At 39.6% G+C, this 57,671-nt stretch carries 60 protein-coding genes, 7 pseudogenes and 1 riboswitch (2 of these 68 running past the window's edge); of the genes and pseudogenes, 25 read left to right on the forward strand and 42 right to left on the reverse strand.

Annotation, left to right across the window (positions count from 1 at the left end; genetic code table 11):
* From ACU5DF_RS13400 to ACU5DF_RS13410, 3 genes are all read right to left on the reverse strand, one after another.
* Window positions 1-856, reverse strand: the 5' end (the start) of a protein-coding gene (locus tag ACU5DF_RS13400) for a bifunctional diguanylate cyclase/phosphodiesterase (RefSeq protein WP_446713241.1). The gene continues 1,631 nt to the left of window position 1, outside the view; 856 of the gene's 2,487 nt are visible here — the first part of the coding sequence; its start codon is at window positions 854-856; its stop codon lies off the left edge, out of view.
* A 305-nt stretch (window positions 857-1,161) separates the two neighbouring features.
* Window positions 1,162-1,581, reverse strand: a complete 420-nt coding sequence (locus ACU5DF_RS13405) for a hypothetical protein (RefSeq protein ID WP_446713242.1) — start codon at window positions 1,579-1,581, stop codon at window positions 1,162-1,164.
* 315 nt (window positions 1,582-1,896) lie between these two features.
* Entirely contained in the window at window positions 1,897-2,076 is a 180-nt protein-coding gene (locus tag ACU5DF_RS13410; RefSeq protein ID WP_446713243.1) for a hypothetical protein, read from the reverse strand.
* 216 nt (window positions 2,077-2,292) lie between these two features.
* On the opposite strand from ACU5DF_RS13410, the gene ACU5DF_RS13415 reads away from it, so the two are divergent.
* From ACU5DF_RS13415 to ACU5DF_RS13425, 3 genes and pseudogenes are all read left to right on the forward strand, one after another.
* Window positions 2,293-2,541, forward strand: a complete 249-nt coding sequence (locus ACU5DF_RS13415) for a type II toxin-antitoxin system Phd/YefM family antitoxin (RefSeq protein ID WP_446713244.1) — start codon at window positions 2,293-2,295, stop codon at window positions 2,539-2,541.
* Window positions 2,531-2,815: a type II toxin-antitoxin system RelE family toxin gene (locus ACU5DF_RS13420; protein WP_446713245.1), complete on the forward strand. Its 285-nt coding sequence runs from the start codon at window positions 2,531-2,533 to the stop codon at window positions 2,813-2,815. The genes ACU5DF_RS13415 and ACU5DF_RS13420 overlap by 11 nt, the downstream gene beginning before the upstream one ends.
* 222 nt (window positions 2,816-3,037) lie before the next feature.
* A pseudogene (locus tag ACU5DF_RS13425) lies at window positions 3,038-3,337 on the forward strand (site-specific integrase); the annotation flags it as partial.
* A 20-nt stretch (window positions 3,338-3,357) separates the two neighbouring features.
* Here the strand turns inward: ACU5DF_RS13425 and ACU5DF_RS13430 are convergent.
* The 3 genes and pseudogenes from ACU5DF_RS13430 to ACU5DF_RS13440 form a co-directional block, all read right to left on the reverse strand.
* Window positions 3,358-3,798 (reverse strand): DUF1240 domain-containing protein, encoded by a 441-nt coding sequence (locus ACU5DF_RS13430; RefSeq protein WP_446713246.1) that lies wholly within the window; start codon window positions 3,796-3,798, stop codon window positions 3,358-3,360.
* A complete protein-coding gene (locus tag ACU5DF_RS13435) occupies window positions 3,795-4,574 on the reverse strand; it encodes a hypothetical protein (RefSeq protein WP_446714297.1) in 780 nt (259 codons plus the stop codon). The genes ACU5DF_RS13430 and ACU5DF_RS13435 overlap by 4 nt, the downstream gene beginning before the upstream one ends.
* Window positions 4,563-4,845: pseudogene (locus tag ACU5DF_RS13440) on the reverse strand (type VI secretion system PAAR protein); the annotation flags it as partial. The gene ACU5DF_RS13435 and the pseudogene ACU5DF_RS13440, both read right to left, overlap by 12 nt.
* A 324-nt stretch (window positions 4,846-5,169) precedes the next feature.
* Between ACU5DF_RS13440 and ACU5DF_RS13445 the strand changes: the two are divergent.
* Window positions 5,170-5,400: pseudogene (locus ACU5DF_RS13445) on the forward strand (integrase); the annotation flags it as partial.
* Window positions 5,401-5,697: 297 nt separating this feature from the next.
* Here the strand turns inward: ACU5DF_RS13445 and ACU5DF_RS13450 are convergent.
* Window positions 5,698-6,576 (reverse strand): transglutaminase-like domain-containing protein, encoded by an 879-nt coding sequence (locus ACU5DF_RS13450; RefSeq protein ID WP_446713247.1) that lies wholly within the window; start codon window positions 6,574-6,576, stop codon window positions 5,698-5,700.
* Between the two features lie 219 nt (window positions 6,577-6,795).
* Between ACU5DF_RS13450 and ACU5DF_RS13455 the strand changes: the two genes are divergently transcribed.
* From ACU5DF_RS13455 to ACU5DF_RS13470, 4 genes are all read left to right on the forward strand, one after another.
* Window positions 6,796-7,074, forward strand: coding sequence for a type II toxin-antitoxin system RelB/DinJ family antitoxin (locus ACU5DF_RS13455; protein ID WP_017020218.1), 279 nt, complete (start codon window positions 6,796-6,798; stop codon window positions 7,072-7,074).
* Window positions 7,067-7,336, forward strand: coding sequence for a type II toxin-antitoxin system YafQ family toxin (locus tag ACU5DF_RS13460; protein WP_446713248.1), 270 nt, complete (start codon window positions 7,067-7,069; stop codon window positions 7,334-7,336). The genes ACU5DF_RS13455 and ACU5DF_RS13460 overlap by 8 nt, the downstream gene beginning before the upstream one ends.
* Window positions 7,337-7,992: 656 nt before the next feature.
* Entirely contained in the window at window positions 7,993-8,880 is an 888-nt protein-coding gene (locus ACU5DF_RS13465; protein ID WP_446713249.1) for a site-specific integrase, read from the forward strand.
* Window positions 8,877-9,944 carry an IS91 family transposase gene (locus tag ACU5DF_RS13470; RefSeq protein WP_446713250.1) on the forward strand — a complete coding sequence of 356 codons (1,068 nt, stop codon included), beginning with the start codon at window positions 8,877-8,879 and terminating at the stop codon, window positions 9,942-9,944. The genes ACU5DF_RS13465 and ACU5DF_RS13470 overlap by 4 nt, the downstream gene beginning before the upstream one ends.
* Window positions 9,945-10,207: 263 nt before the next feature.
* On the opposite strand, the gene ACU5DF_RS13475 is transcribed toward ACU5DF_RS13470, so the two are convergent.
* From ACU5DF_RS13475 to ACU5DF_RS13490, 4 genes are all read right to left on the reverse strand, one after another.
* Window positions 10,208-10,459 (reverse strand): hypothetical protein, encoded by a 252-nt coding sequence (locus ACU5DF_RS13475; protein WP_446713251.1) that lies wholly within the window; start codon window positions 10,457-10,459, stop codon window positions 10,208-10,210.
* 168 nt (window positions 10,460-10,627) lie between these two features.
* On the reverse strand, window positions 10,628-10,927 hold the full coding sequence (locus tag ACU5DF_RS13480; RefSeq protein WP_446713252.1) for a DUF3088 family protein: 300 nt from the start codon (window positions 10,925-10,927) through the stop codon (window positions 10,628-10,630).
* Window positions 10,928-11,120: 193 nt separating this feature from the next.
* Window positions 11,121-12,077, reverse strand: a complete 957-nt coding sequence (locus ACU5DF_RS13485; RefSeq protein ID WP_446711606.1) for an IS30 family transposase — start codon at window positions 12,075-12,077, stop codon at window positions 11,121-11,123.
* A 78-nt stretch (window positions 12,078-12,155) separates the two neighbouring features.
* A complete protein-coding gene (locus ACU5DF_RS13490) occupies window positions 12,156-12,263 on the reverse strand; it encodes an AAA family ATPase (RefSeq protein ID WP_446713253.1) in 108 nt (35 codons plus the stop codon).
* Between the two features lie 226 nt (window positions 12,264-12,489).
* Here ACU5DF_RS13490 and ACU5DF_RS13495 point away from each other — a divergent pair.
* Both ACU5DF_RS13495 and ACU5DF_RS13500 read left to right on the forward strand, forming a co-directional pair.
* Window positions 12,490-13,376, forward strand: a pseudogene (locus ACU5DF_RS13495) (site-specific integrase).
* Window positions 13,373-14,440 carry an IS91 family transposase gene (locus ACU5DF_RS13500; protein ID WP_446713254.1) on the forward strand — a complete coding sequence of 356 codons (1,068 nt, stop codon included), beginning with the start codon at window positions 13,373-13,375 and terminating at the stop codon, window positions 14,438-14,440. The pseudogene ACU5DF_RS13495 and the gene ACU5DF_RS13500 overlap by 4 nt, the downstream one beginning before the upstream one ends.
* Before the next feature lie 259 nt (window positions 14,441-14,699).
* Here the strand turns inward: ACU5DF_RS13500 and ACU5DF_RS13505 are convergent, their stop codons facing one another.
* The gene (locus tag ACU5DF_RS13505) at window positions 14,700-15,329 is read right to left on the reverse strand and encodes an LIM domain-containing protein (RefSeq protein ID WP_136996105.1); all 630 of its coding nucleotides are present in this window, start codon (window positions 15,327-15,329) and stop codon (window positions 14,700-14,702) included.
* 235 nt (window positions 15,330-15,564) lie between these two features.
* Between ACU5DF_RS13505 and ACU5DF_RS13510 the strand changes: the two are divergent.
* Both ACU5DF_RS13510 and ACU5DF_RS13515 read left to right on the forward strand, forming a co-directional pair.
* A pseudogene (locus ACU5DF_RS13510) lies at window positions 15,565-16,453 on the forward strand (site-specific integrase).
* Window positions 16,450-17,517, forward strand: coding sequence for an IS91 family transposase (locus ACU5DF_RS13515; protein ID WP_446713255.1), 1,068 nt, complete (start codon window positions 16,450-16,452; stop codon window positions 17,515-17,517). Before ACU5DF_RS13510 ends, ACU5DF_RS13515 begins: the two are co-directional and overlap by 4 nt.
* A gap of 262 nt (window positions 17,518-17,779) precedes the next feature.
* Here the strand turns inward: ACU5DF_RS13515 and ACU5DF_RS13520 are convergent, their stop codons facing one another.
* Window positions 17,780-18,568, reverse strand: coding sequence for a DUF2971 domain-containing protein (locus ACU5DF_RS13520; protein WP_446713256.1), 789 nt, complete (start codon window positions 18,566-18,568; stop codon window positions 17,780-17,782).
* 133 nt (window positions 18,569-18,701) lie between these two features.
* Entirely contained in the window at window positions 18,702-19,313 is a 612-nt protein-coding gene (locus tag ACU5DF_RS13525; protein ID WP_446713257.1) for a hypothetical protein, read from the reverse strand.
* A gap of 345 nt (window positions 19,314-19,658) precedes the next feature.
* On the opposite strand from ACU5DF_RS13525, the gene ACU5DF_RS13530 reads away from it, so the two are divergent.
* Window positions 19,659-20,615, forward strand: coding sequence for an IS110 family RNA-guided transposase (locus ACU5DF_RS13530; RefSeq protein WP_446711595.1), 957 nt, complete (start codon window positions 19,659-19,661; stop codon window positions 20,613-20,615).
* A gap of 22 nt (window positions 20,616-20,637) precedes the next feature.
* On the opposite strand, the gene ACU5DF_RS13535 is transcribed toward ACU5DF_RS13530, so the two are convergent.
* Window positions 20,638-21,513: a hypothetical protein gene (locus ACU5DF_RS13535; protein WP_446713258.1), complete on the reverse strand. Its 876-nt coding sequence runs from the start codon at window positions 21,511-21,513 to the stop codon at window positions 20,638-20,640.
* Window positions 21,514-21,749: 236 nt separating this feature from the next.
* On the opposite strand from ACU5DF_RS13535, the gene ACU5DF_RS13540 reads away from it, so the two are divergent.
* The 5 genes from ACU5DF_RS13540 to ACU5DF_RS13560 all read left to right on the forward strand — a co-directional run bounded on the left by ACU5DF_RS13540 (window position 21,750) and on the right by ACU5DF_RS13560 (window position 26,108).
* Entirely contained in the window at window positions 21,750-22,265 is a 516-nt protein-coding gene (locus tag ACU5DF_RS13540) for a phage integrase N-terminal SAM-like domain-containing protein (protein WP_446714240.1), read from the forward strand.
* 134 nt (window positions 22,266-22,399) lie between these two features.
* Window positions 22,400-23,254 carry a carboxylate/amino acid/amine transporter gene (locus ACU5DF_RS13545; RefSeq protein ID WP_446713259.1) on the forward strand — a complete coding sequence of 285 codons (855 nt, stop codon included), beginning with the start codon at window positions 22,400-22,402 and terminating at the stop codon, window positions 23,252-23,254.
* A 208-nt stretch (window positions 23,255-23,462) separates the two neighbouring features.
* Window positions 23,463-24,623, forward strand: coding sequence for an MFS transporter (locus tag ACU5DF_RS13550; protein WP_446703624.1), 1,161 nt, complete (start codon window positions 23,463-23,465; stop codon window positions 24,621-24,623).
* A 63-nt stretch (window positions 24,624-24,686) separates the two neighbouring features.
* On the forward strand, window positions 24,687-25,004 hold the full coding sequence (locus ACU5DF_RS13555; protein ID WP_446703623.1) for a hypothetical protein: 318 nt from the start codon (window positions 24,687-24,689) through the stop codon (window positions 25,002-25,004).
* Window positions 25,005-25,127: 123 nt separating this feature from the next.
* Window positions 25,128-26,108, forward strand: a complete 981-nt coding sequence (locus ACU5DF_RS13560) for a zinc-dependent alcohol dehydrogenase family protein (RefSeq protein ID WP_446713260.1) — start codon at window positions 25,128-25,130, stop codon at window positions 26,106-26,108.
* Between the two features lie 97 nt (window positions 26,109-26,205).
* On the opposite strand, the gene ACU5DF_RS13565 is transcribed toward ACU5DF_RS13560, so the two are convergent.
* The 3 genes from ACU5DF_RS13565 to hflX form a co-directional block, all read right to left on the reverse strand.
* Entirely contained in the window at window positions 26,206-26,631 is a 426-nt protein-coding gene (locus tag ACU5DF_RS13565) for a GNAT family N-acetyltransferase (RefSeq protein WP_446713261.1), read from the reverse strand.
* A 164-nt stretch (window positions 26,632-26,795) separates the two neighbouring features.
* Window positions 26,796-27,806: a porin gene (locus ACU5DF_RS13570; RefSeq protein WP_446713262.1), complete on the reverse strand. Its 1,011-nt coding sequence runs from the start codon at window positions 27,804-27,806 to the stop codon at window positions 26,796-26,798.
* Window positions 27,807-28,123: 317 nt separating this feature from the next.
* Window positions 28,124-29,458 carry a GTPase HflX gene (gene hflX, locus ACU5DF_RS13575; RefSeq protein WP_446713263.1) on the reverse strand — a complete coding sequence of 445 codons (1,335 nt, stop codon included), beginning with the start codon at window positions 29,456-29,458 and terminating at the stop codon, window positions 28,124-28,126.
* A 493-nt stretch (window positions 29,459-29,951) separates the two neighbouring features.
* On the opposite strand from hflX, the gene ACU5DF_RS13580 reads away from it, so the two are divergent.
* Entirely contained in the window at window positions 29,952-31,460 is a 1,509-nt protein-coding gene (locus tag ACU5DF_RS13580) for a sensor domain-containing diguanylate cyclase (protein ID WP_446713264.1), read from the forward strand.
* 22 nt (window positions 31,461-31,482) lie between these two features.
* Here ACU5DF_RS13580 and nadA read toward each other — a convergent pair whose 3' ends face one another.
* The 16 genes from nadA to aspS all read right to left on the reverse strand — a co-directional run bounded on the left by nadA (window position 31,483) and on the right by aspS (window position 46,113).
* Window positions 31,483-32,532 (reverse strand): quinolinate synthase NadA, encoded by a 1,050-nt coding sequence (nadA, locus tag ACU5DF_RS13585; RefSeq protein WP_446713265.1) that lies wholly within the window; start codon window positions 32,530-32,532, stop codon window positions 31,483-31,485.
* 136 nt (window positions 32,533-32,668) lie between these two features.
* Complete coding sequence (gene ybgF / locus ACU5DF_RS13590) at window positions 32,669-33,436, reverse strand: tol-pal system protein YbgF (protein ID WP_446713266.1); 768 nt, start codon at window positions 33,434-33,436, stop codon at window positions 32,669-32,671.
* Window positions 33,437-33,461: 25 nt separating this feature from the next.
* On the reverse strand, window positions 33,462-34,007 hold the full coding sequence (gene pal, locus ACU5DF_RS13595) for a peptidoglycan-associated lipoprotein Pal (RefSeq protein WP_446713267.1): 546 nt from the start codon (window positions 34,005-34,007) through the stop codon (window positions 33,462-33,464).
* A 33-nt stretch (window positions 34,008-34,040) separates the two neighbouring features.
* Window positions 34,041-35,393 (reverse strand): Tol-Pal system beta propeller repeat protein TolB, encoded by a 1,353-nt coding sequence (tolB, locus tag ACU5DF_RS13600; RefSeq protein WP_446713268.1) that lies wholly within the window; start codon window positions 35,391-35,393, stop codon window positions 34,041-34,043.
* Window positions 35,394-35,404: 11 nt separating this feature from the next.
* Window positions 35,405-36,442 carry a cell envelope integrity protein TolA gene (tolA, locus tag ACU5DF_RS13605; protein WP_446713269.1) on the reverse strand — a complete coding sequence of 346 codons (1,038 nt, stop codon included), beginning with the start codon at window positions 36,440-36,442 and terminating at the stop codon, window positions 35,405-35,407.
* Between the two features lie 16 nt (window positions 36,443-36,458).
* Window positions 36,459-36,905 (reverse strand): protein TolR, encoded by a 447-nt coding sequence (tolR, locus tag ACU5DF_RS13610; protein WP_045101704.1) that lies wholly within the window; start codon window positions 36,903-36,905, stop codon window positions 36,459-36,461.
* Window positions 36,905-37,591, reverse strand: a complete 687-nt coding sequence (tolQ, locus tag ACU5DF_RS13615) for a protein TolQ (RefSeq protein ID WP_446713270.1) — start codon at window positions 37,589-37,591, stop codon at window positions 36,905-36,907. The genes tolR and tolQ overlap by 1 nt, the downstream gene beginning before the upstream one ends.
* A complete protein-coding gene (ybgC, locus tag ACU5DF_RS13620; protein ID WP_446713271.1) occupies window positions 37,581-37,991 on the reverse strand; it encodes a tol-pal system-associated acyl-CoA thioesterase in 411 nt (136 codons plus the stop codon). The genes tolQ and ybgC overlap by 11 nt, the downstream gene beginning before the upstream one ends.
* 183 nt (window positions 37,992-38,174) lie before the next feature.
* Entirely contained in the window at window positions 38,175-38,477 is a 303-nt protein-coding gene (locus ACU5DF_RS13625) for a cyd operon YbgE family protein (RefSeq protein ID WP_045101701.1), read from the reverse strand.
* A complete protein-coding gene (cydX, locus tag ACU5DF_RS13630; RefSeq protein WP_012550467.1) occupies window positions 38,470-38,577 on the reverse strand; it encodes a cytochrome bd-I oxidase subunit CydX in 108 nt (35 codons plus the stop codon). Before cydX ends, ACU5DF_RS13625 begins: the two co-directional genes overlap by 8 nt.
* An 11-nt stretch (window positions 38,578-38,588) precedes the next feature.
* Window positions 38,589-39,725 (reverse strand): cytochrome d ubiquinol oxidase subunit II, encoded by a 1,137-nt coding sequence (gene cydB, locus ACU5DF_RS13635; RefSeq protein ID WP_045101700.1) that lies wholly within the window; start codon window positions 39,723-39,725, stop codon window positions 38,589-38,591.
* Window positions 39,726-39,742: 17 nt separating this feature from the next.
* Complete coding sequence (gene cydA / locus ACU5DF_RS13640) at window positions 39,743-41,329, reverse strand: cytochrome ubiquinol oxidase subunit I (RefSeq protein WP_045103278.1); 1,587 nt, start codon at window positions 41,327-41,329, stop codon at window positions 39,743-39,745.
* Window positions 41,330-41,704: 375 nt separating this feature from the next.
* Complete coding sequence (gene ruvB / locus ACU5DF_RS13645) at window positions 41,705-42,718, reverse strand: Holliday junction branch migration DNA helicase RuvB (RefSeq protein WP_446713272.1); 1,014 nt, start codon at window positions 42,716-42,718, stop codon at window positions 41,705-41,707.
* A gap of 69 nt (window positions 42,719-42,787) precedes the next feature.
* Complete coding sequence (gene ruvA, locus ACU5DF_RS13650; RefSeq protein ID WP_061028400.1) at window positions 42,788-43,411, reverse strand: Holliday junction branch migration protein RuvA; 624 nt, start codon at window positions 43,409-43,411, stop codon at window positions 42,788-42,790.
* A 91-nt stretch (window positions 43,412-43,502) separates the two neighbouring features.
* A complete protein-coding gene (ruvC, locus tag ACU5DF_RS13655; RefSeq protein ID WP_045101697.1) occupies window positions 43,503-44,024 on the reverse strand; it encodes a crossover junction endodeoxyribonuclease RuvC in 522 nt (173 codons plus the stop codon).
* 313 nt (window positions 44,025-44,337) lie between these two features.
* Window positions 44,338-46,113 carry an aspartate--tRNA ligase gene (gene aspS / locus ACU5DF_RS13660; protein ID WP_446713273.1) on the reverse strand — a complete coding sequence of 592 codons (1,776 nt, stop codon included), beginning with the start codon at window positions 46,111-46,113 and terminating at the stop codon, window positions 44,338-44,340.
* Between the two features lie 370 nt (window positions 46,114-46,483).
* On the opposite strand from aspS, the pseudogene cmoA reads away from it, so the two are divergent.
* From cmoA to ACU5DF_RS13685, 5 genes and pseudogenes are all read left to right on the forward strand, one after another.
* Window positions 46,484-47,213, forward strand: a pseudogene (cmoA, locus tag ACU5DF_RS13665) (carboxy-S-adenosyl-L-methionine synthase CmoA).
* A 49-nt stretch (window positions 47,214-47,262) separates the two neighbouring features.
* Window positions 47,263-48,238, forward strand: a pseudogene (gene cmoB, locus ACU5DF_RS13670) (tRNA 5-methoxyuridine(34)/uridine 5-oxyacetic acid(34) synthase CmoB).
* A 79-nt stretch (window positions 48,239-48,317) separates the two neighbouring features.
* Window positions 48,318-49,088: an ATP-dependent zinc protease family protein gene (locus ACU5DF_RS13675; RefSeq protein ID WP_446713274.1), complete on the forward strand. Its 771-nt coding sequence runs from the start codon at window positions 48,318-48,320 to the stop codon at window positions 49,086-49,088.
* 108 nt (window positions 49,089-49,196) lie between these two features.
* On the forward strand, window positions 49,197-50,705 hold the full coding sequence (locus ACU5DF_RS13680) for an inactive transglutaminase family protein (RefSeq protein ID WP_446713275.1): 1,509 nt from the start codon (window positions 49,197-49,199) through the stop codon (window positions 50,703-50,705).
* A 3-nt stretch (window positions 50,706-50,708) separates the two neighbouring features.
* Window positions 50,709-51,674, forward strand: coding sequence for an alpha-L-glutamate ligase-like protein (locus tag ACU5DF_RS13685; RefSeq protein WP_060990567.1), 966 nt, complete (start codon window positions 50,709-50,711; stop codon window positions 51,672-51,674).
* Window positions 51,675-51,800: 126 nt separating this feature from the next.
* On the opposite strand, the gene moaE is transcribed toward ACU5DF_RS13685, so the two are convergent.
* The 4 genes from moaE to moaA form a co-directional block, all read right to left on the reverse strand.
* Entirely contained in the window at window positions 51,801-52,247 is a 447-nt protein-coding gene (moaE, locus tag ACU5DF_RS13690; protein ID WP_151653016.1) for a molybdopterin synthase catalytic subunit MoaE, read from the reverse strand.
* Between the two features lies 1 nt (window position 52,248).
* Window positions 52,249-52,494, reverse strand: coding sequence for a molybdopterin synthase sulfur carrier subunit (gene moaD / locus ACU5DF_RS13695; protein WP_045101689.1), 246 nt, complete (start codon window positions 52,492-52,494; stop codon window positions 52,249-52,251).
* Window positions 52,491-52,970 (reverse strand): cyclic pyranopterin monophosphate synthase MoaC, encoded by a 480-nt coding sequence (moaC, locus tag ACU5DF_RS13700; protein WP_045101688.1) that lies wholly within the window; start codon window positions 52,968-52,970, stop codon window positions 52,491-52,493. Before moaC ends, moaD begins: the two co-directional genes overlap by 4 nt.
* Window positions 52,971-52,982: 12 nt before the next feature.
* Window positions 52,983-53,972 (reverse strand): GTP 3',8-cyclase MoaA, encoded by a 990-nt coding sequence (gene moaA / locus ACU5DF_RS13705; protein WP_446713276.1) that lies wholly within the window; start codon window positions 53,970-53,972, stop codon window positions 52,983-52,985.
* Window positions 53,961-54,108: riboswitch (molybdenum cofactor riboswitch) on the reverse strand. (Overlaps the previous gene by 12 nt.)
* 260 nt (window positions 54,109-54,368) lie before the next feature.
* On the opposite strand from moaA, the gene yvcK reads away from it, so the two are divergent.
* Window positions 54,369-55,247: a uridine diphosphate-N-acetylglucosamine-binding protein YvcK gene (gene yvcK / locus ACU5DF_RS13710; protein WP_446713277.1), complete on the forward strand. Its 879-nt coding sequence runs from the start codon at window positions 54,369-54,371 to the stop codon at window positions 55,245-55,247.
* On the opposite strand, the gene ACU5DF_RS13715 is transcribed toward yvcK, so the two are convergent.
* The 4 genes from ACU5DF_RS13715 to uvrB all read right to left on the reverse strand — a co-directional run.
* Window positions 55,240-55,362 carry a hypothetical protein gene (locus tag ACU5DF_RS13715; protein ID WP_446713278.1) on the reverse strand — a complete coding sequence of 41 codons (123 nt, stop codon included), beginning with the start codon at window positions 55,360-55,362 and terminating at the stop codon, window positions 55,240-55,242. The genes yvcK and ACU5DF_RS13715 overlap by 8 nt on opposite strands.
* A gap of 25 nt (window positions 55,363-55,387) precedes the next feature.
* Entirely contained in the window at window positions 55,388-55,573 is a 186-nt protein-coding gene (locus ACU5DF_RS13720; RefSeq protein ID WP_446713279.1) for a hypothetical protein, read from the reverse strand.
* An 11-nt stretch (window positions 55,574-55,584) separates the two neighbouring features.
* Entirely contained in the window at window positions 55,585-57,015 is a 1,431-nt protein-coding gene (luxO, locus tag ACU5DF_RS13725; RefSeq protein ID WP_446713280.1) for a quorum-sensing sigma-54 dependent transcriptional regulator LuxO, read from the reverse strand.
* Window positions 57,016-57,320: 305 nt separating this feature from the next.
* Window positions 57,321-57,671 carry the end of an excinuclease ABC subunit UvrB gene (gene uvrB, locus ACU5DF_RS13730; protein ID WP_446713281.1) on the reverse strand. The gene runs 1,680 nt beyond the window's last position, so the window shows 351 of its 2,031 coding nt (coding positions 1,681-2,031); its start codon lies beyond the right edge, outside the window; the stop codon is at window positions 57,321-57,323.

The following is a 57,671-nucleotide window of genomic DNA, read 5'->3' on the forward strand; positions in this document are numbered from 1 at the left end:
TACTCGCTAGGGTTAGTATATCTTGGGTAATTGAACCTTGATGAGGATTACTTTCATTATATTTATTGGGGATTACTCTTTCTTTATCATAATGAGCTAACGTATTTCCATACTGATCTAATAAGAAAATATAACCGTCTTCACCAAAGCGAACCTCTGAGATCCACATCACTAGGTCTTCTTTAATATCATTTTCTACATTAATAATGTATTCACCAGTACCAATATAGAGATCTAACGGGGCAAACAACTTGGTATAGCCTATTTTTTCAAACTCTTCATCTTGAGCATCTGGTTTGGGATACCACCAACGACTAAATCCCTCACCGTTTTCTTTCATAAGAGCAATATGATCTTGAAGAATGAACTTACCATGCACATCTTGTAATTGAATTAGATTCTTCCCTTCTAAGTTAGGGAAGATAGGATGCATGAGATTGGTGCCATCCAAACTATATATAAAGAAATAGCCGCGCCCATCATTAAAGCGCGACTGCCTTAATGCATCTGAAATTAACTTAATAACTTCATCTTTAGGTTTATCTATATTTTCTTGATAAATAAAACTCAACGTATTAAAGGCATCGTCCACACGCAGCTTTATCACATGTTTTAATGTTTCTTCTGCTAAGTTCCGCTGATAACTAATTTGTTGATAAATAGTATCAACTTGGTTTTTAATCTGGGTTTTTTCTTTCTCTACAGATTCTCTATATAACGAATCAATTAACGTCTCTACTTTCATTTTATTATCATGAATAACAACAAAACTCAAAATGAACGTAAAGATACCAATCAGTACGACGGGCATAACCGAGATGAGAGTTAATAATTTTTTATCGGTTCTACGAGGCATACAAACCCATTACAATTCCTAAACAAACCATAATAATGATTTTAAATATGAATAACAGTACTATTTACCATACGCTGACAATAATACTTATTAGATGTGATCTCTCTTTAAAAAACGATAAAAAACAGCTAACCCATTGATAAGATTACTATCGAGATATTATCTTAGCCTCGTTCGTCTTGAATAAAGACTCAAGGCGATGCGCCTACCAACCTAGGTCGTACAACTTACTATAAAGAAGTGGCTACGGGCTTGTTCAACACCCGGGATTTAACGCTGGCTGCGCAGCGCTTAATCCTTATTTGTTATATGCCAATTCCAATTGAAGAAGATAGTACAGTTCCAAGAACCGATATTATTAATCCAGGGACCCAGGTATCCTTAAGCGAATTATAGATCCCTTCAATTAAGCCAACATCGGTATTATCAGAAGATAGTTGTAGTTTAATTTCTTCAAGAGATTTGATTAAAGCACCAAATTGCTCATCAAGTGCTCTAGCTGCTTTTTGATTTGCTAAAGTTACATCACCACTTGAAACAGATATTTTCTGTCCAATCGTTGTTGATCCTGCACCACCGCCAGTAGCGGTGACAACTTGACCGATACCGCCATGCGATACAATCGATTGTCCAACAACTTTTACGTTTATTTTGAATTGATCTGGGCTCTCACAAATAGAAGAAATTAGAGCTTGAACCACCTCAATTGAGTCACTTTTTTGCATGATTACTCCTTGGCATATAACGCCGCATTAAGCGGACTAAAATTGTGGGTTATACTGTGTAGCGAAGCGGAACGTAACCCACTGTTTTAGTTCCGTTTAAATGACTTATTATGTGTTTGACGCAACTTTAATTTTTTTACTAATTTTGTCAATACTTTCCATATTTGATTGAATGATAAACAACTGCTTCAAACCGCGCTTAACTCTACGAATTGATACATCTTCAGATTTAGAGTATGCAACAAAAGATGAAGTAGTTTTCTTTATTTCTGCTTTGTACGTTTGCAAATCATGTTTCGCGAATTTTTTGTATTCTTAACAGCTATCACTAGCCCAGCCCTTCATTTTTTTTACTTTCATTTCAACTAAACAATCAATACTTAAACCTCTGTATTCTTCGGATAATTTTGCCATATCACGAACATCACTAACTTCATCTGCGATAGCTGAACCACAGACCAAACTTGCAACTAATAAAAAACTAACCTTTAACATATTAAAATCCTTTTTGGATATGAAACTATTGAAAGTGACACATAACGCCGCAATAACACGTTTATTACTACGACGACTTAGCTGAATTTTACTGCCTTAAACACCGAAACCAAAGACAAACCTACAACGCCGAATGTAATAAATCGTGTTGATTGCTTTGTTAAACCGCAATGACACGCTATAATGACCGAATAATCAACCTAATTAGAGACCGTTATGACTACTAGAATTTTAGCTGATGTTGCAGCAAGTATTACCGAGTTTAAAGCTAACCCAATGAAAGTTGCTTCAAGTGCTTATGGCGAAGCTGTTGCTGTACTAAACAGAAATGAGCCTGCATTTTATTGTGTACCAGCAGAAACTTATGAACTTTTGATGGATCGAGTTGAAGATCTAGAACTACTATCTCTTGCTGCAGAACGAGAGAATGAAGAAACTATTTCGGTAAATATCCATGACTTATAAGTTAGATTTCAAAAAGAGCGCATATAAAGAATGGAATAAACTAGGTGCAACGCTTCGTGTGCAATTTAAGAAAAAACTATTAGAACGCTTAGATAATCCTCACGTTCCTGCGTCAAAGCTATCAGGCGCTGATAATTTATACAAAATTAAGCTACGACAGTCTGGTTACCGATTAGTATACAAAGTTGAGGATGACGTAATAATTGTCACCGTTTTAGCTGTTGGCAAAAGAGAACGCAGCGACGTATACAAAAAAGCGATGCACAGAATTTGACCATGGCGGTTTAACGCCGCATTAAGTAGTGAGCAACGCTACCACCTGACTAAACCATTACACCGTAATCACAAAACTCAACTTGAATAGAAAACGCCGAGTGTTGCGAATCTGTCTTAAATGCCTTGTTGAACGAAGCCGCTTCGCGGCAGAGTAAAGCCTGTATCGTACATACTCTCTGTACCCCCATCGCTTTGATGGCGGATTACAGGAGTAAACACCATGACCCCAACCGAACTAGAACGATATCATCGCCTTTATGAATTACACCTTACCAACTTAACTCTTCAAGGTAAACGACCCGCTACTATCGATGCCTATTCTCGTGCTGTACGTCGGATTACCGAGTTCTTTGACCGTTGTCCCGATACATTAAGTACGGCTGATTTAAAAAGCTTCTTCGCCAGTTTGATTAGCTCTCACTCGTGGAGCACCGTTAAACTCGACCGCAATGGCTTACAGTTTTTCTATCGCTACACTTTAAATAAACAATGGGTATGGCTTGATATCGTTAAGCCACCTCTTTGTTAGCCCACTTGGGTTCAACCGCCAGCTATACCAGATGAAGACTTGCACAAACTTAAATCTTTTGCATAAACCCTCCAGCTATTTTTAGAAGAAGTTCGTGACTCATTGATACACTTTACATAACCAGATTTGGTTGCTTGGTAGCCAAGATAACCTCTTGAAACTAAGCCAAGTAAACCTATGGCTAGTGATACATAAGCAACTTTAAGCCATACCTTACTATAAGAGGTCACCTCTCTTTGTGGATTACATAACTGATGCGTCATTATACCAATGCCTCCTAAGAGTAGGGGAGGAATAATTGCTAATGCAATGTAGGATGGGTATCCAAGCAACCTGACTCTTAGCTCTAATGACTGAAAGGGAAGCGCCAATTCTGCTGGCGATCCAATTGCCAAATAACCGACGAGTAAGAGAGCTGAGAAAACGATACCCATCATTTGTACTTTTTTCATTGCTCACCCTTTTTCAATAAGTCTACCAACGAATCAGATACCCCTAGTTCATTATCAGCCCAGTCAAGTGCGAAACCCATACCAACTGAAACACCAGCAAATAATAACCCGCTAACCAGTACAGGAGCCCCGGCAGTGACAAAAATGACTGCGATTAAGGTTACTGCCCCAGTTGCAGCAACACCTTTAACAATATCGACAACCACCCCTACTTTCAACATGTTGCGTGCCATATTTTTTGTGCCCAAACCAAGCTGAACAACCTGAGGATTATTTACACGCCAACGGTTACCTTTAACGAGAGTTTTTAGGTGCTTTTTGTAACCTTTGATTATTACGTAGTCTTGACCATTGGCAGGTTTGACATAAGCCACAACCCCCATACCACCTAACCCTTTAGCGAGCTGATAAGCATCTTTGGCATTCGCTGCGCCGTCCCAGACTTTTTTAGAGTTATCTAACGTATCTTTGCCGTTGTATTCCAACCATAAGTTATTAGCAAACTCTTCAGCTTCCTCTAGCGACATAACCGCTAGATCAACAACCTTTTGGGTATACTCAACATCAAGTTGTTCACTTTTAGTAAAATCATACGGGGGCCAATAACCTGAACCTTGTGGTATTTGAGCGGTTTTCGAAGTGCCGACTTCGGTTACACTCGCTGAGGAATGTGCATTTTGATCTTTAGTTTGAATAGCAGCTTGAGATTCTGTTGAAGACAATGAAGATGATAACGCAGACATTTCCGCAGGCTGATATACATCACCGATGTTCACTGTACCACTACCAATCGTTACCCCTCCGCAACTAATCGCACCACCAGTAATGGCTGCTGGTTTGCCATTTATTTTGACGGTTGATGGAACCGGACGCTATGGTACGTCCATGAGGGAGGTGTTTGGGTTTATCGTGTGGAGCTAACGGATCTCCAACCCTTGCAGCGGGTTGACCATCAAATTTCACATCAGGAGAGCCTGCCGTAACAGGAGTAGGTGGAAAACCATCATGGTCAGTACCTATATCGCCAACTTTAACGCCTTTAGACATAACGTTTATCCTATCTTTATTCTTGTTCGAATATTATACCGATATACTTCGTTAAAAACGGCGATAAAGTAACTACGTTTGTGATTTGGATTCAAAGATTGCGATAGTGGGCTAACGCCGCATTAAGTAGTGAGCAACGCAACCACCCTACCTAAACCATTGTGACATAAACACTTAAACTGAAGAAAGTCGAAAACGCCATACGTTGGGAATCCGTCTTAAACGCTTTGTTGAACGAAGCCGCTTCGCGGCAGAATAAAATCTGTATCGTCCATACTCTCTGTACCTCCATCATTTCGATGGCTGATAATAGGAGTGAACACCATGAGCCCAACTGAACTAGAGCGATATCATCACCTTTATGAATTACACCTTACCAATTTAGCTCTGCAAGGTAAACGGCCTGCCACCATTGAGGCCTATTCTCGTGGAGCATCGTTAAACTTAACCGCAATAGCTTACAATTTTCTATCGCTACACTTTAAATAAACAATGGGTATGGCTTGATATCGTTAAGCCACCTCAATCCCAAAAATGCCCGATATCATGACTCCACACCATGCATAACGCGACCGAGATAGCCGAAAGGCAAACATAATAAGGATAATAGCTGAAGTTAACCTAGAGGAGATATAACAAAAAAGACGATAAAAAACAGCTAACCCATTGATACGATTACTATCGTAATCTTATCTTGGCTTCGTTCGCCTTGAAAAAACACTCAAGGCGATACGCCCACCAAACTAGATCGCACAATTTACTATAAAGAAGTGGCTACGGGCTTGTTCTACACCCGGGATTTAACGCTGGCTACGCAGCGCTTAATCCTTATTTGTTATATGTATTCTGCGCCTACAGTGAAGCATATAGCTCACTTAATGTCGGAAACTTCGAGCAATCCCAACCGCTTGGAAGCTTTACTTCCTTACACGACTCAACTAACTTAAGAGCTTTGGAGCTATCCGAAGAACAACTAACATCTGCAAGTTCATCGAGCAAAGTTAATTCATACTCTCCAGAAATAGGGCTTATGAATTTAGGCAATATGCCCCACCCTGTATCCCACGTATGCATTTCAAATTTTGATAATGCATACAAGTCTCGAATAAGGCTACCCTTGATAAACGGTAATCCTTTGAAATCCCGAAAACCAAAATTGTCAGCAGACTCCAAGTTTTCACGGCATAACTTCCAAGCCTGCCCAGCCACTATAAAGTTTGATGATGGTACATCACACGGGTCAAATTCAAACCTCAAGATTTGATGATGAATGTCGTCAAGCTGAGCATCAACCGCTACCCATCCCTTCCCTTTATCCCAATACTCACAAACCCAGTGATCTTCGAAATGGTTTTGAGCTAAATAAGTCGCAAATCCACTCCTTAGTCGGGCTGGAACTCCTTTTGACCTCAAAATAGAGCAAACCAATAGTGAAAAGTCTCTACAAATACTTACAACTCTATGGCTTGGTTTCTTGAACACATGAGAAGGTTCGCCTGATTTCAACATTGCTAAAGAGACTAAATCTTTAGCATACCGAGTTTGCATTTCTGTAAGTTTTTTTGAGGGGTCTACCTCGACACCATAGTGTTCAAGCCAATACGAGTGAATAAGGTTGCCTTGAACAAATTTACATATACCCGCAATATCATCAGGCACTTCACTGATATCTAGTAGATTATTAGGGAGTTCTGTAAACTCCGTATTTTCTATATAGTCGTTGACAACCATTTATTTTTACAACCTTTTCGGAAATATCCACTAATACATATAACGCCGCAATAACACGTTTACTACTATGCAATTATACTTAAAATTTACGCCTTAAAACGAGAAACACCCGGCAAACTGAGATTGCCGAGTGTAGTAAATCGTGTTGATGCATTTGTTATATGCATATATACTTTGTACAACTATGTATTACAATGTGTAACTTATTAAGGTGTAATTATGAGAAATGAAATGCTAAGTACCCGCATAGACCATGATACTAAACTTGCTTTCACTAGCATCTGCGGTGAAGTTGGTCTAAGCACATCACAAGCAATTAAACTGTTTGCTAAAGCTGTCATTAACCATGGTGGTATTCCATTTGATCTACGAGTTCCGCAACCAAATGAAGTTTCTGCTGCTGCGATGAAAGAACTTGTTGAAAATAAAGGACATAAAGTTAACTCTATAGATGAGATGTTTTCTGAGCTCACTGAAGGCAAAGTGACAAATGTATAACCTAGAATACTCAACCCAATTTAAAAAGGATTTTAAGAAGATAACTAAGATGCCAATCTCCGATATCATCGAAGTTGGCAATATCATCTCTAAATTACAAAGAAATGAAACATTAGACCCTAAAAATGTAGACCATTCTTTAACAGGAAATTGGAGTGGTTTTCGCGACTGCCATATAAAACCAAACTTAGTTCTCATTTATCGTATATTTGATGAGCAACTACAACTAGCAAGAATTGGGTCACATAGCGATCTATTTTGAACCTGATACTGCATATAACGCCGCATTAAGTAGTGAGCAACGCTGCCGCCTAATCTAAACCATTGCGCCGTAAACACAAGACTCAACGATGGTATGAAAAATGCCATGCGTTGGGAATCTGTCTTAAACGCTTTATTAAATGTTATATCTATGAGTTAGATACTTGGTAATCAACACTATTAAGCCGACTAGTGCTGGAGCGAATATAAAAGCGGAAGTCTTGATTGACAAGATTAGAATGAGTTTTTCAAAGTTGTCTGCTTCCGAATAATCGCTAACAGGAAAGTAATAGATAGCAAGCCATACTGGTATGGAATAAAGAAGAGTGTGTGATTTGAACTTTTCTACGAAGCCCAACTTATTCGCTTTTCTTACATTTAGATAGCAACAAAATATACACATTAAAAACGAGATAATAGCTACTACAAATAGGCTGAATCCTATGACCATTCCCATATTTCACTCCTTACATTTAACGCCGCATTAAGGTGTGAGCAGCGTTTGGCTATACTTGAGCGAAGCGAAAAATGCCAAACGTTGCGAATCACTCTTAAATGCTTTGTTGAACGAAGCCGCTTCGCGGCAGAGTGAAGCCTGCATCGTCCATACTTTCTGTACCTCCATCATTTTGATGGCGGATAACAGGAGTGAACACCATGAGCCCAACTGAACTAGAGCGATATCATCACTTTTATGAATTACACCTTACCAACTTAACTCTTCAAGGTAAACGACCTGCTACCATCGATGCCTATTCTCGTGCTGTACGTCGGATTACCGAGTTCTTTGACCGTTGTCCCGATACATTAAGTACGGCTGATTTAAAAAGCTTCTTCGCCAATTTGATTAGCACTCACTCGTGGAGCACCGTTAAACTCGACCGCAATGGCTTACAGTTTTTCTATCGCTACACTTTAAATAAACAGTGGGTATGGCTTGATATCGTTAAGCCCCCTCAATCCCAAAAACTGCCCGATATCATGACGCCACAACAAGTGGCTCTACTCATTAGCAGGACTCGACAACGCCGCTATCAAACCTTCTTTCTGACCTTATATACGATGGGACTTCGCTTGAGCGAAGGCCTTAACTTAACGATCCATGATATAGATGCCCACACCATGCAAGTACACGTTCGAGATGGTAAAGGCGGCAAAGACCGATTAGTACCCTTACCCAAGCGAACCCTTCATGGGCTTCGAGCTCATTGGGGCTCTCATAAGCACCCTAAATTAATCTTCCCAGGATTAGGAACAAACCTTGATAAGCCGATGGACCGAGGCGGTATTCAAAAGGCCATGAAGTTGGTGCTCAAAGACTGTGGCATCCAAAAAATACTCTCTCCCCACTCACTTAGACACTGCTTTGCAACGCACCTTTTGGAGCAAGGGCTCGACCTTCGGTCGCTGCAAACCTTGCTCGGCCATGCCAGTCTGAACACCACTGCCCGTTACACTCAAATGACACCACTCAAACAGCGTGACGCCGCACTAGCCATAAACCAACTTGCAGACACGTTAACCTTAATCTGGGAGGAAGCATGAGTATTTTCATTGAATTGTTACGCGCTCATAAAGATGAGCTTGAGCGCCACCTCCTATCACCAAAAGTGAACACTCAAGTCAGCCACGACATTCGCAAGGCGATGTCCGCCATGCTTAGGTGTAAAACCGAGCAACAAGGCCGCTCGCAATGGTTTTGCTCGAACTGCCATCACGATGACCGACTGCCCTTATCCTGTGGGCATCGACATTGCCCACAATGCCAACACCGCACCACTTGTGATTGGGTTCTACGCCAAAAACAAAAGCTTCTGCCTACACACTACTTTATGACCACATTCACCTTGCCATATCAACTGAGAATACTCGCTAAAAAACAGCCCAAAGCGCTGTATCAAGTGATGTTCTCGGTTGTTGCCAGCGTGCTAAAAAGCTTCGCTCAAAAAGAGCAAAAAGGAGAACTGGGTTTTACCGCCGTACTACATACTCATAGCAGAAAAAGAGACCTGCATCCGCACATACACGTTATCTCGGCAAGCGGAAGGTATGACTCATCTAAACAAGTATGGCACAAAGGCAACAAAAGGTACTTATTTAACGAGTTCGCTCTTGCCAAGGTCTGGCGAGCGCGATTACTTGAGGCCATCAATCAACACCCTCAACTGTGGTTGCCTAAATCTATACCGAAACAATGGGTCGTCGACTGTCAAGGCGTGGGTTATGGTGAGGCTGCGTTGGAGTACCTGTCACGCTACCTGTACCGAGGCGTACTACCAGACAACGACATCATCCACAGTGATGACCATAGTGTCACTTTCCGTTACAAGGAAAGTAAAACCAATACAATAAAGACACGTACCTTACCCACCCTTGAGTTCTTGTTGCTCATCTTGCAGCATGTACTGCCTAAAGGCTTACAACGAGTACGTGACTACGGTTTTTTACGTGGCCAAGCGAGAGCCCTGCGAGTTCGTATCCAACTACTCATGCTTGGCATTTTTTATCAAACTCCGCCAACTACTATGACTATCCGCACCAAAGCAATACGAACCTGCCCACACTGTCAGCATGACATGGAGTGCGTGGGAATAACGCGACCGAGATAGCCGAAAGGCAAACATAATAAGGATAATGGCTGAAGTTAATCTAGAGGAGATATAACAAAAAAGACAATAAAAAACAGCTAACCTATTGATACGATTACTATCGTAATCTTATCTTGGCTTCGTTCGCCTTGAAAAAACACTCAAGGCGATACGCCCACCAAACTAGATCGCACAATTTACTATAAAGAAGTGGCTACGGGCTTGTTCAACACCCGGGATTTAACGCTGGCTTCGCAGCGCTTAATCCTTATTTGTTAAATGCATTACTTGACTACTTTGCCGTGCGTTTTAATGAGTTCAATGAGCTCTTTAACAGAAATAGAGTATTGTTTGGTAGTCGTGGATGCAGACTTGAAAGCGTTCTGGTGACTTTCATGCTCGACCATTTTTACTTCTAATCCTTCACCTCTCAATGTTGTAAAGTAAGTGTCTTCAGCATGACCACTGCTAGACTCTTCCCATTCGTAGTTAAGCTCTAAGGTGCCTGATGCTTGCCTTTTATCTCTCGTAGCCATTTTTATTTTCTCCTCGATAGATTTGATTTAAAACATCGTAATTTTACTTAATGCATTTAACGCCCTGTTAACAGGCAAAAAATAGTTGGTTAAAATTAGCGACGCAGGAGCAAAAACTAACTGTTTTTTGTCCTTGTTTAACAGCTTGTTAGGCTTACTTTGCTCGAACTATGGGTGTGCCGCGGCCCCACCAAATTCATTTGCTAAATAATTAATAATTTCCACTGGTTCAGTGATCGTCTTATTATTTTCAAGTATAAGTACAGGAAGCCATTGGTTATCTTCACCCAATATATCCACTACTTCTTTTCTTGGTTTTGGAAACTCTATACGGCGAACTTCCACCATATTCTCCCAGTGCGTGTTTACTGACAATGCACCTTCAATAAGTGCACAATGTGAACATATCCACATTTTTCCGGGACCATCTTCAAATGGCATTTTTAAAATAAATAATTTAGGTTTCACCAATTACTACTCTATGTTGATATGCACAAATTGTCTGTAAGCCTAACGCCGCGTTAAGTAGTGAGCAACGCTACCACTGAACTTAACCATGCCACCTTAAACACAAAACCCAACTATGGAATGAAAAATGCCAAGCGTTGGGAATCTGTCTTAAACGCTTTGTTAGCATGTTGTTTCCGCTACAAACTCATTGCTAGATCGTAACAATAACCGACACACGCTTACCGCTTAAAAACTCACTCGGACTCAGAAAATTTAATGCCTTTCTAGGTCTCGAATTAATCAAAAACTCTGCCTGTTTAACCTCTTTTGCAGCAAGTTCTCCAATGGCCATTCCCTTTGGGAAAAAACGCCTTAGTAAACCATTGGTATTTTCATTCAAACCTCGTTGCCAGGAATGGTAAGGTTTAGCAAAATAAATTTCACAGTTCAGATGCTTAGCTATCTTAGCATGACCTGCAAACTCTCCGCCATTATCAAATGTGATTGTTTTGCAAAGTTCTTTAAAGGGCTTCATCATGCGATTTATCCCACGAGTGACTGCTTTTTTAGACTTGCTACGTACTTTGCAAGTAACTAATAGCTTAGATACTCGCTCTACCATAGTGACTAAATACCCATCTTGACCATAAACAGTATCACCTTCCCAGTGGCCAATTTCTGAGTTATCGTCAACAATAGCAGGCCGGAGAGAGATATCAGCACGGTTGGGAATTAGTCTTGCTCCAGCTTCTACACCTTTACGCTGTTTGTATTTTTTACCTTTTCGAGCAAGCATTCTTTGCCAATGCTCTCTTTTAACTACATTGTAAATAGTACTGCAACATATTGTATTTTCTATTTTTTCTTTATGCATTCGTCCAGATATTTGCTCTGGGCTCCAACCAAGTTGTAGGTATATTTGAATTATTTTCTTATTCTTTTGGCCACACTTTGTGTGCTTAATTGAAAGTGTTCTTTTTTGAAAAGCATGTTTATGCGCTTGCTCGGCAGAATAACTTCCAACAGGACAGCGTCGTAATTCCCTTGAAATGGAGCCATTGCTCCGTTTTAATTTTTGTCCTATTTCCCGAGCAGAAATACTATGTGTATTCCAAGCTTCAATCTGGTATCTTTCACTTAGTGTCAGTTGCTTATATTGGTGTCCCATGTGGTTACCTTAGTTGATTGTGTGAGAGCTTGAAGCTTATAGGCAACTGACTCTCTAATCTATACCAAAGTGTGTCGGTTATTCTTGGGATCTAGGAACTTCTTGCAACTGAAGTTTTCGGGATAACTGTTTCGACAACCAACTCTTACCTGAACCAGAATTACCAATGATGAGAATTTTCTTCATATTACTCCTGCATGCTAACGCCGCATTAAGTAGTGAGCAACACTACCACTTTACTAAACCATTACACCGTAATCACAAAACTCAACTTGAATTGAAAACGCCGAGTGTTGCGAATCTGTCTTAAATGCCTTGTTGAACGAAGCCGCTTCGCGGCAGAGTGAAGCCTGCATCGTCCATACTTTCTGTACCTCCATCATTTTGATGGCGGATAACAGGAGTGAACACCATGAGCCCAACTGAACTAGAGCGATATCATCACTTTTATGAATTACACCTTACCAACTTAACTCTTCAAGGTAAACGACCTGCTACCATCGATGCCTATTCTCGTGCTGTACGTCGGATTACCGAGTTCTTTGACCGTTGTCCCGATACATTAAGTACGGCTGATTTAAAAAGCTTCTTCGCCAATTTGATTAGCACTCACTCGTGGAGCACCGTTAAACTCGACCGCAATGGCTTACAGTTTTTCTATCGCTACACTTTAAATAAACAATGGGTATGGCTTGATATCGTTAAGCCTCCTCAATCCCAAAAACTGCCCGATATCATGACACCACAACAAGTGGCTCTACTCATTAACAGGACTCGACAACGCCGCTATCAAACCTTCTTTCTGACCTTATATACGATGGGACTTCGCTTGAGCGAAGGGCTTAACTTAACTATCCACGATATTGACGCCCACACCATGCAAGTACACGTTCGAGATGGTAAGGGGGTAAAGACCGATTGGTTCCCTTGCCCAAGCGAACCCTTCATGCGCTTCGAACTCATTGGGTCTCTCATAAACATCCTAAATTAGTCTTCCCAGGGTTGGGAGTAAGCATTGATAAACCTATGGACCGAGGCGGTATTCAAAAGGCCATGAAGTTGGTGCTCAAAGACTGTGGCATCCAAAAAATACTCTCTCCCCACTCACTTAGACACTGCTTTGCAACGCACCTTTTGGAACAAGGGCTCGACCTTCGGTCGCTGCAAACCTTGCTCGGCCATGCCAGTCTGAACACCACTGCCCGTTACACTCAAATGACACCACTCAAACAGCATGACGCCGCACTAGCCATAAACCAACTTGCAGACACGTTAACCTTAATCTGGGAGGAAGCATGAGTACTTTCATTGAATTGTTACGCGCTCATAAAGATGAGCTTGAGCGCCACCTCCTATCACCAAAAGTGAACACTCAAGTCAGCCACGACATTCGCAAGGCGATGTCCGCCATGCTTAGGTGTAAAACCGAGCAGCAAGGCCGCTCGCAATGGTTTTGCTCGAACTGCCATCACGATGACCGACTGCCCTTATCCTGTGGGCATCGACATTGCCCACAATGCCAACACCGCACCACTTGTGATTGGCTTCTACGCCAAAAACAAAAGCTTCTGCCTACACACTACTTTATGACCACATTCACCTTGCCATATCAACTGAGAATACTCGCTAAAAAACAGCCCAAAGCGCTGTATCAAGTGATGTTCTCGGTTGTTGCCAGCGTGCTAAAAAGCTTTGCTCAAAAAGAGCAAAAAGGGGAACTGGGTTTTACCGCCGTACTGCATACCCACAGCAGAAAAAGAGATCTGCATCCACACATACACGTTATCTCCGCAAGCGGAAGGTATGACTCATCCAAACAAGTATGGCACAAAGGCAACAAAAGGTACTTATTTAACGAGTTCGCTCTTGCCAAGGTCTGGCGAGCGCGATTACTTGAGGCCATCAATCAACACCCTCAACTGTGGTTACCTAAATCTATACCGAAACAATGGATCGTTGACTGTCAAGGCGTAGGCTATGGTGAGCCTGCGTTGGAGTACCTGTCACGCTACCTGTACCGAGGCGTACTACCAGACAACGACATCATCCACAGTGATGACCATAGTGTCACTTTCCGTTACAAGGAAAGTAAAACCAATACAATAAAGACACGTACCTTACCCACCCTTGAGTTCTTGTTGCTCATCTTGCAGCATGTACTGCCTAAAGGCTTACAACGAGTACGTGACTACGGTTTTTTACGTGGCCAAGCGAGAGCCCTGCGAGTTCGTATCCAACTACTCATGCTTGGCATTTTTTATCAAACTCCGCCAACTACTATGACTATCCGCACCAAAGCAATACGAACCTGCCCACACTGTCAGCATGACATGGAGTGCGTGGGAATAACGCGACCGAGATAGCCGAAAGGCAAACATAATAAGGATAATGGCTGAAGTTAACCTAGAGGAGATATAACAAAAAAGACGATAAAAAACAGCTAACCCATTGATACGATTACTATCGTAATCTTATCTTGGCTTCGTTCGCCTTGAAAAAACACTCAAGGCGATACGCCCACCAAACTAGATCGCACAATTTACTATAAAGAAGTGGCTACGGGCTTGTTCAACACCCGGGATTTAACGCTGGCTGCGCAGCGCTTAATCCTTATTTGTTAAGTTACGTTTTCAACTTCGTTTTTAGAAAGCTAGACATAAAATATAGCTTTTCCGTGCTTAGCCCCCAACCCAAGTTTATTCGTTGCTTTCCTTCTAATGAAATATGTCTACGCTGTCCTAGCCCTACTTCCCTTACTCTAGCAATATTTTGCCATTCAAACCTTCTGTACCAACCTATAGAACCCACCCCTATAAAAATGAGGCCTTTACCATTTTCATTTGAAACATAGGTACGACCCAAAACACTCATTAGAGTAATGCTAATTAATACAATACTGCCTATTAGAAATGGCAACCCGAAGAGAGATTGTTTAAAATCGAACTCTCCATTCATTAACTGGGTTCCATATATTCCAGAAAGAGCAATACTTACCCACACCACAGTAAACGGAACTAAAAAAAGTGCCGCCCAACTTCGATTTGAAAGTTCAATAGACCAATCATAGTCATTGCCAGAAATATGTACGCCATTAACCTTTTGAGTACTATCGAACTTACTGTCAGATGCTGCCTCTAATATCGACGCAAGCGAAGTTAGATTTTCACAGTTTTGACAGTAAGCTGTATCCAGCGAAACATTAATATTCTCAGATTCGATCTTCCGCCCACATTTTGAACAGTTCACTTCCATTTTGAGATACCTCCTTAGTAACTTAACGCCCAATTAAGGTGCGACAACGCTATAACACCAAACTAAACCATTGCACCGTAAACACTAAATTCAAATCGGAGTGAAACCGCCAAACGTTGCGAATCACTCTTAAATGCCTTGTTGAACGAAACCGCTTCGCGGCAGAGTGAAGCCTGCATCGTCCATACTTTCTGTACCTCCATCATTTTGATGGCGGATAACAGGAGTGAACACCATGAGCCCAACTGAACTAGAGCGATATCATCACTTTTATGAATTACACCTTACCAACTTAACTCTTCAAGGTAAACGACCTGCTACCATCGATGCCTATTCTCGTGCTGTACGTCGGATTACCGAGTTCTTTGACCGTTGTCCCGATACATTAAGTACGGCTGATTTAAAAAGCTTCTTCGCCAATTTGATTAGCACTCACTCGTGGAGCACCGTTAAACTCGACCGCAATGGCTTACAGTTTTTCTATCGCTACACTTTAAATAAACAGTGGGTATGGCTTGATATCGTTAAGCCCCCTCAATCCCAAAAACTGCCCGATATCATGACGCCACAACAAGTGGCTCTACTCATTAGCAGGACTCGACAACGCCGCTATCAAACCTTCTTTCTGACCTTATATACGATGGGACTTCGCTTGAGCGAAGGGCTTAACTTAACTATCCACGATATTGACGCCCACACCATGCAAGTACACGTTCGAGATGGTAAGGGGGGTAAAGACCGATTGGTTCCCTTGCCCAAGCGAACCCTTCATGCGCTTCGAACTCATTGGGTCTCTCATAAACATCCTAAATTAGTCTTCCCAGGGTTGGGAGTAAGCATTGATAAACCTATGGACCGAGGCGGTATTCAAAAGGCCATGAAGTCGGTGCTCAAAGACTGTGGCATCCAAAAAATACTCTCTCCCCACTCACTTAGACACTGCTTTGCAACGCACCTTTTGGAACAAGGGCTCGACCTTCGGTCGCTGCAAACCTTGCTCGGCCATGCCAGTCTGAACACCACTGCCCGTTACACTCAAATGACACCACTCAAACAGCGTGACGCCGCACTAGGCCATAAACCAACTTGCAGACACGTTAACCTTAATCTGGGAGGAAGCATGAGTACTTTCATTGAATTGTTACGCGTTCATAAAGATGAGCTTGAGCGCCACCTCCTATCACCAAAAGTGAACACTCAAGTCAGCCACGACATTCGCAAGGCGATGTCCGCCATGCTTAGGTGTAAAACCGAGCAGCAAGGCCGCTCGCAATGGTTTTGCTCGAACTGCCATCACGATGACCGACTGCCCTTATCCTGTGGACATCGACATTGCCCACAATGCCAACACCGCACCACTTGTGATTGGCTTCTACGCCAAAAACAAAAGCTTCTGCCTACACACTACTTTATGACCACCTTTACCTTGCCATATCAACTGAGAATACTCGCTAAAAAACAGCCCAAAGCGCTGTATCAAGTGATGTTCTCGGTTGTTGCCAGCGTGCTAAAAAGCTTTGCTCAAAAAGAGCAAAAAGGGGAACTGGGTTTTACCGCCGTACTGCATACCCACAGCAGAAAAAGAGATCTGCATCCACACATACACGTTATCTCCGCAAGCGGAAGGTATGACTCATCCAAACAAGTATGGCACAAAGGCAACAAAAGGTACTTATTTAACGAGTTCGCTCTTGCCAAGGTCTGGCGAGCGCGATTACTTGAGGCCATCAATCAACACCCTCAACTGTGGTTACCTAAATCTATACCGAAACAATGGATCGTTGACTGTCAAGGCGTAGGCTATGGTGAGCCTGCGTTGGAGTACCTGTCACGCTACCTGTACCGAGGCGTACTACCAGACAACGACATCATCCACAGTGATGACCATAGTGTCACTTTCCGTTACAAGGAAAGTAAAACCAATACAATAAAGACACGTACCTTACCCATCCTTGAATTCTTGCTCCTCATCTTGCAGCATGTACTGCCTAAAGGCTTACAACGAGTACGTGACTACGGTTTTTTACGTGGCCAAGCGAGAGCCCTGCGAGTTCGTATCCAACTACTCATGCTTGGCATTTTTTATCAAACTCCGCCAACTACTATGACTATCCGCACCAAAGCAATACGAACCTGCCCACACTGTCAGCATGACATGGAGTGCGTGGGAATAACGCGACCGAGATAGCCGAAAGGCAAACATAATAAGGATAATGGCTGAAGTTAACCTAGAGGAGATATAACAAAAAAGACGATAAAAAACAGCTAACCCATTGATACGATTACTATCGTAATCTTATCTTGGCTTCGTTCGCCTTGAAAAAACACTCAAGGCGATACGCCCACCAAACTAGATCGCACAATTTACTATAAAGAAGTGGCTACGGGCTTGTTCAACACCCGGGATTTAACGCTGGCTGCGCAGCGCTTAATCCTTATTTGTTATGTGATTAGATGGCACCCAACTCTTTTGCTTTAATATGCGAGGTATAGAAAAACTCCTCAAACTCCAAGTCAAATTTGTCTTCACATTTCTTCCCTTTCCAAAATCGAACATTCGGATTCTGCCCTTGTAAAATAAGACAAATAATTTCAATGGATGTCTCATCAGTTTCAGAACCAAAGTAAACCCCAGTTAAGGATGTTTGCTCGTACGTATATGCCAATGGAGCTTCTGCATGTATACAGCGCCATTCATTTTCATAGCGCCAAGCTGTCGACTTGGTATGAAGCAATTCGATAACCGGCTCATAGTTGCAATCAACAACCATAACCTCTGCGTCTAACTTCGGGAAATCATCAACGTATTTGACTTTTCTAGCTTTGCTAAACGGCTCAAGCGAAGTATCAAATTCTAAACAAAAACCAGTATGCTTTGCTCCATAGTGAGACCACATCAGAAGATTGTCTAAATCACTTGAGAAACAAGAGATCCCCTTACCTTTTAATGTAGTGCCTAAAATTTCATACATTGCTCTATTCAGCATTTCAGACAAAGCGCTGTCACTCATTCCATTAAGCTGCTTGACGCTAAGTTCAGGTAGATTTCCACGACTAAGGAAACTCTGCTGAAACCTTGCTAACGATTTGACGTTGAGATCTAGGCTAATTGGAAGTGAGCAATCAAATGGATCATTAAATTGGCTTGGAAGCGAAAAATATATTTGACCATTTTTGAGATTAGCTAAAGCTTGAGTGGTGACACTCTCATATTTGTATAATTTTTTCGGAATACTCATTTTTATCCTAATCACATAACGCCCAATTAAGGTGTGAGCCTTTCACCTGACTAAAATTGAACACCTTAATCACAAAACTTAACCAAAGCAAAAGTGCCAAGCGTGGCGAATCACTCTTAAATTGTTTGTTAGCTTATGAGAATGACGGACCGTCTAAGTCCTTATTGATAGAGTACCCTCTCGACATTATATGCTGCTGCTCAATTTTCATTCCATTTTCTAATCCAAATTCATGCAGAGTTTTACATTGGACAATTTGACCATCACTACTAATACCCGCGACTAAAGCGTAATCATTTGCTGTTAAGCCACCACCACCACCACCACCATTTGAACCGCCATTCTTATGGTAAAGAAAACGTTCAAGGTACCCAATAAAATTGTCTTTATCCAATCCAGAATGAAGTAGTTTTTCAATATTTCCTGACGGTTTACGTAAAAAATAAGTTTCTCCACACAAGGTGAATTTATCATTCTCGAAATTTATGGCACCGAAAATAATAAAGTGATGATTATCTAAATTAGACAGCTCTTTACAAGCTGCATAATAATCAAAAAATTTTCTTTTCTCACTTTTAATCGCCTCAGAGTCCACTTTGAACTCAATCATTATCCAGCTTCTAGCATGCTGTAAAACTACATCACCTATTTGTTCATGTTTACCATCAAATGCAGAGATCATTGTTTCCATGGGCAAATACTTTTTAACAAATAGGTACTCAACTGTCTTTTCCCACCATTTCATATCAAAACTCCTTTAATAAGCTAACGCCTGCATAACACGTTTGCTACGATACAGACTTAGCTGAATTTTACTGCCTTAATCACTGAAATTAAAGACAAACTGACAACGCCGAGTGTAGCAAATCGTGTTGATGCATTTGTATGGATAATAAACACTCAATTAGGGTAAAGTGAGACCCAGACTTTAGCTGCAACTAAAGTTGATTTATACAGTAGTTCGGTTGATGCATGGATCCTCTATCGAGAGACCGATAACAAACGCGAACGCTGTATAAACTCCAAGCCTACACTCGAATAGTCGACTGGGTCTCGAACCCGTATTATAGCAAACAAGAGTAAGCTTATTATGAATAATCCTACATTTCAAAGCATCAATGTCGGTGTTGATACCGGTAAAACTCAACTAGACATTTTCATCAGACCTATAGGTCTATTCTTTTCTGTTTCTAATGACGCTAAAGGCATCAAAGAAGCCATAGTAACCATTAAAAAGCATCAGCCAGAACGTATCGTTATTGAGGCAACAGGCAGACTTGAAGTTCCCTTCGTTCTTGCTTGCTCAAAAGCTAAGCTTCCATACGTTGTTGCTAATCCTATTCATGTAAGACGATTTGCTGGCGCTATTGGACAAATAGCCAAAACAGATAAATTAGACGCCCAATTAATTGCCTTGTACTCGGAAAGAATTGCCCCCCCACTGTCAACTCTAAAGCCTGAAAACATAAGGCTAATGAGCGACTTAGTCATTCGTAGAAATCAATTATTATCCATGCAAACTATGGAAAAGAATCGCCTTCAAATACTCCCTAAAGAACTAGCGATGACCATTAAACCAATCCTTACGGCCTTTAAGAATCAAATCCAAAAAATAGAAGAAAAAATCATTAAACTTATTGAGTCTTGCGATGAATATAAGCATAAAAATGACATCCTTCAGAGCGTTCCTGGCATAGGCAAAGTTGCCGCTGCATCGCTAATAAGTAATCTCCCAGAGCTTGGAAGTATTAGTAATAAAAAAGCGTCTGCTTTGGTTGGAGTAGCTCCTATGAATAGGGACAGTGGCCGCTACAAAGGTCACCGAAAAATCAAAGGAGGCCGGAAGCAAGTGCGGACGGTTCTCTATATGGCCATGATGTCAGCAATGCAATGTAACCCCGTTTTTAAGTCGACTTACAATCGCCTCGTCGCTGAAGGAAAACCCAAAAAACTCGCTATTATTGCCTGTGTTAGAAAGATGGTTGTCATACTCAATTCAATGATACGAGATGGTGTCATGTGGGATAAAAACCACGCTAACATTTAGTTATTGACACCATAGTCGTTTGTTAAATTGCGATGTTCCACGCGCAGTATTCTATACAGTCTGGTTTTTCTCTTAGGTATTGCGATTTAATGCCCAACACACCACAAATCAACTTAATGTTGAATGATGAGAATTCAACGCCGAAGTTTTCTTTTGGGTGAGCATAGCCAATCGGCTCTCCGTCGAACCTAGCTTCATGTGCTAATTCATTTCTAATATTACTTAGTCTACTGTTTCGATGTTTTATTAACTCAGCCCAGCGTGGCAGGGTTACGCCAAACTCTTTTGCTAATACAACAGGTCGTTCTGCGTGGCTTGAGGACTTGAGTTTTGAAAGCCTAAACACCCCATCAAGAACTTTATACTGAGAATCAAATTTTTCCCAAGGATACCTGTGAGTTTGACCTAGCAAAAACCAATGCAGAATAGAAAATGCCAGTTTCCTATCCTGAGGTGATGCACCTCTATAAAAACTTGCTATTTGCTGCATGCCCAACTGCCTGTCTGTTCCAACTAAAACTAAACCCGTAAGTTTTCCGCACTCATAAGGCACACGGTCGAGATACAAATTCCCCTCAGGACTTAGGTATATACCATTTAGAAACCCATATCCCAAGATGAGAAATCTCGAAAACTCAACATCATCGCACGATGTAGTAACTTGATGAGTAGGCGGCATAGAATAATAGCTTGAACACGTTATAGGAGCCCTAGTAGAAAATTTTTTCTTTTCTGTATGGCTTTTAGTTAGTTCACGTTCAGGACCATAAATCCAACCATGACTGACGCTGGTCGTGTTGTAAAATGTCTCGATAGTAGCATCAATTTCCTCCAGAGGAGCAATTGCAAATCCATCGCCTGTAACTTTGTATTTGTTTATCAAAAATCCAAATTTCACTACTAACTCCGTAGCAATTTAACGCTTTATCTACGACAAAATGTCTTATAATACACCTATAATATTTATCTATAGTGTTTTTATTAAAAATACCATTCTGTTCTAAAGCTATATGTAAATCAATGCAATAAAACATTTACCTCAGTGATATGACTCATGATCTACGACATATTGTCGTCTTATGAAGGAAATTCAAACTAAAGTCTATTGTATGTTAATTATTAAAAGTAAAAATGATGCCTGTTAAATCTCCATTTCTCAAAAGCATTGAGAATTTTATGAGCGCTCGACATTATGCAAAAAGTACCATATCGGCCTACTTATACTGGGTAAAACAATATATTTATTTTCATAACAAAACACACCCAGAGTTACTTGGTTCAGACGCTGTAGAGGCTTTTCTTAGCCATTTGGTTATAGATAAAAATGTCGCGTCAAAAACTCAGTCTCAAGCCCTCAATGCACTGGTTTTTCTTTACAAACAAATCTTAGAACAACCAATCGACATTGATATTCGCTTTAAAAAATCGAATAAAGATAGAAAGTTGCCAACGGTACTAACTCGCAATGAGATATCTCAATTATTGTCACAAGTCTCCCCTGATTTTTTATTACAAGTACAGTTAATGTATGGTTCTGGGCTTCGAGTTACAGAGTGCTTACGATTACGCTATCAAGATATCGACTTTCAATATTTAGCCTATGTTTTGCTTCATCAAAACAAACTAAGCACCGCTGACATCGCGTGTTGAGTAAGGCATCTCATTTCGATATAGAGAGCTATAAATATAGATAAAGCTATTACACTCTTATTTTCTTATCTTTCCCTTTACTGATAGTAAATCTCATTTAGAATGCTACCACTGGTTTTATTAATGGATTACTCATGTCATATTTACTCTCAATTACCCTTCTTTGGGCCTTCTCCTTCAGTTTGATTGGGGTTTACCTCGCAGGACAAGTTGATGCTTGGTTCTCTGTACTGATGCGTATTGGCTTAGCCACTTTGATTTTTATTCCATTTTTACGTCCTAAACAAGTATCCGCACCTATTGCCATCAAGCTTATGCTGATTGGTGCTATTCAACTTGGTTTAATGTACGTTTTTTATTACCAGTCATTCCTATACCTAACCGTTCCTGAAGTCTTACTGTTCACGGTTATGACACCAATTTATATCACTTTGTTAAATGATGCCTTTGAAGGTAAATTCCATCTTAACTTTATGATTAGTGCCGTGATCGCAACTTTAGGGGCTATCACCATTCGCTATAACGGTCTTGATTCTAATTTCCTGCTTGGGTTTGCTATGGTTCAAGGGGCTAATTTATGCTTTGCGACTGGTCAAGTTTGCTATAAACGCTTAATGAAAGATCAAACAATTGAACAAAAGAATGTTTTTGGCTTCTTCTTTATTGGCGCATTAATTGTCGCGACTGTCTGCTACGCTATTTTTGGCAACAGCGAAAAACTACCAACGACAACCACACAATGGGGCGTTCTGGTTTATTTAGGCACTATTGCTTCTGGCCTTGGTTACTTTATGTGGAATAAAGGGGCAACATTGGTCAACGTTGGTGTTTTAGCCGTGATGAATAATTTACTTATTCCTGCTGGTATATTAGTGAACTTACTTATTTGGAACCGTGATGCTGATATTTTACGTTTAAGTATTGGAGGAGGGTTAATCCTTCTTGCTTTGTTAGTAAATAATCAACTTGAAAAACGACGTCATCACTAAAAAAATGGTGAGTATGTACCTCAAGATACTCACCATTCCTCACCGCGCCCCTCTTTATTATTTTATATAAATCGCCTTTCTTATAGTCATTTTTTCCATAAACAATATTCATCTTCACAAGAAAAATTGCTTGTTTTACTTGCTCTCTCTTTTAGCCTCATAGTCGCGGAAAATCTACTTCCTACTATTACTTTTTTGAGGCACTGCGGTGAACACAACAACATCAACTCAATCACAACCTGCTCTACTTATCCCTGTGATTGCACTTTCTTTATTTGCTGTCGCATCTGGCTATTTAATGAGCCTTATTCCATTGATGCTAAGCCAGTATGGGATTGAGGCGAAATACGCCAGTTGGTTAGCCAGTGCATTTTATGCTGGCCTTCTTGTTGGTGCAGGCCTTATTGAACCGTTTGTTGCTCGTCTTGGGCATAAGAACGCTTTTGTATTATTTTTAGCATTACTTGCAGCCACAATTGTGGTCCTTCCTGCTATGCCTGTTGAATGGGTATGGATGACTGCTCGTTTTGTTGCTGGTATTGCGGTTGCAGGCGTATTTGTTGTAGTTGAATCTTGGCTATTAATTGGTGATGCAGAAAGCCGTCCAAAACGTCTTGGTTTATACATGGGTGCGCTTTATGGTGGTTCATCATTAGGTCAACTTGGTATCGGCTTTATCGGTATTGAAGGTTTACTGCCTTACTACATGATCATTGGTTTAATCATGATGGCTATTGCTTGTTTATTGTTTGGCAAAGGTGCACAACCACAAGTACAGCATCACAATGTGTTAAATCTGAAACAAATCCTAAAACTAAACAAAGCATCAATCATGGGCTGTGTGGTTTCTGGTTTATTGCTTGGTGCTGTCTATGGCTTAATGCCTTTAGAATTAAAACACAGAAATATTAACATGGCTCAGATTGGCAGTTTAATGGCACTAATCGTTCTTGGTGGAATGGCGGTTCAACCTCTTGTGTCTTACTTATCTAAGCACTTAGGAAAAACACTGTTAATGGCTCTATTTTGTATTTTAGGGGTTTTCTCGATAGGTTTAACAACATTGAGTGACAGTACTGCAGTTCTTGCTACGGCACTGGTTCTGCTTGGTATGTCTGCGTTTGCTATTTACCCTATCGCGATTTCTTTAGGGTGCGATACGCTAGATGAATCTTATATCGTATCAGCAACACAAGTAATGCTATTTAGCTACAGCATTGGCTCAGTATGCGGTCCAGTACTTGCAAATACCTTAATGAATACGGCTGAAGGTTTGATGAGTTACTTATTTGCTATTTTATTAGCAACTGCTATTTATATGTTATTAGCAAGTATGCGCCAACACCGCCCAATGGTTGCTGGTGAATAAGCAGTAGGATTTACGAAGGGTGCGCGTTACAATGCGCACCACAATCGCTAAAGGTAATAAACAATGGAAGATGCTCAATACGTTGTAGAATGGGGTGATACGATGACCCTTAATTTTGAAGGTGCCCTACTTGTTTCGGCTTATCATACTTGCCCTGAAGAAGGTGACGAGATAGAGCTAGAATTTGGTGAAGGCTGGTTCCAAGGTGCTGATGATGAAGAGTACCGTATCGAGCTACAAATGGCACCTTTTCACCCGTATGATGAAGATCCTGTTCGCCTAGCAAATATCACCATTAATGGCGAAATTGTAAAAATCCTAGAAATAACAGAAACTGTTGATGGTGAGTTCTTTATCGAACCAAGCGACAGCGATTACTAAGTAATCAACCAATTTATGAAAGGCGCAGTGTTTAATTACACTGCGCCTTTTTTGTATTTATTTATCGCTATTGATATATTACATACTGATTTCTATTTTAAGAATGTATGCAGGTAATACTTGATGAGAGCGATTGTAAACAAATTTGGCCTACCACTAGAGTCCATTCAATTAGAAAACAGTTCTCCTGCTCCCCTTGCCCCTCATCAACTTCAATTAAAAATGAAATATAGCTCTATTAACCCCTCTGATCTTATTACTATTTCTGGCGCATATCGCTCCCGTATTCAATTGCCTTTTATTCCGGGCTTTGAAGGTATGGGTATAATCAATAGTTGTTATGATACTAAGTCGTCATTTTCTATTGGGGATCGTGTCTTACCCATTGGAAGTGCTGGTTCATGGCAAACCTATCGAAATATTGATGAGAAATGGTGCTTCTCAATTCCTGACTATCTTAGTGATGAGCAAGCTGCAACGTCTTACATTAATCCGATGACAGCTTGGTTAATGTTGACTGAGCAATTAAAGATCACAAATGGAATGTCTTTAATTATCAATGGAGCAACTTCAGCTATTGGCCTAATGATAATACGCATGCTGAATCATTTGGGAGTTGTACCTATTGCCTTAGTTCGTCGTGATAATACTGAAGCTCTCTTTGAGAATTGCCAACTAAGCGCCATTATAAATACTCAAAACAGTACGAGTTATCAGCAGTTTCACTCTCTCAAAGAACACGGTGGCGTTGATGCTATTCTGGATTGTATTGGAGGGGATAAAGCGTTAGAACAAGCAATGTTATTAAAGATAAATGGACAGTTTATTAACTATGGGCTGCTATCTGGTGTGCCTATCCCTGCTAGTTTTTGGCAAGAAAGACCCGATGTTACATTCTCATATTTTCACTTAAGACAATGGATTCATTCTGCCTCAAAAAAGGATATTCAACACAAACTGAATGAGGTAATGAAATTAGTTCATAAAGGGATTGCAGAAACAAAAATAGATAAAATAGTACCTATCGCATTACTCCACTCTGCGATTGAAGAAATACAAAACAGAACAGTAAATAATAATGGGAAAATACTGATTTCTTTTTAAGTTCTTGCTCTTTATAACGGCAGCTATTCAGTCACAAAAGAAGATAGAGTGCAGAATAAAACGCACTCTATTTATATACACTTTAGCTGTATCTCAATTATTTATTGAGCAGCTTTTCCATTGATAAATGCGGGATCCCTGCTTCCATAAATTCATCACCAAATGGTTCAAAACCCAATTTAGTATAAAAATCTATTGCGTGCTTTTGAGATCCTAAATAGACTCGTGGATAGCCTTTATTTATTGCTTCATCAATCAATGATAAAACAATTTTAGCTCCTAGACCCTGTCCTCGAAATGCTTTCAAAATAGCAATACGACCAATATGTCCATCGTCTAAAATACGGCCTGTACCAACTGGCTGAGCATTACTATAAACAATTGCGTGTACTGCTGATTCGTCTAGCCCGTCAAACTCAATGTCAGGATCTATGTTTTGCTCTTGAATAAACACGGAATCACGTACTTCGCGAATCGCTTGTTCATTCTCACCAGTATAATTTACGTTTCTGATCTCAAACATCTTCATACTCTCAATATATTTACTTCTTCGGTGATATTACCTTACTCAAGATCAATACCAAAAATAATCTTACTAATAAAAAAATGCCACACTCAATAAATAAGTGTGGCATTTAAACCAAGGTGCAGTGGATTATTGCTATTTGGTTAAATTAGACCTTCAACTTAGAAGCTGTAGTAAACACCCGCAACAACGGTAGATGCATCATCTGCTTCCCAATCCGCTTCTGCTTGCTGGTATTCAACAAAAGTACTAATGTTACTTGCTACTGCGTAATCTGCGCCGATAACCCAGTTCGTTGTATCGCCGTATTTTTGAGTTACTGTGTCATCAAGAGATGCAATTGCATAAGTTGTGTAAATGCGCGTCTCATTTAATTGGTAAGAAGCAGCAAGGCCAATTGTGTTACCTGAAGTCAATTCACCACTATCTATTACATTATCTTTTACTTCAGCTGAACGATAGAAACCATAGCTACTTGTATTTTCAAACTCAGCGTATGTTGCTGCTACATATAGGCCATTGATTTCTGCAGATGCCGATACACCGTATAACTCATAATCATCTTGTGCAGTTGCTTCACCAGAAATGTAAGTCGCACCTACAGAGAACATTTCATGTTGGAAATCAGCAGACACACCGTATGTGTTACCAATTTCTGAATCAGTTACTGTGTTTACATCAGCAACAAATACCATTGGGCCAACTTTTACTTTCGCTACTGCGCCTTTACCAGCACTCTCGCGGTGGTTACCACCTACTGAGCCCATGTACATGCCTTCGTTAGTGATATCGTCTTTTTGAATCGCATCCGCTGATTCTGCTAAATCACCAACTTCACCAACAGCAACACCCCAAACGTCAGTTTTAACACCAACTAATACATCATCAAAAGTCGCGTTAGCATTTGTTCCGTCGTACCAAGAGCCTGATTGAATTTCAAATGATGCAAAACCAGTTAGGGTATCATTTATTTTTTGCTCTGCGTCCATTTGAACTTTTGCCCAAACATTCACATCCGCATCTTGTTGTTGAGATGGCGTATCCATTGTTGATAAATATGCGTCAACTTCACCACCAAATGATACTTTCGTTGTGTCATTTGAGTAAATATCACCTGCAATCGCAGTCGTTGCTGTTGATGCGATAAGTACTGCTAAAATTGTCTTTTTCATAATGCTCACTGATTTAGTATTAATTATTGTTTGCCATGACTGGCTTCGAATTGGGAGAATTATTCACTAATCAGATGATGAGAAATACGGTAATTTTACTGAATTACATCAGTAAATAGAAACTATCTTATGAAAACGCTATAAATAAATATATTTATAAAAAACCAGGTGTCATAGAATAATAAAAGGCTTTGGTGCATAAATATTGTTTATTAAAATATAAAACAATAGAATAAATTAATATACAAAGTATAAGAACTAAAAAAAGCCAAGATATTTTCATACCTTGGCTTTTACTTTAAATAATTAATAACAAATTACTTAGACATTAACTTCTTTAGCCTTGCTAAATCAATAGCACTTGAACGAACTGTTAATTTAACATGATCATATTCATATTCTTCAGTGACAACACTCATGCTTGAGCGGATTTCACCCATAATACCTTTAGCTGTATAAGGAACGATGATCTCTTCTTCAATCATTCCTTGCTCAGAAGCATTCACAATGTATTTATGCAATTTTGCTACATCAAGCGGATCTCGAGTAGATGTCATCATCGCATCTGGAAATTCTTCCATCAATGCTTCTTGCTCTTCAGGAGTCAGTTGATCAGATTTGTTTAAAACTAATAGTTTATCAATCCCATCAACACCGACTTCTCCAAGCACTTCATGCACCACGTCAAGTTGTGCTCTAAACGTTGCGTCTGAAGCATCAACTACATATAGCAGTAGTGAGGCATCATGCGCTTCTGCTAACGTAGAATGGAATGAAGCAACTAGATCATGAGGTAGTTTTTTAATAAAGCCTACGGTATCTGATACTAAAATTCGAGGCTGGGTCACTGGGTATAATGCACGTACCGTAGTATCAAGCGTTGCGAACAGTTTATCTTCGACAAGAACTTCACTGCCTGTTAATGCTCGCATCATTGATGATTTGCCCGCATTGGTATAACCAACTAAAGCAACACAGAAAAGCTCTGAACGTTGTTTACGGCGACCTTTTAACTCATCTTGAACGCTTTCTAACTCACGTCTTAATTCTGCTAATTGATCACGCACTTTACGGCGATCCAGTTCTAAATCTGTTTCACCCGCACCTTTACCCATTTGGCGTTCATTATCACCAACGGTTGATTCTCTTAATCGCGGCGCGACATAATTAAGACGAGCCATTTCAACTTGTAATCGTGCCGTACGTGTACGAGCATGACGACTAAAAATCTCAATGATAATCCCGGTGCGATCATAAACTCTCACACCTAATTGGTTTTCTACATTACGCAGTTGTGAAGGACTTAAATCACAATCAAAAACCACCACATCAGCACTACCAAATGGAAGGTTTTCTGATGGGATATCATCAAAGTCTGTTTCATCAAAGAAATCTTCAGTGTCTGAGTCACTGTCCTCACCTTGATTACCTGTAATGTGAGCGATTTCAGCCAACTTTCCGGCGCCCAATACATTTACTTTTTGAGTGGAACTTTGTTTCTGTGACTGCGTACCAACAACTTTGAAGCCTAAAGTTGTGACTAATCGCCCCAGCTCTGCAAGGGACTCTTTTGCTTCATCACCTTTGAATTGCGGTGTGCAAATAGAAATAAGCAAGGCATTATTTAGTAGTGGTTTCTCTGTTAGTTTCATGATTTTATCTTAATGCACTTATAGTGCAGCCTGATTTTTATCTAAAGTTAGCCTGATCCTACGCTGTTATGGATAAGCTTGATAGATAAATAAAGGCTAAATGTAGAGAATTAAGAGAAAGGCAATAACGTGATTGTGTATTTAATAATTTAGACGCCACTAAAGCCCCTCTAAATAATCACATGATTTTACATCAAAAAAGCAAATGTAAAGAAACTAAGCAATAGCATAAATTATCTCCATACTTAAAGAGGTGTCAATTACTTATAATTATTTTTCCGTGTGATTATCTACCTAAATTGTACTAAAATTTAAGTAGTAACCTATCTCTATCTATATCAAATCTGTCGGTTATCCTTAGCACCTGAAGAGTTACTTAACTCATATTGGTGTTTGACTTTCATTCCAAAGAATAGAGTATGAATTTAAGATGCAGCTATCTCATCGGTCCCTAAAGCAGCTCACCATATTAGTCTCACTGACAATATCTCTTATGTTTGTCATAAGTTATCTCTGTATTCATTATTTTTGGAACTACGATAAAGCACTAGAGGTGGCAAAACAACAGCAGTCAGAAGAAGTTAATCGTATAAAAACCGTTCTTAACTTAACCGAGCGTGATTTAACAAACTCCTTAGAAGATTATGCCTCATGGAATGACCTTTCTGATTACATTGATAAGCCTAACCAAGAATTTATTGATGACAGCATAAATGATCATGCTTTTTCTTCATTAAAACTAAACGGAATTTTTATCTTTGACAGTAATGTTAACCTTATCTGGGGACGACATTATGACCCATTTTTGGATCAAGAACTTTCATATGATGAGATCCGCTATAAGTTTGGGTCTTTACTTGCTAACACATTACAATCACCTAAAGATAAAATCACCACTAACACTAAATTTTTAGTCATAAATGATAATCCTGTTCTTATGGCAACATCGAGAGTTTGTAATAGCCACGGGAAGATTTGTGATAAAGGTTATATGATGATGCTTAAACCTATCAACAAAAAATTCACGCATACCCTGAAGTTAGCAACAGGTATTGATGTCACCATCCTAATAAAAGAAAAATCTAAGATTCAAGAGTTACCATCCAAAAACAATATTTCTATAATTAAAAAACTGGATTCTGATAATAAATCAATTACTTACTTTATGATAAATCACACTATAAAAATACCTAGATTTATTAGTTTTGGGGAGCTTAGCGCTATTTTATCCTTTGCTAGCTTTATGTTTATTGCCAATCTATACCTTGCTCATTTGATCCTTAAGCCATTTAAAAAAGCTCGACTTACATTAGAGTATTTAAGTAAAGGAGATATTCCTCCTACAGCCTTAGCAGATCGCTTTATATCACAAGAAATACGAGATTTTGCCCACCACATTAATCAAGTTTTTATTGAATTAGATACACAAAAAAAAGAACTCGAATGGATGTCTTACCATGACACCTTAACAAAAGTAGCCAATCGTCGAAAATTACAGATACACTGGGATGAAGTATCAAATGATCATCATAAAAACTATATCAGCGTTGCTTTAATTGATATCGACTATTTTAAGCCATTTAATGATAATTACGGTCACTTAGAAGGAGATATTGCTCTTCAGATGGTAGCTCAAGCACTAAAAGAATCAGCAACTGAGTGTGATAAATTTGTCGCTCGCTTTGGAGGAGAGGAGTTCTATATTGTTCTTTCTTCATCTCAACCAATTGATAGTGAGAAAGAAGCTAGTTTACTTATTGAAAGTATCAATCGACTTGCAATCCCTCATAAATATACAGAAACAGAGGTTAATTGGTTAACTATTTCGTTAGGGATGGTAAGTTGCCAACAGCAGCCATTACACTGTCAAAAAGAGATATTACTTATTGCAGATCAAGCACTCTATCAAGCGAAAGCTAATGGTCGAAATAGGTATGTGATTGAGAAATATCAGTCATGTACAGCCAAAAGTAATTATAATACCAACCCAAATAGTGGTTAGGGTTGGTATTACTGCTTGTTATTTACTTATTCGCATTTAATTGCTCAGCAAAATCTAACATGCGATTTAATGGAATTAAAGATTTTATACGGATCTCTTCATCAACAAAGATTTCATGCTCTGCGCCACCTTCACTCAACGCTTTCTCTATCGCTACAAGGCCATTCATCGCCATCCACGGACAGTGAGCACAACTACGACATGTTGCACCTGCACCGGCTGTTGGAGCCTCTAACAGTTCTTTTTCTGGAACCATTTGCTGCATTTTAAAGAAGATGCCTTTATCTGTCGCTACAATCATTTTTTGCTGTGGCAACTCTTTTGCTGATTTTATTAGCTGACTTGTAGAGCCTACAGCGTCTGCTAATTCAACCACACTTGCTGGTGACTCTGGGTGCACTAATACGGCTGCATCAGGGTGAAGTGCTTTTGCATCTTTTAATGCTTTTGCTGAAAACTCATCGTGAACAATACATTCACCTTGCCACAACAGCATGTCTGCGCCAGTTTTATTCGCAATATATGAACCTAGGTGACGATCTGGTCCCCAGATGATTTTTTTATCATCATCATCTAGGTGCTCTACAATTTCCAATGCAATACTAGAAGTTACAACCCAATCAGCACGTGCTTTAACTGCTGCTGAGGTATTTGCATAGACAACAACAGTATGATCAGGGTGAGCATCACAAAACTCTGTAAATTTGTCTGCGGGGCAACCTAAATCAAGTGAACATTCTGCTTCTAATGTTGGCATTAAAATCGTTTTTTCAGGCGTTAAGATCTTTGCAGATTCGCCCATAAAACGAACACCAGCAATCACTAATGTTTTTGCATCATGACGATTACCAAATTTAGCCATTTCTAATGAATCACCAACAAATCCGCCGGTATCTTCAGCTAATGCTTGGATCTCTGGATCAGTATAGTAATGCGCTATTAATACTGCATTTTTATCTTTTAACAGCTGTTTGATTTTAGCAATATACTGCTTTTTATCTTCACTGCTTAATTTGAGGGGTTTTGGTGGAAAAGGATATACGGTGTCGACATGATCTAGAATATGGCCCATTGCTTAGCTCATCAATTTCTTCAAATAATCTGAACATTATACCTCTAATGATATAAGCGGCAAGTTGGAGGCAATAAAAAAGGAGCTATTAGCCCCTTTTATATCAATCTAGTTTTAGTATTAGTACCTAATACACTTATAGATTTTTTAGTTGTTTTCTTGCTGTTTGTGCGCTCGTACTTTCAGAATATTCTGTCACAACTTTTTGATAATACTTTTTAGCTGCTGCAGTATTGCTATTACGTTGTGCAAGATCTCCTAACTTCAATAACGCATCTGCGCGCTTATTTGAATCAGAATAGCTCACGACTTTGGCAAAACTTTTGGCCGCTTCAATATCATTCTTTTGAGAAAAGTATAATTGACCTAACCAATAATGTGCATTAGAGGCATAAACAGAATCAGGATAACCAGCAATAAAATCTTTAAATGCTTTGGCTGCACCTTCATAATCTTTTTCTTTTAAGATTAAATCAACTGCATTTTGATACGCCTGATTTTCATTAGTATCTGTTGCATAAGCACCAGTAGATTTATCTGACGGATCTGTAGGAGTCGTTGCGGTTACTGCTGGCTTAGCGGTTCTCAGTGTATCTATTTCGATATACAACTGACGTTGGCGCTCTAACATCTGATCAAGTTCGTAGCTATTGCGTTCAACCATACCACGCATTTCTGATAGTTCTTCTGATAAACCATCTAACTGCTGCTGTAGCTGTAGTTGAATCTGATTACGGCTATTAATTAAGCGTTCTAAACGCTCAATACTTGAAGAGGATGCAGTGCCTGAAGACGTTGAACTCGAATTGAGATCGGTGACTGGAGCAGCAGCGGCGACCATAAAGGTCGCCGCACTAGCCAGCAACGTAAGCGGAATAATTCGCTTAAGGTTACTGTATTTCATATTAACTCAGCCTTAAACTGTCGTATTAGTATACTAATACTGCACGACGGTTTTTAGCGTAATCTTCAGCAGATTGACCTAATACTAGTGGTTTTTCTTCACCGTAGCTTACGATAGAGATTTGGTCAGCAGAAACACCTAGAGCTTGTAGGTATTTAGCAACTGCACTTGCACGGCGCTCACCTAGTGCAATGTTGTACTCTGGAGTACCACGTTCGTCAGCATGACCTTCTACAGTCACTTTAACATTAGATGACTTGCTTAAGAATGCAGCGTGCGCAGCTAGCATATCTTGATACTCTGAAGAAATTGTAGAGTTATCAAATGCGAAGTAAACAGTCTGAACTTTACGAAGTTCTTGCTCTGCTTGAGCGCGGATTTCTTCTTCTGTCATTTGAGCTTCAGCATCGATAGGTGATACTACTGCTGTATCCGTTTGTTCTTGTGCGCCTTTGTTCGTCGTTTCTTGGCCAGCAGTACTGTCAGTTGCGCTGTCGCTAGAACTACAAGCAGAAAGAGCAACCACAGGCAGTGCGATTAAAAGACTCTTAAGAAGTTTATTTAGTTGCATTGTATTTTCCTTATTTTCCTAAATATTTAGTAGCTATAAAAATGGCGACCACGCTGGTGCCCGTACACGTCCGTTCGTTGCTGGTAATCGAGCTTTGAAACGGCCATCTATAGATACCATCGATAGTACATTTTGTTTTCTATAAATAGAACTGTAAATCACCATGCCACCATTGGGCGCAATACTCGGTGACTCATCCAGTAATGTCTTAGTTAAGACCTGAACAGCCCCAGTTTCTAAATCTTGTTTTGCTAGATTAAATCCAGTCTCTGAACGATTTACCATGACAATAAATTTACCATCAGGGGTGATCTGCCCACCAAGATTTTGACTGCCTTGCCAGGTTAAACGTTTTGTCAAACCATCTCTTAAATTTACTCTATATATCTGAGGTTTACCACCCCGATCTGAGGTAAATATAAGTGACTTGTTATCTGGAGCCCAAAATGGCTCGGTATTATTCGACCTTCCACGCGTAATTTGACGCATATTTTTAGTTTTTAAATTTACAATATAAACATGTAAACTTCCCGACTTTGATAAAACTATCGCTAATTCTTCACCATCATGAGAAAAACGAGGGGCTCCATTATGGCGAGGGTACGATGCTATTAACTCTCTCTTTCCAGTATATATGTTCATAATGAAAATTTGTGATTTACGATTTTCAAAACTTACATAAGCTAACTTCTTACCATCTGGTGACCATGCAGGTGACATGATTGGTTGTTTTGATTTCAATACCAAACGTTCGTTATAGCCATCGTAATCTGCAATTCGTAACTGATATGGATACTGTGAATCATCATTAACGACCACATATGCGATACGAGTTAAAAATGCTCCTCTTTCACCTGTCAGTTTTTCATAGACAACATCTGAGATACGGTGTGCATATTTACGTAACTGTTTCTTTGATAATGACGCTACTTTATTTACTAAAATATGATCACGCGTTAATACTAACTCACCAGAGCTATTTAACGCCTTTGACTGGCCCTTAGTAAGTTGTCCTCGAACTACATCAATGAGTTTATAGGTGATTTCATATTTACCTTGAGCATTAAGCTTAACTTCACCTGTAACAATGGCATCAACACCCATTCTGGTCCAAGCTTCGTAATTAATATCCGAATCTTTATAAGGTGTCTGTGGCATTTTATTAGTAGCAACAGGACTAAACTTTCCACTGCGCTGTAAATCAGATGAAATGATAGCAGAAATATCTTGAGGTAATTTACCTTCACCATGCCACTTAAATGGCACTATACCTATCGGTCTTGCGGAATCAATACCCTCGGTAATAACCAGTTCTAATTCAGCTTTTGCTACCTGACTAAATGTCAAACAAGTAACAAAGAGAGTTAATATCCATCGTTTAAACACTTTATCTTCCCTTATTCTGGTTGAACCGTAAGGTTTATGTTTGTAAGTTGAGACGCTATATCTGCATCTTTTGGCATTGGAAATACATTAACTTTTGTTACGGCTGTTTTCGCTGCACGACATACTTGCGCATCACCGCTTAACGTAGTAACCGAAAGCAGCAATCCTGATGAAGTTAGCTTCATTTTTACTCGGCAGCTTTTGCCAACATAAGTTTCATCAATTAACAGGTTTTGCTGAATCATCTGTTTGTATATTGCCCCAAAACGAGATTTTTCATCATTAATATGTTGTTGTTTAGCCGAGCTATTTTGAACGGTTTCATCTTCTAAACCAGCAAAAATATCATTTAGAGCTGCTTCTTTCTGCTTTCTATCAGCTTCTGCTTTCGCTGCTCGTTCTCTCTCTCTTTTTGCTTTTTCTGCGGCTTTCGCTTTTGCTATTCGTTCTGCTTCGGCTTTAGCTTTGGCTTTTTTCTCAGCTTCTGCTTTCGCTTTTCTTTCTGCTTCAGCTTTAGCCTTCGCTTTTTTCTCTTTAGCTACACGGTCAGCTTCTAGCTTAACAGCTCTTTCTTTATCTGCTTTTACTTTTGCGACTCTTGCGGCTTCAGTTTTTGCGGCTTCGTCAGCCTGACGCTTGCGCTCTACTTTTTCTGCGACAGCACGCTCTCTCTCTTTTTCTGCTTGAGCCACTGCTTTTTTACGCTCAGCTTCTGCCTGTCGAGCCGCTTTTTTCTCTTTTACTTGCTGCGCTTTTAGCTGACGAATTCGCTCTTCTTCTGCTTTGCGATTTTTCTCTAATTGTGCTGCTTGTTGCTTTAAACGCTTTAGTCGTTCTTGCTCAGCACGCTCAGCTCTTTCTCGCTCTTGACGAATTTGAGAAGCTTGCCTTGCGATAGTGTTTGGATCAATCACAACTGCTTGAATGGTATTAGGCTTTGCCTTCTCATCCATAGAAAAATCACTGCCAAAAATAAGCGCTGCAACTAATAACAAATGCAGCACAACAGATACGACAATGGCGAAGGTGTAATTACTGTCCGATTTCATTAATGATTATTCACTTCTATTCCTTGAGATCGGTAAGTAGTCCAACTTTACTTACCCCGGCACGACTTAATTCATCAAGAACTAACACAATCTCTGAATACGGCGTGCTTGCATCCCCACCAACCGCTACTGGTGAGTTTGGTTTAATGCTTAACTCGGCTTTTACATTTGTGATCATTTCTTGCATTGATATTGGGCGACGAACTTCTTGATTATCAACACTTAACCCTAAATTACCATCTTGATCAACTTCAACAATAATAAAAGTGGCGTTAGGATCTTCACCTGCCATTGCTTGTGCTGATTTTGTATTTGTCATTTCTGGTAACTCAACATCAACGCCTTGCGTAACAAATGGAGCGGTTACCATAAAGATAATTAGTAGTACCAACATAACGTCAATATATGGAACAACATTGATCTCTGCGGTTAATTTTCTTTTTTTAGGTTGATAGCCAGACATTATTGCTCCTGACTTGACATAGCTTGACGGTGTAAAATACTAGAAAACTCATCCATAAATGCAGCATAGTTGTGTTCTAACTTACCCACTTTAACGCTTAAACGGTTATAAGCAATTACCGCAGGGATTGCAGCAAATAAGCCCATAGCTGTTGCAACAAGTGCTTCAGCAATACCTGGAGCTACCATTGCTAAAGTTGCTTGCTTCACTGCACCTAATGCAATAAATGCATGCATAATGCCCCAAACAGTACCAAAAAGACCAATATAAGGAGTAATTGAACCTACTGTTGCCAAAAAGGGTAAATTAGTCTCAAGGCTATCAACTTCGCGTGATACGGTAACGCGCATTGCCCTTACTGTGCCATCCATAACCGCTTCTGATGAAGACCCATTTACTCGGGATAAACGTGCAAATTCATTAAAACCAGAATAGAAAATCTTCTCTGTGCCACTAATTCGGTCTTTACGTACCTTCACTTCATTAAACAATTGAGATAAATCCATTCCTGACCAAAATTTATCTTCAAAGCGTTCAGCATCACTACGGGCAATAGATAATACTTTAGAGCGTTTAAAAATCATTGCCCATGACATTACAGATAAGCTCAATAAAATAAGCATCACGATCTTAACTAATAAACTAGCTTGTAAAAATAGATCGAGAATTGATAGTTCACCTGTCACAAGATATCTCCGATAGTATAAATGATGGTATCGCTATTGGTTTCATTTTTGAATTATCAATACAGGCTACCTTAACTGTAGCTTTGCACAATACCTTACCTTCAGAATTAACCAATAACTGACAAAAGGTCAATGATACCCTTTTAATTTCTGTTATGAATGTTTCAACAATAAGGTGCTCATCTAATCGAGCACCTTGAATAAAATCAATAGTTAAGCTTTTAACGACAAATCCAACTGATTTTTCTAATAGTACTTGTTGAGAGACACCGTGGTAACGAAATAATTCCGTGCGAGCTCGTTCAAAAAATTTAAGATAGTTAGAATGATATACAACCCCACCGGCGTCGGTATCTTCATAATAAATGGTTATTGGCCACTTAAATTCACTTTTATTCACGACACTGCTTCTCTTTTTTATTGAAAAATCAGATGGTAACTATAACTGATAATTAACTATGTTCACTATCCAAAATAATGATTTTAGAGTTAAATCGCCAAAAAAAAAGCGGTTTATCACTTTAAAAAGTAACAAACCACTTAGTATGACGTTCCAATAACCAAATTTGTTGGTTGCTAAAAGCTACATAAGATAAAGGTAGCTAAAGTAACTTAAAATTAGTATGGAAAAATATGGACTAAATAGTAGCTTCCAAATCCATTTTTGCGGGACAAACCCAACGGCAAAAATGAACGCTGTGCACACCGAATAAATCAAGCTAGGTGCTAATAAACCACCAAAACCGCCAATTTGTTCCGCATATACTGTTGGCTCCCACATTAGCATTGCCATGTGAAAAATAGCCGCTCCAACTAATAATAATCGTACAATGATATTATTAATTGGGCGTTGAACGTTATCTATTTTGTCAGCGAGATTACTCACTGTCTTTGTCCATCATTTCTGAATGCTCTAGCCAAAGCGCATTAATGATTGCAAATGAGCATGCTAGTAGCACGCCTAGGATCCATGCGAAATACCACATAATTATGCTCCTTAATAAAGCGAATTTTTGTTTTCTTCAACAAATTTAGTGTCGATACGACCAAACATTTTATAATATGTCCATGCTGTGTAAGCAAGAATGGTCGGAACCATAACTACTGCAACTACTGTCATAATATTCAATGTTAGCTCACTTGATGTTGAATCCCACATAGTCAAACTATGATCTGGGTTTAAGCTTGATGGCATTACAAATGGGAACAGTGCAAAACCAGATGTTAAAATAACACCTGCATTGGTTAGGCTTGATGCAATGAACGCAACCCATGCTTTCTTCAGCTTAGTCGCAATCATAGCAATAACAGGCATAACAACCGCAAGAGCTGGTGCAATCCATAGTAGTGGATATTCTTTAAAGTTTAAGAATAAAGCGCCTACTTGACGGATAACATCTTTATTTAATGGGTCTGATGGTGCGTTATGATCCATTACACTTGTAATCACAAAACCTTCAATACTTTGAGCCCAAAAACCTGCAACCGTAAACAATACGATAATCAATGCTGAACAAATCATTGATACTTGACTTGCTCGTGCATGTATTTGATCGGTTGTTTTCATTTGTAACCAAGTTGCACCCTGCAATACAAACATTGCTGAACTCACCAAGCCACAAATTAATGCAAATGGATTTAGTAGGTCAAAGAAACCACCATGATACTTAAGCATCATTAGGTTGTTCAATTCAAATGGAACACCTTGAAGAAGGTTACCAAATGCAACACCGAAAATAATTGGCGGAACAAAACTACCAATAAAGATGGCTGCATCCCACGCTGAACGCCAGCGCTTATCTTCAATTTTAGAACGGTAATCAAAACCGACTGGACGGAACCATAATGCAGCTAAAGTCAGCATCATTGCTAGGTAAAAGCCAGAGAATGATGCAGCGTAAACTAAAGGCCATGCAGCAAATAGTGCACCACCAGCAGTTACTAACCAAACCTGGTTACCTTCCCAGTGAGGAGCGATTGAGTTAATCATCACTCGACGTTCTGTATCTGTCTTACCGATGATAGGCACTAGTGCACCTACCCCCATATCAAAGCCATCTGTTACAGCGAAACCAATCAGTAATACACCGATCAATGCCCACCAAACAAATCGCAATACTTCGTAATCAAACATTACTCAAATCTCCGTTGTTATGCTTCTACTTGGCGAGATAATTTCGCTTCTGAATCTTGACCATCTTGTTCAAAGTGGTAGCGGCCTGTTTTCAAGCTACTAGGACCTTTACGTGCGAACTTCACCATTAAGTAAACTTCAGCAATCAAGAATATCGTGTACAGACCAATAATCATTGCCATCGAGATTAAAATCTCAGATACCGTTAATGCCGACGCTGCAACATTTACTGGTAAGATTTCACCAACAGCCCATGGTTGACGACCATACTCTGCGACAAACCAACCGGCCTCAATTGCGATCCATGGTAGCGGCATACCAAATAAGGCAGCTTTAAGTAACCATGATTTTTGACCAATTTTCTGACGGCATGTCTGAACAAAGGCAAAACCAAAGATAAGCAGCATTGCCACACCACAAGCAACCATGATACGGAACGAGAAGAATAGCGGCCAAACTGTTGGGATTGAGTCATCCGCAGCGGCTTTAATTTGATCTTCTGTTGCATCAACAACTTTATCGGTGTAACGCTTAAGTAATAAGCCGTAACCTAGGTCATGTTTAACATCATCAAATGCAGCAATGTTTTCTGGTGTTTTATCACCATTACGTAATTTTTCCAGCAATTCATACGCAATCATACCGTTACGAATACGAACTTCGTGCTGTTCTTTAAGATCTCGTAAACCTGTTACTTGCTTATCCAATGAACGAGTTGCAATAATACCCATTACATATGGGATCTTAATTGCGTAATCCGTTTCCATTGATTCTTGGTTTGGTAAACCAAAAACAGTAAAGGCAGCAGGTGCTTCTTCTGTGTGCCATTCAGCTTCAATTGCTGCTAGCTTCACTTGTTGAACTTCACCTAGCTCATAGCCAGATTCATCACCAAGTACCATTACAGATAGAATTGATGCCATACCAAATGAGGCAGCAATAGCAAATGAGCGGCGAGCAAACGCAACATCACGACCTTTTAATAGGTAGTAAGAACTGATACCAAGTACGAACATTGCACCACAGGTGTAACCTGATGCTACTGTATGTACGAATTTAACTTGAGCTACTGGATTTAATACCACTTCAGCAAAGCTCACCATTTCCATACGCATGGTTTCAAAGTTAAATTCTGCGCCAACTGGGTTTTGCATCCAGCCATTTGCTACTAGAATCCAAAGTGCTGAGAAGTTTGAACCTAACGCCACCAACCAAGTTACAGTAAGGTGCTGACGTTTTGATAAACGATCCCAACCAAAGAAGAATAAACCAACAAAAGTAGATTCTAAGAAGAAGGCCATTAGTGCTTCGATGGCAAGAGGCGCCCCGAAAATATCACCAACATAGTGAGAATAGTAAGACCAGTTTGTACCAAACTGGAACTCCATCGTTAGACCTGTTGCTACGCCTAATGCGAAGTTAATACCAAACAATTTACCCCAGAACTTTGTCATGTCCTTGTAAATTTGCTTGTCTGTCATTACATATAAAGACTCCATGATAGCCAGTAAGAAGGCCATACCTAAAGTCAGGGGAACGAATAGGAAGTGATACATCGCTGTCATTGCAAACTGCAATCGCGATAACTCCACTACATCAAAGATCATGAGAACTCCTTTGTGTCAGGCTGAATGACACAGTGCTTCCACACTTTTGGGTGAGCGTAAAACTTTATACATTGGTTTTAATATTTATAACCGTATTAATAACTATAAAGTGTTACATGATTGTGTAAAAAACGTTAGCTTAATGTTAAGCTTAACCTAATATAGAACCTGCTAATATTAATGGTAAATTCATTTTCTTTCAAAAGGTTTGTCCATTTTTTGTAAGTTAATTACAATAAAAATTGTATAAACGACCATTTTTCACACTTTACACATTTTTAGTACGTAAAAGCGGATGATTTTGATCACCCGCTTTCAATTAACTTACATTATTATTAATAATTTATGAAGGATTATGAAAATGATTTCGCTTTATTTATCAGGTTTATCAATACCAAAATGCAAATAAGCTCGGTCAGAGACAATACGCCCTCTTGGTGTCCGTTGAAGGTAACCTTGCTGAATTAGATAGGGTTCAATGACATCTTCAATCGTGTCTCTTTCTTCACCAATTGCTGCTGCAACATTATCAAGACCAACTGGCCCACCATCAAATTTTTCCATAATCGCTAATAAAAGCTTTCTATCCATGTAATCAAAACCACGAACATCAACATCAAGCATATTCAAAGCTTTGTCTGCAATCTCAGAAGATATATGACTATCACTCATTACATCCGCATAATCTCGTACTCGACGTAATAATCGGTTAGCAATACGTGGAGTACCACGAGCACGACGAGCAACTTCAAGTGCTCCTTCTGATTCCATCGATAAATTAAGGCAATCTGCACTACGTTGAACAATATATTGAAGATCATCGACTTTGTAATACTCTAATCGTTGCACAATACCAAAACGATCACGTAGTGGAGACGTTAGTGAACCCGCCCTTGTCGTTGCACCGATAAGAGTAAAAGGGGGTAAGTCGATTTTAATCGAGCGAGCTGCAGGACCTTCACCAATCATAATATCTAACTGGTAATCTTCCATTGCTGGGTACAGTATTTCTTCAACAACTGGACTTAATCGATGGATCTCATCAATAAATAAAATGTCGTTTTCTTCTAAGTTTGTTAGAAGTGCAGCTAAGTCCCCTGCTTTTTCAAGAACAGGTCCCGACGTTGTACGAATATTGACTTCCATTTCATTGGCTACGATATTCGCTAATGTGGTCTTGCCTAATCCTGGGGGACCAAAAATTAATAGATGATCAAGAGGCTCATTCCTCATCTGTGCCGCTTTAATGAATATCTCCATTTGACTGCGAACATGGTCTTGCCCTCGATAATCATCCAGTTTTTTTGGTCGTATTGCTCGATCGATGACTTCTTCTTCACGGAAAACAGGGTTATCAGCAGCAATAAGGCGATCAGCTTCAATCATAAAAAGGCACTCAGGGATTCAATAAATAGTAATAAGTAAAAAGCAATTCATAGAGAATAATGGGAATGATTAGATCATCGATTTCAATGATTCGCGAATTAGTGCTTCACTTGTCATATCCGGTTTTGCTACTTGAGAAACAATTTTTGATGCTTGTACTGGCTTATAACCCAGAGATATCAATGCACTCACCGCTTCATCTTGAGCACTTTGAGGTGAAGTTATTAAATCAGAACCATCGTCCATTGGCGCAGCATCAGTCGCAGGAGTAAATAAATCACCAGCTCCCCATCCTTTAAGACGGTCTTTCATTTCTACCACTAAACGCTCTGCTGTTTTCTTGCCTACACCAGGCAGTTTTACTAATGTTGAAATATCTTCACGCTCAACACTTTGTACAAACTGAGAGGCCGTCATTCCAGATAGAATAGCCAGACCAAGTTTAGGGCCCACACCATTTGCTTTAATGACTTCTCTAAATAAAGCTCGTTCTTTTTTAGTATTGAAGCCATATAATAATTGAGCATCTTCACGTACAACATAATGAATATAAATGATCGCTTCAGTGCCAATTTCTGGTAACTCATAAAAACAACTCATCGGCATTTGGACTTCATAGCCAATACCACTAACTTCAATCAACAATTCTGGTGGTTGTTTTTCTAATAGATTTCCACGAAGGCGTCCGATCACAATAGATACTCTTTAAATAAATTAACTATATCGAATAGTAATAAAGAACTGGATAGATATCCAGTAAAAGAAATGAGAATTTAGTACTACCTTAACGATAGCGTCCACGTCGGGCACTGGTTGCTTTACCTGCTAATGCGATTAAAGTTTTATTAGTATTAGCATGACAAATCGCAACCCCTAATCCATCTGCTGCATCGGCTTGTGGTTTTGCTGGCAGTTTCAGCATGCTCATTACCATATGCTGAACTTGTGCTTTATCTGCCCCACCCGTTCCTGTCACTGCTTGTTTAATTAAACGTGCTGCATATTCATATACTGGTAAATCTGCATTTACTGCGGCGACAATTGCACTGCCTCGGGCTTGTCCTAACTTTAACGCTGAGTCTGCATTTTTAGACATGAAGACTTGTTCTATGGCGAATACATCAGGCTGAAACTGGGTAATAATTTCAGAAACACCGGCATAGATTTGCTTTAAACGACCAGGAAGTTCTTTTTCTGACATACGGATACAACCGCTACCTAAATATTGTAGATGTCGGCCATTTTGACGGATAACACCATAACCGGTAATGCGAGAGCCGGGATCGATTCCTAAAATGATAGACATAGTAAAACCACTGAGTATTTATACATATATATTAGCTAGATATCCTTCTAAACTCAAGATATTACTCGTACTTGCTTGTCTCGTTTTAATACCATTCTGGATAAGTAGTTGTTCAGATAATTGCGTAGGAAAAATCGATTAGAGCAAGGCATAAATTACAGTAACTAGTGGATCTAATTACAAAATTTATAACGTAGATATAATCGATTTTAACAAGCAAGAATGATCAAATACTTATGTAGATTGGTATAAATAGAGCAGATACAAAAATGCCCGCATAATGCGGGCATTTTTAAGAATAAAGAAAACTTAATTAAGCGTCTTTTTTCTCAGCAAGTTTTACTGCAATCGATAGCTCAGTAAGAGACTCAGGATTTGCAAGACTTGGTGCGTTCGTTAGTAGACACGCAGCTGCTGTTGTTTTCGGGAATGCAATAACATCACGGATGTTTTCCGTACCACAAAGAAGCATAGCTAAACGGTCAAGACCGAATGCAAGACCTGCGTGTGGCGGCGTACCATATTTTAGAGCTTCAAGTAAGAAACCGAATTTCTCTTGTTGCTCTTTCTCTTCGATACCTAAAATACCAAATACCGCTGTTTGCATTTCAGCATTGTGAATACGAACTGAACCACCACCAACTTCATAGCCGTTGATAACCATATCGTATGCATCAGAGTTTGCTGCTGCAGGATTTGCTTTAAGCTCTTCTGCTGTCATGCCTAATGGAGAAGTGAATGGGTGGTGCATCGCGTGCAAGTTACCTTCACCATCTTCTTCAAACATTGGGAAATCAATAACCCAAAGTGGAGCCCATGCTTTCTTATCTGTCAGCTCAAGATCATCGCCAAGTTTAACACGTAAAGCGCCCATTGCTTCTGCAACGATACCTGCTTTATCCGCACCAAATAGGATGATATCACCCGTTTCAGCTTCTGTACGATCTAAGATGCTGTTTACGATATCTTCGCTTAGGAACTTAGCAACAGGAGATTGAACACCTTCAAAGCCAGCAGCACGATCGTTCACTTTCATCCAAGCTAGACCTTTCGCACCGTAAATGCCTACGAACTTGCCGTATTCATCAATTTGCTTACGAGAAAGTGATGCGCCGCCAGGAACGCGAATAACCGCTACGCGGCCTTTTTCATCGTTAGCAGGACCAGCGAATACTTGGAATTCAACATCTTTAAGAAGATCAGCAACATCAACTAATTCTAGTGGGTTACGTAGATCTGGCTTATCAGAACCAAAACGACGGATCGCTTCAGAGAATGGCATAACTGGGAATTGACCAAGTTCAACATCAAGAAGCTCTTTCCACATATCATGAACCAAACGCTCAGTGATATCACGAACTTGGTTAGACGAAAGGAAAGACGTTTCAATATCAATTTGAGTAAATTCAGGTTGACGGTCAGCACGTAAATCTTCATCACGGAAACATTTAACGATTTGATAGTAACGGTCAAAACCAGACATCATCAGAAGTTGCTTAAACAACTGTGGTGATTGTGGAAGTGCGTAGAAACTGCCTTTATGAACACGGCTTGGTACTAGGTAATCACGAGCGCCTTCTGGCGTTGCTTTTGTTAGTACTGGTGTTTCGATATCTAAGAATAGGTTCTCATCTAAGAAACGGCGAACGAAGCTAGATGCACGAGCACGTAACTTGATACGGTCACTCATTTCTGGACGACGTAAATCAATGTAACGATACTTTAGGCGTTGTTCTTCAGAGTTCGTTTGATTGAAATCCAGTGGAAGTGCTTCTGAACGGTTGATGATCTCAAGACCTGTCGCGTAAAGTTCAACTTCACCCGTAGACATATCTTTATTTACTTGGCTGTCAGGACGAACACGTACTTCACCAGTAAATTTGATACAGAACTCATTACGCAGTTGGTTAGCGATTGAAAAGATATCTTTCATATCTGGATCAACAACTACCTGAACGACACCTTCACGATCTCGCATATCAATAAAGATAAGACCGCCTAAGTCACGGCGACGGTTTACCCAGCCGCAAAGTTCTACAGTTTGCCCTGCAAGGGACTTGTTCAGGTTACCACAGTAATGGGTGCGCATGATGATTTTCCCAATCTAATATATATATCAATAGTAAACGCAGTAAGAAAGACTTACTGCACTTTTCATAAACCAATTTACGCTTGCTAAAATGACGAATAAAACAGCTACCTTGCTGAATTAATAAGCTAAACGCAAAAATATAGCGACATTATAAAGGAAAATCCCTTTAACGACATAGTAAGGAGAAAAAAAAGTTCACTTTCAATTTTCATAGCCCTAAAGACATTAAGATAAGAATTAACTACAATAGCGACGTGATGTGCAGGAGCGCATAAGAAAATGCCATTCTAGGTAAGTAGTACACCAATATTTACCTAGAATTGTATGATGTAAGTATGGATATAAAAACCGCCTTTGTGAGAATCCCATGGCTAACCCAGACACAATATTTTCAGCACCGATTGATAAAATTGGTGATTTTACATTTGATGAGCGTGTTGCTGAAGTCTTTCCAGATATGATCCAACGTTCAATCCCAGGCTACAGTAATATTATTTCCGCCATTGGAATGCTTGCCGAACGTTACGCTAAACCTCATTCAACGGTTTATGATTTAGGTTGTTCATTAGGTGCTGCAACCCTTTCTATGCGCCGCCATATTGAGCAAGAAGGCTGCCAAATTATCGGTGTTGATAATTCATCAGCCATGGTTGAACGATGCCGTTTACTTATCAATGCTTATCGTTCTGATACACCAGTGACGATTATTGAAGCTGATATCCGAGATGTCGACATTCAAGATGCCTCTGTTGTGGTACTTAACTTTACTTTGCAGTTCTTAGTTCCCTGCCGATCGTCGTGCTTTACTTGAAAAGATTTACGCCGGTTTACGTCCTGGCGGCATTCTTATTTTATCTGAGAAGTACATATTTGAAGATGAAAATGCGAACGAGTTACTTATCGACCTGCACCATGATTTCAAGCGTGCAAATGGCTACAGTGAACTAGAGATCAGTCAAAAACGCAGTGCTATCGAACATGTCATGCTACCTGACACCATTGAAACTCATAAACAGCGCTTTAATGATATTGGCTTTAAAAGTGCTGAAGTATGGTTCCAGTGCTTCAATTTCGGCTCTATGTTTGCCATTAAATAATCGAATATTGCCATTTATTTTTTCTAATTTATTAATTTAAGATGCCTCAATGATTAACTTTGCTAATTTTTACACTCTAATTTCTCAAGATACTATTCTTCAGCCGTGGTTAAATGTTCTTCCTCAGCAACTCACTGATTGGCAGAACGCAGAGCATGGTGATATTGAACGCTGGACTAAAGCGCTAACAAAAAATCCCAGAAGGGTGCGCAGATAACATTGACTTAAAAACGTCGGTGACACTATCAAATAATGAGCCTTTAGTGGATGGACAGCGTAAAAAATTAGAAAACTTATTACAAACCTTCCACCCTTGGCGTAAAGGACCTTTTACGGTTCATGATATTCATATTGATACCGAGTGGCGCTCAGATTGGAAATGGGATCGCCTACTGCCTCATATTACTCCATTAAAAAATCGCTCTGTATTAGATGTAGGCTGTGGCAATGGTTATCACATGTGGCGTATGCTCGGTGAAGAAGCTCGTTTATGTGTTGGTATCGACCCATCACACCTATTTTTAATTCAGTTTGAAGCCATTCGTAAACTAATGGGCGATGATCAACGCGCTCATTTATTACCATTAGGTATTGAGCAGCTTCCTGAATTAAATGCGTTTGATACGGTATTTAGCATGGGTGTTCTTTATCATCGTCGATCTCCACTTGACCATTTGATCCAATTAAAAAATCAATTAGTCGCTGGCGGTGAGTTAGTACTAGAGACTCTGGTTATTGATGGCGATGAAAATGCAGTATTAATGCCAGTCGATCGCTACGCTCAAATGCGTAATGTTTTCTTCTTCCCATCAGCACGAGCATTAAAAGTATGGCTTGAAAGTGTCGGCTTTGTTGATGTAAAAATTGTGGACGAATGTGTCACAACTACAGGTGAACAACGTTCAACAGAATGGATGAAACACAATTCATTACCTGAATACCTAGATCCTAATGACTCAACAAAAACAATTGAAGGCCACCCTGCTCCTAAGCGTGCAATCTTAATTGCTAAAAAACCTGACTAAACTCTAACATTTGGGGGCTATTCGCTCCCATTTATTATCGTTATTATTCCTATGTTACTCTAACTCAACGGAACATCAAATGATCCAACGAATTCTACCTCTGGTTGCCATTTTAAGTCTTTCGGGCTGTGCATTAACGCCACAAGTTCAGCAAGTATCAACCGATAACACCGAAACAGTTGCAGCAATTAAATCCATGGAATCAAATTTAAATACACGTTTAGGCGGCATGGAGAGCAAGATTGAAATTCAAAATGAGTATATTGCGACGTTAGAAAAAGAGTTATCCAATGTTTCTGAAGAACTGTCATTAGTTAGATCGGAACAAAATAAAATTCAGACTGCACTAAAATTAGTAACAGAAAAGAAGAAGCACTTAACACCATCTCCGGTATCACTTCAAAACCAAGTACTCAAAGACACTCTTATTTTAGGTGCGATTGAAAATGTTGAAATAGCTGATATTGAACAAGGTTTTAGCGCCCGAATTGATACAGGTGCAACCACTTCATCTCTTAATGCTATCGATTTACAAGAATTCGAGCGAAATGGAAATAAATGGGTTAGGTTTCATCTACTTAACCAAAATATACAAAAAGGTAGTAATGAACTAGAGTGGATAGCCGCTCCTGTTATTCGTAGTGTAAAAATACGCCAATCCACAACAGAAGAGCTAGAGCGCCGTCCAGTAGTTGAACTGTGGATCAAACTTGGCGCTATCCATGAAAAAGTACAGTTTACTCTTGCCGATCGCTCCCATATGACCCATTCTGTTTTATTGGGTAGAGAATTTATTCAAGACATTGCCATTGTTGATGTTAGCAAAGAGTTTGTTCAAAGCAAAAAGTAGTACCTATCTCATAGAAGCGGTAGTTTTTTCAATATCTTAGTAGTAAAAGCTACCGTTTGAATTACAATTATAACTATTATTAACTTATGCCATTACAATGAGGACGTTATGCCATCAAGAGTTCCTTTTTATTTTCTTATCTCATTATTAATTGTCGCCGGGCTTACATTGAGCTGGTTACGCCATGATTCATACGGAGTACCTTGGACACCAGGAGAGACAAGTCAAGTATGGGATGTAGAAGCCCGTATTCAATTTGATGCTGCAAATAAACCCGTTAAGGTTTCTATGGCGGCACCACAAACACAAACCGGTTTTACTATTGTTGACGAGAGTGCGTCTTCTCCTGGCTATGGTATTGCTTATTTATCTACCGAGTACGGTCGTAGAGCTGAATGGACAATCCGTCAAGCTGATGGACCGCAAACCCTCTATTATAAAACACAAATTTTAGTAGATCCTCAAGCAACTGTATTTGTAGAACCGCCTAAGACAGATAAACCAGAAACGGTTACTTTTGAAGGTCCACATGAAGCTGCTGCAATTTCATTATTAGATCAAGCAAGAGCTCGTTCTTCAGATGACATTACCTTAACTCGTGAGTTAATTAAGCAATTTAATGATCCTGACAATCAAAATGCATCGTTACTTCTTAATGACTTAACCAAAGTTCAAGCAGTATCTAAACTATTAAGTTATGAAGCAATTCATAATAAGATTGTTGGTGCTCTTTGGTTAGAAGATGGTCGTCGTCGTCAATCTGTTCAACACATGGTTGAAGTGTGGAATGGCGAGAAATGGCAACTGTTCAACCCTGCAACCGGCGAGCAAGGTCAACCAAACAATTTACTACTTTGGGATGAAACTAATGTCTCTCTATTGGATGTTGTTGGTGGTAAAAATAGCCAGATTAACTTCTCAATGATTGCACAAGAAATTTCACCGACCACTGCAACCGAGAAAAAAGTAGAAGCAGATAACCTGTTAAACTTCTCTATCCATAGCTTACCTCTTGAAGAGCAATCGATGTTTAAAACCATTATGCTTATTCCGATTGGTGCATTAATGGTTGTGTTTTTACGAGTTATTATCGGTTTAAAAACATCTGGTACTTTCATGCCAGTACTTATTGCCGTTGCTTTTGTTCAGACTCAACTAGTTACAGGTATTGTTGGTTTCTTACTGATTGTTGGTACGGGTTTAGTTATTCGTAGTTACCTATCCAAACTCAACTTACTTCTGGTGGCTAGGATATCCGCGGTGATCATTACCGTTATCATGATCATTTCAATCTTTACGATTGTTGCCTTTAAGATTGGTCTAACCGCCGGATTAAGTATTACTTTCTTCCCAATGATTATCCTTTCTTGGACAGTAGAGCGTATGTCTATCCTATGGGAAGAAGAAGGTTGGAAAGAAGTGGCAACTCAAGGTGGCGGTTCATTGCTTACTGCAGTATTAATCTACATCGCAATGACAAACCCATTTGTACAACACTTAACCTTTAACTTTATTGGTGTTCAATTAATTGTCTTAGCGGTAATTCTAATGCTAGGTAATTACACTGGCTACCGTTTAAGTGAGCTTCGTCGCTTTAAGCCTTTAGCGGAGGACTAGCCTATGTTTAGTAGATTTACGTCTCCTTCAAAACTAAAAGCTAAAGGGATCATGGGAATGAACCAACGTAACGGTGGCTATATTGGCCGTTACAATGACCGAAGCAAGTACCCATTAGTTGATGATAAATTAAAAACTAAGATCATTGCCGAGAAAGCAGGGGCTACCGTTCCTAAACTTATCGGCGTGATAGATAGCCAAGCTGAAGTGAAAAATATTCACGATATCGTTAAAGATTGGCCTGGTTTTGTAATCAAACCAGCCCAAGGCAGTGGTGGTAAAGGGATTTTGGTTGTCACATCTCATAAAGATGGTGTTTACTACAAACCGTCTGGTGCAGAAGCGAATAAACAAGATGTTGAACGACATATTACCAATACATTAGCAGGTCTTTTCTCCCTTGGTGGAAAAAACGACGTTGCAATGATTGAGAATTTGATCGAATTTGATGATGTATTTGATGGTTTTAGTTATGAAGGGGTGCCGGATGTACGAATTATCGTATTTAAAGGCTACCCTGTCATGGCAATGATGCGCTTATCAACCACAGATTCAGATGGCAAGGCAAACTTACACCAAGGTGCTGTTGGGGTTGGTATTGATATTGGTACAGGTAAAGCTGTGCGTGCTGTACAGTTTGATTTACCTGTTGAAAAACACCCAGATACAGGAAAGTTATTAAGTACTTTAGAAGTACCCCATTGGCATAAACTGTTAACGCTTGCATCAAGTGCTTGGGAAATGACAGGTTTGGGCTATATGGGTACAGATATGGTTCTAGATAAGAAATACGGACCTATGGTGCTTGAGCTTAATGCTCGTCCCGGTTTAGCGATTCAAATTGCTAATGGCACGGGTTTATTGCCTCGACTAAAGCACATTGAAAGCTTAGAAGAGACGGTTCCATACCCTACTCCTGAAGCGCGTGTTGCTTATGCGATGGAGCAGTTTGGTATTTATAATAAATAACAAGCCGCTACTAGCACAACCTAAATAGAAAAAGGGAAGACAGCGTATGCTCTCTTCCCTTTTTATTTATCTTCTAACTTTACTTTCCAAATCGAATACCGATTCTAATAACCACTATTTAGATAATTACTTTTCCCAGCGTTGCGCCGCTGATTTATCCGTCTCTCTTGATTCAACCCAGCGCACTTCTTTGGTTGTACGTTCTTTTTTCCAAAATGGCGCATTAGTTTTTAAGTAATCCATAATGAATTCGCATGAATCAAACGCCGCACCACGGTGAGCACTTGAGACACCAACAAAGACAATTTGATCGCCAAGTTCTAAGTCACCAACTCGGTGAATCACTTTCACTTTAAGTAGTGGCCAACGCGCTTTTGCTTGTGCAACGATATCATTCAGAGACTTTTCTGTCATACCTGGATAATGCTCTAGAGAAAGCCCTGTAACATCATCACCAAGATTCATATCTCGAACTTTGCCAATAAAAGTAACAACGGCTCCTGCTGCTGTGCCTTCCGCTAATAATTGATATTCATCGCCAACATTAAAGTCATGCTCTTGAACAGAAATCATATTAACCACCTGTCACAGGCGGAAAGAATGCAACTTCGTCACCATCTGCAACCGCAGAATCTAAACTTGAGATTGTTTGGTTAATCGCAACTAACAACTTGCCTTTTTCTAGCGCTAAATCCCACTTACCTTCTTTTTTGCTTAACTCTTCACGAATCGCTTCAGCTGTCGCGTAATCACCAGTAAGCTCCAGTTTGCCAGTGCCTACAAGCTCTTTTGTTTGAGCGAAAAATAATACTGTGATCATGCGTCTGCCTTAAAGTGTCCAGATTTACCGCCCGTTTTTTCTAATAAACGAACTTGACCAATAACCATATCTTTCTGAACGGCTTTACACATGTCATAAATAGTTAGTGCAGCAACAGACGCGGCTGTTAATGCTTCCATTTCTACGCCAGTTTTGCCCGCTAGTTTACATACAGATTCGATACGAACCATATTTTCAGCTTCAATCGCTTCTAATTGTACTTCAACTTTAGTTAACAATAATGGATGACACAGTGGAATAAGATCCCACGTTTTTTTCGCCGCTTGAATGCCTGCAATACGTGCTGTCGCAAACACGTCGCCTTTATGGTGAGAACCAGAAACAATCAGATTCAATGTTTCTGGAGCCATATGAACAAACGCTTCTGCACGTGCTTCACGAACCGTTTCTTGTTTAGCTGATACATCAACCATGTTTGCCTCACCAGAGGCATTAATATGAGTAAAATTTGACATAATTCTTCTTTATTATCCGCCAATAGAGGCTAAATGTGGGGTCATACCTGCATGGCCATCATGTAGAAAGTGGCCTTCAGCTTTGTTATCTAACTGAGTTTGAATACACTGAATTAATTCATCCTGCTGTGTATCTTCTTGCAACAGTTCGCGTAAATCAACACCATAATCACCAAATAGACACATATGTAATTTGCCTTTTGCTGATACTCGAAGTCGATTGCAACTTTGGCAGAAATCTTTCTCGTAAGGCATGATCAAACCAATTTCACCCATATAATCTGGATGAGTAAAAACTTGAGCAGGCCCATCACTTTCACCGCGTGGTTTTAATATCCAATTATTCGCAATTAAGTGATTACGAATGGATACACCAGACTGATGATGATTTTTAAACAGATCGTTCATTTCGCCAGTTTGCATCAATTCAATAAAACGTAATTGAATTGGGCGAGTTTGAATCCACTTTAAAAAGAGAGGTAATTCGGTGCTATTGAGATCTTTTAGTAGAACGGTATTAACTTTTACCTGCTTAAATCCCACTTCAATTGCTTTATCAATACCAGCCATAACTTCGGTAAATTTATTTTCACCTGTGATCTGATAAAACATATTAGGATTTAAACTATCAACACTCACATTAATATCCGTAAGGCCAGCTTCTCGCCATTCAGCGACATGCTTCTCCATACGATAACCATTCGTCGTGGTTGCGACTTTAGTAATGCCAGGTTGAGAGGCTACGGTGCGGATGATCTCAGTAAAATCTTTACGCAGACTTGGTTCACCGCCAGTAATACGTACTTTTGACGTACCACAACGCGCAAACGCACTGACTGTACGTTTGATTTCATCAAGTTCTAGGAAGGACTCTCGTTTACCATTTTCAGGTCTATAGCCATCAGGTAAACAATAAGTACATTTAAAATTACAGACGTCTGTAATCGACAACCGTAAGTAATAGAACTTACGATTAAAGTTATCTTCAAATTGTTTCGCCACGGAACACCTTTCCAAACACGGGAGGCTTGTTCATTTCCAAACAAACCCTTGTGACCGAATTGTCACTGGCTCACGCTACATATTGAGTGCTTCTTAAAAACAACTTAGTCGCTTGAGCTCGGAGTTATGGCAACCAAACTTGATCAACTATTAATTCATCAATAGCTAATGATCAAATTGGTGCTCTTATTAAAATACTCAATATTTCTATGGTTTTCCAATTTTTTTCCAATTTAGCTCAATTTTCTCCAATTTGTTTGACAGATGTTATTTTTATGCTGTTATTCAATCTAAAAACTGTGATTAATTCAACATTTCCCCAATGACTGCTTGTTCTAATTTTCTAGATCCACCACACTGCAATTAATACTAATTCGACATAAAGTAATCAATGTTATGAGTGAACATCAAATTGTTGCTATCGGTGGCGGACATGGCCTAGGGCGTGTTCTTGCGGCTTTAAGTGAGTTTGGCGGTAACGCAACAGGAATCGTAGCAACCACAGACAATGGTGGCTCTACAGGACGAATACGCGAATGCCAAGGTGGTATTGCTTGGGGAGATACGCGTAACTGTATTAATCAGCTAATTACCGACCCATCAATCAGTTCAATGATGTTCGAATACCGCTTTAAAGGCCAAGGCGAGCTTCATGGACACAATCTTGGTAACTTAATGCTAACCGCTCTAGATAATTTGAGCGTCCGCCCTCTTGATGCAATCAATTTAATTAGAGATATGCTTAAAGTCGAAACCCATATTATTCCAATGTCTGAGCACCCATCAGATTTAGGGGCATTAACAACTGATTTAAGAAAAGTTTCAGGAGAAACTAATGTCGATGAGATGGATGAACTTCCATTACGACTTTTTTTAGATCCAGAAGTTCCTGCAACCCTTGAAGCGATTGATGCGGTTAACAATGCAGACCTAATTTTATTAGGCCCAGGTAGTTTTTTAACCAGTATCATGCCACCACTACTTCTACCGGGATTAGGTAAGGCGATTGGGGCAAATAAGAAAGCTAAAGTTGTCTTTATTGATAACCTATCAAAAGAATTTGGTCCCGCAGGAAAAATGGACCATAAAATGATGTTGGACTGGTGTGAACGTGCGTGCTCTGGAAGAAAAGTAGATGTGATATTAACGGATAAAGAGTTAGTGGCTCTACAACAGGAGTACCATTGTAAAACCACTGATCTTGCTTCATTAAATCACGATTGGAGACATGATAGAGATAAATTGAAGCAAGCTATTATAGAATTACTTAATTGATCATTTGACGATACGCTAGCTCAGTACCGCGCGCAATATTGACAAATTCAGAAATATTGCGCTCAACCCAGTCTTTCTGTTTATGCTTTGCTTTTTCTTCAATATGGATAGCCATATTAGCCAATTTATCAGCACCAAAGCTACCCGCACTGCTTTTTGAGGCAATGGCTTATTTCTCTTATTTTATCAATTTCTGGTTGAGAGTTTAAAGTATCAATAAAGTCATCCAACTCATCACAAAAAATACCAAATAAAAAAGGAACGTTTTCATCTCCTACTTCTTGTATTAATTGATCTACTGCTATTTGATTCACATACTGACTCACGTAAGTACCCTCTATTTATCATTCCATGATTGTAATTTTCTATATATCGTGGAGGGGCTAACCTCTAACTGTTTAGCGGCCTGTGGAATATTCCCTTCACATAGAGCTATTGCGGCTTCAATAGTATTTTTTTCAGATTGCCATAAAGGAATAATAACTTTTTGTTTTAAGCTATCTACTTTTTTCAAAGCATGGCTTTCTTGGTGATGTTCTCGATCTATTGAACCACTTAAAGTCTCTTTCGATGCAAGATTTAAACCATGCTTATTCTCTAATGATAATGGAGGGGGAAGCATCGATAAAATCACCTCCTTTCCTTTATTCAAGACAACAACATTTCTAATCACATTTTGCAATTGACGTACGTTTCCAGGCCAACCATAATGCAAAAAACGCTCAGTCACTTCTGGACTAAATGTAATAAATTCTCGGCCTTCCTCGTGAGAAAAGTGCCCTAAAATTGAGTGTGCAATTTCAATAATATCTCCTCCACGTTCACGCAAAGGCGGCAATGTTAATGGAATGACATGCAAGCGATAATACAGATCTTCACGAAACCGACCTTCTTGAACTTCAAGCCAAGGGTCACGATTAGTTGCACATACAAACCGCACATCCACTCGGCTCATTTTTGAAGAACCGACTTTTTGAAACGTACCAGTCTGAATAAAACGTAATAATTTCGTTTGTAAATCCAAATCCATTTCACACAATTCGTCAAGAAATAGAGTCCCTCCATCAGCTTGTTCAGCTGCACCTTTTCGATCGACAGAAGCTCCAGTAAACGCTCCTTTCATGTGACCAAAAAGCTCACTCTCGATCAAATCCTTTGGTATCGCTGCACAGTTAATAGCTATGAATGGCCCATCATCTCGCTTACTTGCTGCATGAACGGCTTCTGCGCACACTTCTTTACCTGTACCTGACTCTCCCGTAATAAAGACAGTAGCTTTACTCGGTGCTGCGGAGTCAATCGTTCGATACACCTGATGCATCTGAGGGCTACTGCCAATAAAACCTTGATATTGCTTATTAGTATTTTCAGGGTTTTCCTTTATATCATCCTGATCTTTCTGAGCTCTACGCAAAGCATTATTAACCGTCACACGTAATCTATCGGCTTCACACGGTTTAATTAAAAAATCTTGAGCTCCCAACTGCATCGCTTCTACTGCAGCATCAATTGAACCATGAGCAGTCATCAAAACAACAGGAAGATCTTTATTATTCTTTCTAATTTCAGATAAAACATCAAACCCGGTCATATCTGGTAAACGTAGATCTAGCAAAACTAAATCAGGTATACGTAAAGCGATCGCTTCTATCGCTTCAGTACCTTTTGCTACAACATCAATATCAACGCCTAATGGATTCAAGTAAGAGCGATATAAAGCCGCAACTGAAGCGGTATCTTCAACCATTAGTAAATATTTTCTTTGCATCACGAACTCTTTGTATTTTAAGTAACACCCATGGTAATTCGCATTATGCAATTGCATTATGCAAATATCAAATTGCATAATGCAATTTAATTGTGACTTTGAGCAATTTTTAGACTTAATTAGGTTATTTTTCTAATTGAAAAAGTTGGCACACTACCTGCTATATGTATAGTGACCCTTTAAGCCAAAGGGTCACCTAGCCAACTGACGTTGTTAGTGAAATTTACTTTCACATGAACAATAAAGCCAACCGGGATATTGCGGTTGGCTTCTTTTTTCTCTAAATTCAACAATTTATAAAATAATTAACTGTTAGTTATAAATTGATTTCTTAACCTATCTATCTCATCTCTCACTTGTGCAGCTAATTCAAACTCTAAATCTTTCGCATGTTGATACATTTTCGTTTCTAATTTTTTAACTTCTTTATCTAATTGCTGCGGCGTCAGAGATAAATAACTTGCACCTTTCTCTGCAACTTCTGAAAGCTTCATTTTAGGCGCGACAACCTTACGCTTATTCTTGGTCATATCACCTAACTCTAGAATATCCGCAACGTCTTTTTTCAAGGCCGTAGGTACTATCCCTAAAGCTTTATTGTGTAAGATCTGTTTTTCACGTCGTCTTTCTGTTTCACCTATCGCTTTTTCCATTGA

Source organism: Aliivibrio wodanis (genome assembly GCF_052920805.1).

Excerpts from the sequence above, each read along its gene's own strand:
- ACU5DF_RS13450 (WP_446713247.1), bottom strand. The coding sequence starts at position 6,576 with ATGGTTGTCAACGACTATATAGAAAATACGGAGTTTACAGAACTCCCT.
- aspS (WP_446713273.1), bottom strand. The coding sequence starts at position 46,113 with ATGCGCACCCATTACTGTGGTAACCTGAACAAGTCCCTTGCAGGGCAA.
- ACU5DF_RS13465 (WP_446713249.1), top strand. The coding sequence starts at position 7,993 with ATGAGCCCAACTGAACTAGAGCGATATCATCACTTTTATGAATTACAC.
- moaE (WP_151653016.1), bottom strand. The coding sequence starts at position 52,247 with ATGATTTCTGTTCAAGAGCATGACTTTAATGTTGGCGATGAATATCAA.
- cydB (WP_045101700.1), bottom strand. The coding sequence starts at position 39,725 with ATGTTTGATTACGAAGTATTGCGATTTGTTTGGTGGGCATTGATCGGT.
- ACU5DF_RS13570 (WP_446713262.1), bottom strand. The coding sequence starts at position 27,806 with ATGAAAAAGACAATTTTAGCAGTACTTATCGCATCAACAGCAACGACT.
- ACU5DF_RS13420 (WP_446713245.1), top strand. The coding sequence starts at position 2,531 with ATGACTTATAAGTTAGATTTCAAAAAGAGCGCATATAAAGAATGGAAT.
- ACU5DF_RS13565 (WP_446713261.1), bottom strand. The coding sequence starts at position 26,631 with ATGTTTGAGATCAGAAACGTAAATTATACTGGTGAGAATGAACAAGCG.
- hflX (WP_446713263.1), bottom strand. The coding sequence starts at position 29,458 with ATGAAACTAACAGAGAAACCACTACTAAATAATGCCTTGCTTATTTCT.
- ACU5DF_RS13470 (WP_446713250.1), top strand. The coding sequence starts at position 8,877 with ATGAGTATTTTCATTGAATTGTTACGCGCTCATAAAGATGAGCTTGAG.
- ACU5DF_RS13680 (WP_446713275.1), top strand. The coding sequence starts at position 49,197 with ATGCCATCAAGAGTTCCTTTTTATTTTCTTATCTCATTATTAATTGTC.
- ACU5DF_RS13685 (WP_060990567.1), top strand. The coding sequence starts at position 50,709 with ATGTTTAGTAGATTTACGTCTCCTTCAAAACTAAAAGCTAAAGGGATC.
- ruvB (WP_446713272.1), bottom strand. The coding sequence starts at position 42,718 with ATGATTGAAGCTGATCGCCTTATTGCTGCTGATAACCCTGTTTTCCGT.
- ACU5DF_RS13410 (WP_446713243.1), bottom strand. The coding sequence starts at position 2,076 with ATGTTAAAGGTTAGTTTTTTATTAGTTGCAAGTTTGGTCTGTGGTTCA.
- ybgF (WP_446713266.1), bottom strand. The coding sequence starts at position 33,436 with ATGAAATACAGTAACCTTAAGCGAATTATTCCGCTTACGTTGCTGGCT.
- ACU5DF_RS13580 (WP_446713264.1), top strand. The coding sequence starts at position 29,952 with ATGTTTGTCATAAGTTATCTCTGTATTCATTATTTTTGGAACTACGAT.
- ACU5DF_RS13505 (WP_136996105.1), bottom strand. The coding sequence starts at position 15,329 with ATGGAAGTGAACTGTTCAAAATGTGGGCGGAAGATCGAATCTGAGAAT.
- ACU5DF_RS13475 (WP_446713251.1), bottom strand. The coding sequence starts at position 10,459 with ATGGCTACGAGAGATAAAAGGCAAGCATCAGGCACCTTAGAGCTTAAC.
- ACU5DF_RS13500 (WP_446713254.1), top strand. The coding sequence starts at position 13,373 with ATGAGTACTTTCATTGAATTGTTACGCGCTCATAAAGATGAGCTTGAG.
- ACU5DF_RS13405 (WP_446713242.1), bottom strand. The coding sequence starts at position 1,581 with ATGCAAAAAAGTGACTCAATTGAGGTGGTTCAAGCTCTAATTTCTTCT.
- moaD (WP_045101689.1), bottom strand. The coding sequence starts at position 52,494 with ATGATCACAGTATTATTTTTCGCTCAAACAAAAGAGCTTGTAGGCACT.
- ACU5DF_RS13675 (WP_446713274.1), top strand. The coding sequence starts at position 48,318 with ATGATCCAACGAATTCTACCTCTGGTTGCCATTTTAAGTCTTTCGGGC.
- ACU5DF_RS13525 (WP_446713257.1), bottom strand. The coding sequence starts at position 19,313 with ATGAAATGGTGGGAAAAGACAGTTGAGTACCTATTTGTTAAAAAGTAT.
- ACU5DF_RS13560 (WP_446713260.1), top strand. The coding sequence starts at position 25,128 with ATGAGAGCGATTGTAAACAAATTTGGCCTACCACTAGAGTCCATTCAA.
- ACU5DF_RS13715 (WP_446713278.1), bottom strand. The coding sequence starts at position 55,362 with ATGGCTATCCATATTGAAGAAAAAGCAAAGCATAAACAGAAAGACTGG.
- luxO (WP_446713280.1), bottom strand. The coding sequence starts at position 57,015 with ATGCAAAGAAAATATTTACTAATGGTTGAAGATACCGCTTCAGTTGCG.
- tolA (WP_446713269.1), bottom strand. The coding sequence starts at position 36,442 with ATGAAATCGGACAGTAATTACACCTTCGCCATTGTCGTATCTGTTGTG.
- ACU5DF_RS13490 (WP_446713253.1), bottom strand. The coding sequence starts at position 12,263 with ATGAAGAAAATTCTCATCATTGGTAATTCTGGTTCAGGTAAGAGTTGG.
- pal (WP_446713267.1), bottom strand. The coding sequence starts at position 34,007 with ATGCAACTAAATAAACTTCTTAAGAGTCTTTTAATCGCACTGCCTGTG.
- ruvC (WP_045101697.1), bottom strand. The coding sequence starts at position 44,024 with ATGTCTATCATTTTAGGAATCGATCCCGGCTCTCGCATTACCGGTTAT.
- ACU5DF_RS13460 (WP_446713248.1), top strand. The coding sequence starts at position 7,067 with ATGTATAACCTAGAATACTCAACCCAATTTAAAAAGGATTTTAAGAAG.
- ACU5DF_RS13430 (WP_446713246.1), bottom strand. The coding sequence starts at position 3,798 with ATGAAAAAAGTACAAATGATGGGTATCGTTTTCTCAGCTCTCTTACTC.
- ACU5DF_RS13540 (WP_446714240.1), top strand. The coding sequence starts at position 21,750 with ATGCCTGTTAAATCTCCATTTCTCAAAAGCATTGAGAATTTTATGAGC.
- ACU5DF_RS13415 (WP_446713244.1), top strand. The coding sequence starts at position 2,293 with ATGACTACTAGAATTTTAGCTGATGTTGCAGCAAGTATTACCGAGTTT.
- moaC (WP_045101688.1), bottom strand. The coding sequence starts at position 52,970 with ATGTCAAATTTTACTCATATTAATGCCTCTGGTGAGGCAAACATGGTT.
- ACU5DF_RS13530 (WP_446711595.1), top strand. The coding sequence starts at position 19,659 with ATGAATAATCCTACATTTCAAAGCATCAATGTCGGTGTTGATACCGGT.
- ACU5DF_RS13515 (WP_446713255.1), top strand. The coding sequence starts at position 16,450 with ATGAGTACTTTCATTGAATTGTTACGCGTTCATAAAGATGAGCTTGAG.
- nadA (WP_446713265.1), bottom strand. The coding sequence starts at position 32,532 with ATGGGCCATATTCTAGATCATGTCGACACCGTATATCCTTTTCCACCA.
- ACU5DF_RS13520 (WP_446713256.1), bottom strand. The coding sequence starts at position 18,568 with ATGAGTATTCCGAAAAAATTATACAAATATGAGAGTGTCACCACTCAA.
- cydX (WP_012550467.1), bottom strand. The coding sequence starts at position 38,577 with ATGTGGTATTTCGCATGGATCCTAGGCGTGCTACTAGCATGCTCATTT.
- ACU5DF_RS13545 (WP_446713259.1), top strand. The coding sequence starts at position 22,400 with ATGTCATATTTACTCTCAATTACCCTTCTTTGGGCCTTCTCCTTCAGT.
- yvcK (WP_446713277.1), top strand. The coding sequence starts at position 54,369 with ATGAGTGAACATCAAATTGTTGCTATCGGTGGCGGACATGGCCTAGGG.
- ACU5DF_RS13555 (WP_446703623.1), top strand. The coding sequence starts at position 24,687 with ATGGAAGATGCTCAATACGTTGTAGAATGGGGTGATACGATGACCCTT.
- ACU5DF_RS13485 (WP_446711606.1), bottom strand. The coding sequence starts at position 12,077 with ATGGGACACCAATATAAGCAACTGACACTAAGTGAAAGATACCAGATT.
- ACU5DF_RS13455 (WP_017020218.1), top strand. The coding sequence starts at position 6,796 with ATGAGAAATGAAATGCTAAGTACCCGCATAGACCATGATACTAAACTT.
- tolR (WP_045101704.1), bottom strand. The coding sequence starts at position 36,905 with ATGTCTGGCTATCAACCTAAAAAAAGAAAATTAACCGCAGAGATCAAT.